This is a genomic window from Streptomyces triticirhizae (genome assembly GCF_003696235.1).
In the GTDB taxonomy this organism is placed as follows: Bacteria; Actinomycetota; Actinomycetes; order Streptomycetales; family Streptomycetaceae; genus Streptomyces; species Streptomyces triticirhizae.
The window spans coordinates 1-55,841 of sequence record NZ_RFFJ01000007.1 but is presented as its reverse complement, the minus strand read 5'-3'; the positions used below and the strand labels follow the sequence as shown (position 1 = coordinate 55,841).

Here is a 55,841-nt window from a genome sequence, read left to right as displayed (position 1 = left end):
CGCGCCGGCCTCGCCGTCACCTGGGGCCGGCTGGCCACCGGCCACGCGCCCAACGTCATCCCGCAGACCGCCGAGCTGTCCGGCACGATGCGCTGCCTGGACCTGGACACCTGGCGGCAGGCGCCCGACCTGGTGCACGCGGCCGTCGACGAGGTGGCCACGCTCTGGCGGGCCAAGTCCGAGATCCAGTACATCCGGGGCGTCCCCCCGGTGGTCAACGACCCGGAGTCCACCGCGCTGTTGGCCGACGCGATGACCGCCAGGTTCGGCGCGAGCGCCGTGGAGTCCACCGAGCAGTCGCTCGGCGGCGAGGACTTCTCCTGGTACCTGGAGCAGGTGCCCGGCGCGATGGCCCGCCTCGGGGTCCGGCCCAGGGGCGACGCCTCGACGACCACCAGGGACATCCACCAGGGCGACTTCGACGTGGACGAGCACGCCATCTCCGTCGGCGTTGACCTGCTGACGGCCGCCGCCCTCCTCGGCTGAGGAGCTGATCATGACGGTGAACGGGTGGTCCTGGAACGTGACATGGGCCACCCCTCCGTGTTGCGTCCACGTTGCCTTAACACCGATCTGATAACGGGCCCGAACGATGGCTGCCACCCTGTTCTACGCGCGTTACGATCGGCCCAACAGCGCCGTAAGAGGCGCTTTCACACCCGAAGGGATCGGTCCTCTTGCGCCGCGTATCAAGGTTCGCAGCAACGGTCGCCCTCGCCGCGACGCTGGCCCTGACCGCCAGTGCCTGTGGGGAGAGTTCGACCGAGTCCAACGAGAACGAGGGAGAGAAGGGGCCCGGCATCGCCTTCGACGTCGGCGGCCGCGACGACCACTCCTTCAACGAGTCGGCGGCGACCGGCGCCGACCGCGCCGGCGAGGCGTTGGGCATCACCCCCGAGTTCCAGACCGCGCGCAACGGCGAGACCAACGCCGACCGCGTGCAGCGCCTCACCGGCCTGGCCAACGCCGGCTACAACCCGGTGATCGGCGTCGGCTACCTCTACGGTGACGCGATCGCCGAGGTCGCCGCCGAGTTCCCCGACACCACCTTCGGCGTGGTGGACGCGGCCCCCGAGGGCGACAACATCTACAGCATGGTCTTCGCCGAGCACGAGGTCTCCTACCTCGCCGGCGTCGCCGCCGCCCTCAAGTCCGAGACCGGCCGGGTCGGCTTCATCGGCGGCGTGGACAACCCGCTGATCCAGAAGTTCGAGGCCGGCTTCGTCCAGGGCGTGACCGACACCAACCCGGATGTCGAGGTCGAGGTCGACTACCTCTACGCCGACGACGACCGCGGCTTCGCCGACCCGGCGAAGGCCAGCGAGAAGGCCAACGCCATGCTCGGCCGGGACGTCGACGTGATCTACACCGCCGCCGGCTCCTCCGGCTCCGGCTCGATCGAGCAGGTCGCCGGCGTCGAGGGCGCCTGGGCGATCGGCGTGGACTCCGACCAGTACCAGCAGCCCGGCCTCGCCGAGTACCAGGACTCGATCCTGACCTCCGGCGTCAAGCGGGTCGACGTGGCCGTCGAGGACCTGATCACCGCCGTGCACAACGGCGAGGCCCCGTCCGGCGTCCACGAGTACACGCTGGCCGAGAACGGCGTGGAACTGGCCACCTCCGGCGGGTTCATCGACGACATCCAGGACGAGATCGACGCCGCCACCGAGCGCATCGTCAACGGCGAGGTCACCGTCGCCAGCACCCCGTGACACCCGCCGGCGCCCGCGCCACCGCCCACGCCGGGGCGGACGGCGCGGGCGCCGGCGAGTTCGGGGTCCGCTCCCTCGACGGGTCAGCGACGGCCCGCCCCCCACGCGGTACCGTCTGCCCCACCCGTCCCGCCCAACCCCCGTGCGGGGCCCGCTCCTTCGCTCCCGAGGAGAGTGCGTCATCCCAGCCTCCAGCAGCCAGCGCCCGGCCGCCGAGGACGCCGGCACCCCCGACGTCCCAGCGGTGGCCCTGCGCGGCATCACCAAACGCTTCCCCGGCGTGGTCGCCAACCACGACATCGACATCACCGTCCGGCGCGGCACCGTGCACGCCCTGGTCGGTGAGAACGGTGCCGGCAAGTCCACCCTGATGAAGATCCTCTACGGGATGCAGCGGCCCGACGAGGGCACCATCGAGATCGACGGGCGGCGGGTCTCGTTCAAGGGCCCGGCCGAGGCCATCGCCTGCGGGATCGGCATGGTGCACCAGCACTTCATGCTGGCCGACAACCTGACGGTGCTGGAGAACGTGGTGCTGGGCGCCGAGAAGGCGCACGGGATCGGCTCCCGCGCCCGCCGCCGGATCGCCGAACTCTCCGAGACCTACGGGCTGAACGTCCGCCCCGACGTCCTCGTCGAGGACATCGGCGTCGCCGACCGGCAGCGCGTGGAGATCCTCAAGGTCCTCTACCGGGGCGCCCGCACCCTGATCCTCGACGAGCCGACCGCCGTGCTGGTGCCGCAGGAGGTGGACGCGCTCTTCCGCAACCTGCGCGGCCTGACCGCCGAGGGCCTCACGGTGCTGTTCATCTCCCACAAGCTGGGCGAGGTGCTGTCGGTCGCCGACGAGATCACGGTGATCCGGCGCGGCACCACCGTGGGCAGCGTGCTGCCGGCCGAGACCAACCCGAAGCAGCTCGCGGAGCTGATGGTGGGCAGCGAGCTGCCGACGCCCGCCACCCGCGAGTCCACCGTCACCGACGAGCCGGTGCTCACCGTCTCCGGGCTCCACCTGTCGGGCACCGACTCCGACGGGCTGCGCCGCGAGATGCTGGCCGACATCGACTTCACCATCCACCGGGGCGAGGTGCTGGGCATCGCCGGCGTGGAGGGCAACGGGCAGGCCGAGCTGGTCGAGGCCGTGATGGGCGTGCGCATCCCGGACGGTGGGACGATCACGCTGGACGGCGAGGAGATCTCCGGCGCCTCGACGCGGCGGCGCCGCGAGGCCGGCATCGGCTACGTTCCCGAGGACCGCCATCGGCACGGGCTGCTGCTGGACGCCCCGCTCTGGGAGAACCGGATGCTGGGCCATGTCACCGAGGCGCCCAACTCCCGTGGCCCGTGGTTGACGGGGGCCGCCGCCAGGGCCGACACCCGTCGCATCGTCGAGGAGTACGACGTGCGCACGCCCGGGATCGAGGTCACCGCCGGCTCGCTCTCCGGCGGCAACCAGCAGAAGCTGATCGTCGGCCGGGAGATGAGCCACCGACCCAAGGTGCTGATCGCCGCCCACCCCACGCGCGGCGTGGACGTCGGCGCGCAGGCCCGGATCTGGGACGAGATCCGCCGCGCCCGGCACGAGGGCCTGGCCGTGCTGCTGATCTCGGCCGACCTGGACGAGCTGATCGGCCTCTCCGACAGCCTGCGGGTGATGTACCGGGGCCGGCTGGTCGCGGACGCCGACCCCGCCACCATCACCCCCGAGGAGCTGGGCACCGCCATGACCGGCACCGCCAGCGGCCATCTGACGGCCGAGCACGGCGACGCGGACTCCGACACGGACTCCGGCGTGGACTCCGGCCCGGGGTCCGGCGCTGAGTCCGGCGACCCCAACGGACCCGAGGGAGGCGCGCGATGACCGTAGGAAAGCCCGGGGTCGTCGCCCGCCGGCTGAACGAGCGGCAGCGCGAGAAGCTGATTCTCGGCGTCGCCGCCCCGCTGCTGGCGCTGCTCACCGCGATGGCCATCACCTCGCTCGTGATGGTCGTGACGGGCGACAACCCGTTCACCGCGTTCTCCGTGATGTTCGACTTCGGCATCAAGAGCGACAGCCAGGTCTGGATCATCAACAAGGCGATCCCGTACTACCTCTCGGCGGTCGCCGTCGCCATCGGCTTCCGGATGAACCTCTTCAACATCGGGGTCGACGGCCAGTACCGGGTCGCCGCGTTCTTCGCCGCCGTGGTCGGCGGGGCGCTCAGCCTGCCCGGCTTCGTGCAGATCCCGGTGATCCTGCTGGTCGCGATGGTCTGCGGCGGCATCTGGGCCGGCATCGCCGGCTACCTCAAGGCGACCAGGGGCGTCAGCGAGGTGATCACCACCATCATGCTGAACTTCATCGCCGGCTCGCTGATCGCCTACTTCCTCCAGGAGGGGCGGCTCGCCGAGCGCGAGGGCAACATCGTGCACACCCCGGACATCCCGGAGTCCAGCTACTTCTTCGAGTTCGCCACCAGCGTGCAGCCCATCCACGGCACGGTGCTGATCGCGGTGCTGATCGGCGCGGCCTACTGGTTCGTGCTCACCCGCACCCGCTTCGGCTTCGACCTGCGGGCGGTGGGCCGTTCCGAGTCGGCCGCCGAGGCCAGCGGCGTGAGCGTGACCCGCACCGTGGTCACCGCGATGCTGCTGTCCGGCGCGGTCGCCGGCCTGGTGGGGATGCCGACCCTGCTCAACGAGTCGGGCAACTACGGCAACGACTTCCCCGAGGGCCTCGGCTTCACCGGCATCGCCATCGCCCTGCTGGGCCGCAACCACGCGATCGGCATGGGCTTCGCCGCGCTGCTGTGGGCGTTCCTCGAACGCACCGGCACCCAGCTGGAGTTCGAGGGCTTCGACCAGGAGATCGTCGGGGTGATGCAGGGCATCATCGTGCTCTCCGTGGTCGTCGCCTACGAGCTGGTGCGCCGCTGGGGCGTGCGCCGCCAGCAACGCCTGGTCGGCGAGAAGCTCGCCCAGGCGCGGAAGAGCGACAACGACCAGGCGGAGGTGTCCGCGTGACCACCACCCTGAACGCCCTCGCCGAACGGGTCCGGGGCCCGGTGGAGGGCGGCCGGCGCGGCCTGACCTATCCGATGGCGCTGCTGCTGGTCGCCGGCGCGCTGCTGCTGCTCTCGCTGGTCCGCGTGATCACCGACGAGAACAGCCTCACCGGCACCGACCAGTGGGTCTCGGCGATGACCTTCGCCGTGCCGATCGGCCTGGCCGGGCTGGGCGGGCTGTGGGCCGAGCGCTCCGGCGTGATCAACATCGGCCTCGAGGGCATGATGATGCTCGGCCTGTTCGCCGCCGGCTGGATCGGCTGGCAGCACGGGCCGTGGGCGGCGGTGGCCGCCGGCATCGTGGGCGGCGCGCTGGGCGGGCTGGTGCACGCGGTCGCGACCGTGACCTTCGGCGTCGACCACATCGTCTCCGGCGTCGCCATCAACATCCTGGCGCTGGGCGTGGTGCAGTTCCTCGCCAAGCAGTGGTTCGGCGGCGAGGGCAGCGAGGCGGCGGCCGCCGGCGGCAACGACAAGCAGTCGCCGCCGATGGAGCGCATAGAGCCGTTCAGCGTGCCGGGGATCTCCGACTGGCTGGGCGACCTGTCCGACAAGCACTGGTTCCTGGTCTCGGACACCGCCGGCATCGCGCGCGCCCTGGTCCACAACGTGTCCTGGCTGACGGTGCTCGCCGTGCTGCTGTTCGTCGGCACCTACCTGCTGCTGTGGCGCACCTCGTTCGGGCTGCGGCTGCGGTCCTGCGGGGAGAACCCGCAGGCCACCGAGTCGCTCGGGGTCAACGTCTACCTCTACAAGTACCTGGCCCTCGCGGTCTCCGGCGGCCTGGCCGGCCTGGGCGGCGCCTATCTCGCGGTGCTGATCCGGATGTACCAGGACGGGCAGACCGGCGGGCGCGGCTATCTGGGCCTGGCCACCATGATCTTCGGCAACTGGCGGCCCGGCGGGGTCGCGGCCGGCGCCGGCCTCTTCGGCTTCATGGACGCGCTCCAGACCAGGGGCGGCGGTGCGGTGGTCCACGCGACGCTGCTGCTCTTCGCGCTGCTGCTGCTGGGCCTCGCCGTCTGGCAGTACCTCAGGGGTCGTAGGGTGGTGGCGTTCGCGCTGGCCGGCACGGCGGTGCTGCTGTGGGCCTGGTACGCGGCCACCGACACCATGCCGCTGGAACTGGTCACCGCCAGCCCGTATCTGACGACCCTGCTGGTGCTGACGCTCTTCGCGCAACGGCTGCGCGTGCCCCGGGCGGTCGGCAAGCCCTACCGAAGGGGACAGGACAGTTGACCACCGCACCCGTCGACTGGGACGCGCTGCGTGCGGCGGCCCGGGACGCCAGGTCCCGGGCCTACGCCCCCTACTCGAAGTACCCGGTCGGGGCCGCCGCCCTGGTGGACGACGGCCGCACGGTCGTCGGCTGCAACGTGGAGAACGCCTCCTACGGCCTGACGCTCTGCGCCGAGTGCGGGCTGGTCTCCGCGCTGCACGCCACGGGCGGCGGGCGGCTGACGCACTTCACCTGCTGCAACGGCTCCGACGCGATCATCACCCCGTGCGGCCGCTGCCGGCAGCTGCTGATGGAGCACGGCGGCCCCGAGCTGCTGGTCGACCTGCCCGGCGGGTCCCGCCCGCTGGCCGAACTGCTCCCCGACACCTGGGACTTCGACGACCGCCCCTGAGCCGCCTCGTCCCCCCGGCGTCGCCCCCTCACCCCGGCCCATCCCCCGCCAGTTCTCCCTGCAACGGACGCGCATCTGACATGGACGTCATCTCGATCATCCGCACCAAACGCGACGGCGGGGCGCTCAGCGACGCCCAGATCGACTGGGTGGTGGCCGCCTACACCGCCGGCGAGGTCGCCGACGAGCAGATGTCGGCGCTGGCCATGGCCATCCTGCTCAACGGGATGGAGCGCCGGGAGATCGCCCGCTGGACGGCGGCCATGATCGCCTCCGGGGAGCGGATGGACTTCCGCGCGCTGTCCCGCCCGACGGTCGACAAGCACTCGACGGGCGGCGTCGGCGACAAGATCACCCTGCCGCTGGCGCCGCTGGTCGCCGCCTGCGGCGCGGCCGTTCCCCAGCTGTCGGGCCGGGGCCTCGGGCACACCGGCGGCACCCTCGACAAGCTGGAGTCCATCCCCGGCTGGCGGGCCGGGCTGGACAACGCCGAGATGCTGCGGGTCCTCGACGAGGTCGGCGCCGTGGTCTGCGCGGCGGGGGAGGGGCTGGCCCCGGCCGACCGCAAGCTCTACGCGCTGCGGGACGTCACCGGGACCGTGGAGTCGCTGCCGCTGATCGCCTCCTCGATCATGTCCAAGAAGATCGCCGAGGGCACCGGCTCGCTGGTCCTCGACGTCAAGGTCGGCTCGGGCGCCTTCATGAAGACCCTCGACGACGCGCGGGCGTTGGCCGAGACCATGGTGGGGCTCGGCACCGACCACGGGGTGCGCACCGTCGCCCTGCTCACCGACATGTCCACGCCGCTGGGCCGCACCGCCGGCAACGCCCTTGAGGTGGCGGAGTCCGTCGAGGTGCTGGCCGGCGGCGGCCCGAGGGACGTCGTCGACCTGACCCTGGCGCTGGCCAGGGAGATGCTGGACGCGGCCGGGCTGCCGGACGCCGACCCGGAGCGGGCGCTGGCCGACGGCTCGGCGATGGACCACTGGCGGCGGATGATCGCCGCCCAGGGCGGCGACCCGGACGCGCCGCTGCCGACCGCGCGGGAACGGCACGTGGTGCCGGCCCCGGCCAGCGGGGTGCTGGCCACCCTCGACGCCTACGCCGTGGGCCTGGCCGCCTGGCGGCTGGGCGCCGGCCGGGCCCGCAAGGAGGAGGGCGTGCAGGCGGCGGCCGGCGTCGAACTCCACGCCAAGCCGGGCGAGTCGGTGGTGGAGGGTGCCCCCCTGGTGACCCTCCACACCGACACGCCCGAGCGGTTCGAGGCCGCGCTGGAGGCGCTGGCCGGCGAGGCGATCCGGGTCGTGCCGGCGGACGCGGCCGACGACGGAACCGGGACCCCCCCGCCGCCCACCGTGCTGGACCGCATCGCCTGACGGCCCGCCGGGGCGCGCACCCGGCGGGAACCGGCGCCGCGCGCCGGGCGCTCAGTGCCCGAACTGCCCCGGCTGGTAGTCGCCGGCCGGCGTCCGCGCGATGACGTTGAGCCTGTTGAACGCGTTGATCACGGCGATCAGGGACGCCAGCGCGGTCAGCTGCTCCTCGTCGTAGTGCTGGGCCGCCCGCGCCCAGACCTCGTCGCTGACGCCGCCGGCCGTGTCCGCGATCCTGGTGCCCTCCTCGGTCAGCTCCAGCGCGGCGCGCTCGGCGTCGGTGAAGACGGTGGCCTCCCGCCAGGCGGCGACCAGGTGGAGCCGCACCGCCGACTCGCCGGCGGCGGCCGCGTCCTTGGTGTGCATGTCGGTGCAGAAGCCGCAGCCGTTGATCTGGCTGGCGCGGATCTTCACCAGCTCCTGGGTGCTGGTCGGCAGCCCCGCGTCCGTGATCGCCTGGCTGGCCCCGACCAGGTGCTTGACGACCTTGCCGGCCAGCTGGCTTCCGAACATGTTGAGACGCGCGTCCATGGGTGACTCCCTCGTCGTTGTCGAACGATCCGCGGCGCCGTCGCTTCCGACGCCCTCACCCTTATGACCACGCGAGGCGCCGGAATGTGACACGTTCCGATGTGACCCGCGTCTCCCGTTGTCGCACAACCTCCCGCGCGCGCCGCCGGGTTGTCCGCGCGCCCCCACGACCCGCTGGCGTGCGCCGGCGCATCCCCGCGCGCCGGCGGACCGGCGTTTGCCGGATCGTGGCGTGAGCGCCGTCCGGAATGTCGGATTCCTTGGCATGATCGGCCGTTGTGGCTAGTACGCTTTGCCGTGGCATCGAAGGAACGAGACGGCGGGAGGTGTTGCTGCGATGCGCAGTGAACCTCCCAGTCATCCACAGCGCCACGCCTCTCCGCCCAGGTAGCGACACCGCCTGGGGCGCTGGGCGTGTGCGCGCACACCGGATGTCCGTGGCCGCTTCTCGTTCCCAGGGGGTTCCCCCGTCATGACGCACCTTCCCATGCTCTTGGACGAGCAGGACCTGGCCGGCGCCCTGGAGTGGCTGGAGACCCAGCCGCCCTACGCCATCGCGGACGAGATCGCCCGCATGGACGCCGTGCAGTCGGTCATCACCTTCCGCCTGCTGGACAAGGACCGTGCCCTCGAGGTCTTCGAGGAGCTGGACCCGGTAGACCAGCAGGAGATCCTCCAGGGCCTCCGTGACCAGGCGTTCCGCGACCTGGTCGAGCACATGGACCCCGACGACCGGGCCCGGATGCTCAAGGAGGCGCCGGCCAAGGTCGCCAAGCGCGTGCTCGCCGGACTCAGCGCCCACGAACGGCAGATGACCGCCGCGCTGCTGGGCTACCCGGAGGGCTCCGTCGGCCGCTTCATGACGCCCGAGACCGTCGCCCTCCAACAGGAGTTGACGGTGGGACAGGCGCTGGAGGTGGTGCGCCGCAGGGGCGGCAACGCCGAGACGATCTACACCCTGCCCGTCGTGGACCGGGGCCGGCGGCTGACCGGCATCGTCGAACTGCGCGAACTCGTCCTCAGCGAGCCGGGCGCGATGGTCTCCGACCTGGTGGTGACCGCGCCGCCCATGGCCAGGGCCACCGAGCCGGCCGAGGACGCGGCCCGGCTGATGCGCGAGACCAACGTCATCGACCTGCCGGTGGTGGACAGCGAGGACCGCCTCGTCGGCCTGCTGACCAGCGATGACGCGTTCGAGGTCATCGAGGCGGCGGACACCGAGGACGTCGCCCGCCAGGCCGGCTCCGAGCCGCTGGAGCGGCACTACATGTCGGCCAGCGTCTTCCGGCTCTCCCGCACCCGGATGATGTGGCTGATGCTGCTGCTGGTCGCGGCCACCCTGACCGTCTCGGTCACCCGCCTCTACGAGGCCGAGCTGGAGGCCGTCACCCAACTCGCGCTCTTCGTCCCCCTGTTGATCGGCACCGGCGGCAACGCCGGCGCCCAGGCCGCGACGGCGGCCGTCCGCGCGCTGGCCGTCGGCGAGGTCCGCACCTCCGACCTGTTCCGGGTCATCTGGCGCGAGTGCCGCACCGGGCTGCTGCTGGGCGCGATGCTGGCGGTGGTCGGCTTCCTGGTCGGGATGTTCTTCGTCGACCCGGACGTGGCCGCCGTGGTCGGCCTCACCCTGGTCGTGATCTGCGCCTGGGCCTCCACCGTCGGCGGGATGATGCCGCTGCTGGCGAAGAAGCTCCGCATCGACCCGGCGGTGGTCTCCGCGCCCATGGTGACCACCCTGGTGGACGCCACCGGACTGGTGATCTACTTCAGCACGGCCAAGGTGGTGCTGGGGATCTAGCGACTCGGGAATCTGGAGCGCCGGAACGGTGAGGCTGGCCGAAGCCCTGCGGTGCGCGGCGGAACGGCGCACCGTGGAACGCGGCTCGCCGGGTCCTGACTCGGCTCAACTCCACGCTTGCGGTTCGGTGTTCAGGGCGACAGTGGTGCAGCGGTTGAGCCTGGTGACGAGTGCTCCTTCGTAGCTGGTGCGGTCGGTGTGGCCGTTGTCGTCGCCGTCGTGGGTGTTGACGAGGAAGAGCCAGCCGTCGCGGTTGTGGCTGGCGGGCTGGGCGCAGACCTGGCACAGGCGGTGTTCCATGGTGTGGCGTTGGCGGTTGGGGTGGAGGGCCTGGAAGTTGGGCTTGCCGGTGCCGGGTGCCTGGCGGACGCGTCCCCACAGCACACCGTGGGTGTCGCGGTCGGCGGCGGTCTCGTCGGCGTAGCGGATGCCGGCGTAGTCGGGGCGTAGGACGACGCGGGAGGCGGTGACCGGAGTTGGCCTGATGCGACCGCACGGCGCGGTCGCCCGGGGGGAGCGGCCTCACCAACGCTCCCGGCGCGCGCCCCCGCCGCGCTCCAGTTTCTTCACCACTCCCAGGCTCAGGTTCGCGCGCTCGGCCAGACCCTCCTGGGTGAGACCCCGCGCGCGGCGCAGTTCCCGAAGCCGGTCACCGGGCGAGCTGTCATCGTTCACGACGGAACCCCGTCCCTGTCGGTCGGCCAGTAACTCCCAGGACAGGACCGGGAGATCCGCGTGACCGCCTTCGGCGGACACGGTCATGGCCGGTGCCGGGCCGGGGCCGTGGCCCGGGTGGTCGGGAGGTGCCGGGCGATCGTGCCTTTCAGACCTTGATGACCGTGACCTGATCGCCACAGAGAGCCAGCAGGTCGTCCGGGTCGGAGGTGAGCACGGTCGCTCGTCCGGAAGTGGCGAGAACGGTCGCGGCGAACATGGCGTCGATGGCGTGCTTGTGTCCGTGAAGTCCCGCCCGGCTCAGGAGAGTTGTGGCGCGGCGAGCGATGGGCTCCGTCACGGGCTCGACGATCAGGCGGGACAGCGTCCACGCCAGGGCAGCGTGGTTGACGCGTGGGTGGGCCACTTCGACGAGAGTGGCTGCCGAGGTGATCACGCGAAGGTCGTGGCGGCGCGCGAGGGCCAGCCAGGCGTTCACCGTTCGGTCGTGCTGGACGGCCTTGGCCAAGCCCTCGCAGTCCAGCGCCAGTGTGCCACCCATCGTGGGGCGGGGCCGGGTCATGCGGCGTTCGTCCGGCCCTGCCTCTGCTCACGTCGCGCCTGTTCCAGCTGATCTTCCAGGGCGTCGATCTCCTCCTCGGTGATCGGCCCGTGCTCGGCCTCGCCCGCGGCGATCAGCTCGTCGAGGTTGTCGCGCTCGATCTGCCGGGCCACGGCGGCGGTGACGTAGGACGAGAGGCCGGACGGTCCGCCGCGGGCGCGGGCGGCCTCCGCGATGTCACGTGGCATCGTGATGGAGTACTTGCCGGTGAGCTCGCTCATACTCGTTATGCTACCGCTCATCCCACTCGGCTTTCCCCTGTCGAACCGTGAGCACCGGGGGCGGCCCCGACCGCCGTCCCCGGTGCCCGGGACCCGGTGGGGCCGGGGCTCAGGCCGCCAGGCCCGGCTCCAGCGAGGCCGCCGGCGCCGTGCGGGCGCGGGCCGTCGCATAGAGGGTGATCAACCCCGTGGTCACCAGCGCCACCAGCGCGAACGTCACGAGACCCGACCACTCTGCCCGGTGGTAGACCGCCGCGCCCGCCGTGCCGCCGACGCTGGCGCCCAGGTAGTACGCGACCTGGTAGAGCGCGGACGCCTGGGCCTTGCCGTGGGTGGCGACCCGGCTCACCGAGCCGGAGGCGACCGCGTGCCCGAAGAAGAACCCGCCGGTGATCAGCACCAGCCCGGCCAGCACGGCCGGCAGCGACGCGGTCAGCGTCAGCAGCAGGCCGACGACCGTGGTGCCGATCGCCACATAGAGCGCGCCGCGCCGGCCCAGCCGGCCCAGCACCGGGCCGGAGACGGCCGAGGAGACCGTGCCCACCAGGTAGATCACGAAGACCGAGCCGGCGAGCCCGGCCGACAGGCCGAACGGCTCGGCGACCAGCCGGAACCCGATCACCGTGTACACCGCGCTGAACGCCGCCATCAGCAGCAGCCCGATCGCGTACAGCCGCAGCAGCAGCGGCCAGCGCAGATGCCCGACGACCGAGGCCAGCACGGCCCGGGGCCGCAGCGAGGCCGGGGTGAAGAACCGCGCCTTCGGCAGCAGCAGTCGGAAGGTCAACGCGGCGACCACCGCCAACGCGGCCACCGCCGCCAGCGCCGCGCGCCAGCCCGCGCCCTCGGCCACCCAGCCGGTGAGCACCCGCCCCGACATGCCGCCCACGCTGTTGCCCGCGATGAACAGGCCGATCGCGCCGACCGTCGCCCGCGCGTCCAACTCCTCGGAGAGATACGCCACCGCCGAGGCCGGAATGCCGGCGAGCGCCGCGCCCTGGAGCGCGCGCAGCGCGATCAGGCTGCTCAGGTCGGGCGCCAGCGGCAGCAGCACCGCGAGCCCCGCGGCCGTCGCGACGGAGACGGTCATCAGCCGCACGCGGCCGAACCGTTCCGAGAGCGTGGACAGCGGCAGCACGGCCAGGGCCAGCCCGACGGTGGTGGCCGAGACGGTCCAGCTGGCCCGGTCGGGCGAGACCGCGTAGGCGGCCGCGATGTCCGGCAGCAGGGCCTGGGTGGAGAACAGCATCGCGAAGGTCGCCATGCCGATGGCGAAGAGCGCCAGGTTGATCCGGGTGCGTTGTGGGTGAACGAACGGCGGAGCTGAGGCTCCCGGGGTGGCGGGAGCCCTGGTATCGACGGAGGGCATGGCTCGAACGTACGGCGGCGCTCTTATGACGTCCAATGCGAGAAGATGCCAGAATCGATGCACTGTCGTATGACCGCAGGAGGGAGGGGTTCATGTCATCGTTCCGCAACGGGAAAGACACTTCGGTAACGGGGCCGGGTTCGGGTTCGGGGCCAGCCGGCGAGGGCGCGGGGCCGCCAGCCGAGGTCGCCGAGCTGGCGGCGGACGCGCCGGCGGCGCTGCTGGCGCCCCGGCTGGCGCAGTTCGCCGGGGTCGCCCGGCACGAACACATCACCCAGGCGGCGCGGGAGTTGGGCGTTCCCCAGCCGACGCTCAGCCGGGCCATCGCCCGCCTTGAGGCCGACCTCGGCGTGGACCTGCTGGCCCGCCACGGCCGCACCGTCTCGCTGACGCCGGTGGGCCGCGCGTTCGCCCGTTCCGTGGAACGCGCGCTCGCCGACGTCGCCCGCGCCGCCGAGACCGCCCGCGCCGACGCCGACCCGGGCGCCGGCAAGGTCGCCTTCGGCTTCCTCCACACCATGGGCCCGGAGACCATGCCCACGCTGATCCGCGCGTTCCGGGAGACCCACCCGAGGGTCAGGTTCGCGCTGGTGCAGAGCTACGGCGAGGACATGATCGAACGGATGCGGGCCGGCGAACTGGACCTCTGCCTCACCTCGCCCGTTCCCGACGCCCCCGACCTGGTCACCCGGCGGCTCGACGAACAGCGGCTCTCCCTCGTCGTCCCCGCCGACCACCGCCTCGCCGGCCGCCGCCGCGTCCGGCTCGCCGAGACCGCCGAGGAGTCGTTCGTCACCCTCGAACCGGGGTACGGGCTGCGCCGGCTCACCGACGCGCTCTGCGCGCAGGCAGGCTTCCGGCCGCGCATCGCGTTCGAGGGCGAGGAGCCGGAGACGCTGCGCGGCCTGGTCGCGGCCGGGCTCGGGGTGGCGCTGCTGCCGCCACCGACCGTGCCCAGGCCGGGAGTTCACGACCTGACCGTCACCGCGCCGCGCGCGGTGCGGGAGATCGGCGTGGCCTGGATGGCCGGCCGCCCGGAGACCGCCCCGGTGGCGGCCTTCCGCCGCTTTCTGCTCAGCCGCAGGGGGGCGCTCACCTCGGGGTGAGCGCCCCACGGGGCGGGGCCGCCGGGCCCTGGGGCCCGGTCGGCCAGGGCGGACCGGCCTGGCTCTGCTGGGACGTTGGCCGGTTGGTCGTGGGCGCGCTTCCGACGAGACACGTGGTCGGGTGCGGGTCCGGCGACCGTTGTTCGCGGCCTCAGCCCGGGCACCACCTCAGGGGCGCGGGGAACTGCGCGGAGTATCTGGGACGGGGGGGCGGACGACAACGGTTCAGGGGTGGGCATGGGCGGTGAACGGGGCGCCCCGGAGCCGGCGGCTTGCGGGCCGAGCTCGCTCCCATGTCCCGGGCCGCGCCCGGGACATGGTTCGCTCACACCTCCGCGTTCATCACCGCCGTGACATAGGCATCCAGCCGTTCCGCCACCGCGCGCGGCGTCAGCTCGGTCCGCCCCGCGTCCCGCCACGGCCCCGAGACCAACGACACCTCCTCCGACAGCGCCAGCGCGTCCCGCACCCGCCAGTACCGCCGTTCGCGTTCGGACGCCGCCAACACCCCGCCGGCCTCCTCGTACGCGTCGGCGAACCGGAAGCCCCACTCCGGGCCGTGCAGCACCGCGAGGTTGGTGGCGCAGTGCGCCATATCGAAGTCCGCCGGGCCCCAGGACGGCGTCGCCCAGTCGACGACCCCGGTGATCCGGGCGGCGGACGGCGCTCCGGGCGGCGCTCCGGGCGGGACGTCGAACAGCACGTTGCCCGGCTGGAAGTCCCGGTGCAGGAACCGCCCCTCGTAGGCCGGCGCCGGCTCGCGGATCAGGTCGATCGCCGCAGCCCACGCCGCCGCGTCGCCGCCGGGCGGAACGACGACCGTGTCGGCGGTCGTCAACGCCTCGTACTCCCGGGGCCGTTCGGCCGGCCGCACCGCGTGGATCGCCACCAGCTGCCGCGCCAGCAGCGGGACGCGGGCCGCCACGCCCGCGTCGTCGAGGACCGTCCGGCCCGGCAGACGCGTCATGAGCAACGAGGGGAACTCGCAGTGCGCGGCGGTCGGATCGACCGCGACCAGCGCGGGGGCCGGCACGTCGGTCCCCGCCAGCAGGGCCAGGGCGTCGGCCTCCCGGTTCAACCAGCCCTCGGCGTCCTTCGCGTCGACGACGGTCCGCAGCACCAGGTGCCGGGTGTCGCCGTTCGGCGCGCGCACGGTCAGCCGCCGCATCTCGGCGGTGATCCCGCCGCGCAGCGCCACGATCCCGGTGATCCGTTCGCCGGCCGCCAGGTGCCGGCTGACCCAGGCCAGCGTCAACGGCCGGACGCTCACCGCCGCCAGGCTGTCGCGGAACTCCTCGTGCGCTGACACCGGGCCAGCACACCAGCCGAACGGGGCCGCCCGCAAAGGGTTTCGCCGGATGACCCACCATCGACGACCCCCCTCCACGCAGCCCACCGCCGGCCCCAGCCCACACCGCCGGGCGCAAGGCGCCAGGCGCCACCCGGCCACGGCGCTCAGCCGTCCACCACTCCCGCCGCTCCCGAGGCCCGGCGCCAGCCGATCTACGCGCGTAGGAAGTACAGTTGACCCGTGACCTCCCAGACCCATCAGACCCCCGACGCCCCGCGCACCCCTGTCCCCGCCCCCGCATCGCGGTCGGCGGCGCCCCCGACCGAGGAGCAGATCCGGCGGGCGCCCAAGGTGTTGCTCCACGACCACCTGGACGGTGGGCTGCGGCCCGCCACCGTCGTCGAACTCGCCCGCGAGCAGGGGTACTCCGAGCTGCCGACCGAGGACCCGGACGCGCTGCGCGCCTGGTTCCTCGCGGCCGCCGACTCCGGTTCGCTGGAGCGGTACCTGGAGACCTTCGCGCACACCACCGCCGTGATGCGGAGCGCCGAGGCGCTGCGCCGGGTCGCGGCCGAGTGCGTGGAGGACCTGGCCGAGGACGGGGTGGTCTACGCCGAGGTCCGCTACGCGCCCGAGCAACACCTCGCCGCCGGGCTGACGTTGACCGAGGTCGTCGAGGCGGTCAACGCCGGCTTCCGGGAGGGGGAACGGCGGGCGGCGGCCAGCGGCCGGCGGATTCGGGTGGGGGCGCTGCTGACCGCGATGCGGCACGCGGCCCGTTCCTTGGAGATCGCCGAACTGGCCAACGCGCACCGGGAGTCGGGCGTGGTCGGCTTCGACATCGCGGGCGCCGAGGCGGGCTTCCCGCCCACCAGGCACCTGGACGCGTTCGAGTTCCTGAAGCGGGAGAACAACCACTTCACGATCCACGCCGGCGAGGCGTTCGGCCTGCCGTCCATCTGGCAGGCGCTCCAGTGGTGCGGCGCCGACCGGTTGGGGCACGGGGTGCGGATCATCGACGACATCGAGGTCGCGGAGGACGGCTCGGTGCGGCTGGGCCGGCTGGCGGCCTATGTGCGGGACAAGCGCGTCCCGTTGGAGCTGTGCCCGACCTCCAACCTCCAGACCGGCGCGGCCCGTTCGTACGCCGAGCATCCGATCGGACTGCTGCGCCGGCTGCGTTTCCGGGCCACGGTCAACACCGACAACCGGTTGATGAGCGACACCAGCCTGAGTCGCGAATTCACCCATCTGGTACAGGCATTCGGCTACACGCTGGACGACCTTCAGTGGTTCACGGTCAATGCGATGAAGTCCGCATTCATTCCTTTCGACGAACGTCTGGCCATGATCAATGACGTGATCAAGCCCGGATACGCGGCGCTGCGCTCCGCATGGCTGTTCCATAACGAGCGCGAACTCCCGTCCTGAGCTGCGGTTTTGTGGAACGGGTGGGGCGGGCGCCGGTCGGGCGCGCGCTCGGCCGGTGGGGTGAGTTTCGAGCGACGGCACACTTTTCGATTCATTGCCACGGCGGGTTTTCCCTGGCTACCTTCGGGCTCGCCGCTCACCAAACACACCCAAGGAAGTCCAACTGATGAAGCACGCAACCGCCAAGACGCTCGGTGTGGCCGCCCTCGGTGCCGCGTTCGCCGCGACCGCTGCCGGCTCCGCCTCCGCCATGAGCCTCAACGAGGGCCTGGCGCAGGCCACTGGCGAGGTGGCGAACTCCGTTCCCGTCCAGGACACCGTGAACCAGGTGGCCGGCCAGGAGGTCGGCGGCGTCAGCGAGCAGCTGCTGGAGGCGACTCCGACCAACGGCGCCCTGAACGCCGCCACCGAGACCCTCACCCACACCACCGGCGTCGCGGGCGCCACCCAGCTGCTCGGCGGCCTGCCCTCCGGCGCCCTCGGCACGGTGGACAGCCTCGGCGGCGTCTCCGGCGCGGCCGGAGCCGTGACCGGCGCGCTCGGTGCCCTCGGCTGACCTCACGCCATCGGCTGACCCTCAAGAACCGCCCCGCGCTCGGTCCTAGTCTCCTCCTTGCGCTTGGGGCCACCCGACCGCCGCCGAACGGCGGTCGGGCAAGGGCCGCACTGCCCCCGCCACCCCCGGGGAGTGCGGCCCTTCGCGTTGCCTCGGCCGTGGCGTTCGGGGCGGCGTCAACCCGTCGGCTCCAGGGGGGTGTTGACCGCCGGCTCGTGGGTCGCGGCGGGACGCCGCTCGGTCGGGTGGTGCTGCGGCTGGACCTGCGGCCGGTGCTGCGGGTGCGGAACGGGCGCGCCGGCGACGCGCGTTCCCGGCGTCGCCCGGTGTCCCGCGTGGGGCCCGGGGTGGCACGCCGCGTGGGGAGCGGGCGGCGTCGTCGGGGACCGGCCGGCCGGCGGCGGCTCGGCCGGCGGCTCGAACGGCGGCGTCGAGAGCGGCGCGAACCGGCGCAGCAGCCCGTAGCAGAACTGGTGGGTCAGGGCCACGCCCAGGGTGTTGAGGAGCACCGAGTCGATGTCGCTGACCCGGCTGGGCGTCAGCGTCTGCGCGCACTCCAGGCCCAGCGAGACCATGGCGCCGACGAAGACCGTGCGGGCCATCGACATCAGCCGCCCGCCGCCGAGTTGGGCGCCGACCAGCGGCAGCAGCACCCCGAGCGGGGCGAGGCGCAGCAGCCCGGCGGCCAGGGTGCGGCCGGCCTCCTCGGGCCCGCGCGCGAGGTCGGCGCGGATGGTGGAGAGCGGTTCGAGGTTGGCGGGCGAGACCCACAACATGCTCAGCGGGCGCAGCGCCAGCCAGGCGACCAGTCCCAGGTAGCCGAGGAGGAGCACCGAGGCGCCCCACCGGGCTCGTGCGGGGACGCGTGGGCGGCGCCCGCTCGTCTCCCCTCCCCGGGCGGGGTGTTCGGCGGGGCGGTTGCCGGCGGGTGGCGTCGGCTCGGCTGAGCCCGCAGGAAGTGGCCGCACGCAGGAAGGGACGTCACGGCGCGCGAGGCCGGTTCCCCGACGCCACTGTGAGCTGGGCCCCACCGCGGGAACGGGCCGACGGGGCAACGGACGGACGGGGCAACGGATCAACGTGCCAACGGGGCAACGTGCCGACGTGCCGACGGGGCAACGTGCCGGCGTGCCGACGGGCCGCGACGCGGGGAAACGGCCGGGCCCGTTAGCCGTGCCTAGCCGAAGTTGCGGGCGCCCTCCGGGCTGCGCATCGCCGCCCGGCACGAGTAGGTGTGCGGCTTGTCGGACTCGGCGCCCGACCTGGCCGGCCCGCCGAGGGTGACGTTGTCGCCGCCGCTGCCGAGGGAGGCGCTGTTGGCGAAGGTGCAGATGATCTGCGTGAGGGCCAGCTCGTCGATCTCGCTCGGGCGCCGGTTGAGCCGGACCACCCGGTCCCCGTCGCCCTCGACCGGCGGCTCGATCCGCAGGTTCGACGGGACGGCACTCGTGAACCCGGCGGTGCGCTCGGCCTCTTCGGGCTCGGCCTGGAGCTGGTCGAGCAGCGCGACGGCGACCCCCGTGCGGTCCTGCGCCTCGTCGAGCGGCTCCGAGAGGACCCGCGCCACGGACTCCACCCGCTGCCCACAGACCAGATAGACCTCGGTGTGGTACTCGCCCCTCGGCGGCGCGTCGCAGGAGGCCCGGGTGGGCGCGGGGCCCGCGTCCACCGGAACGTCCGTCTCCCTGATGCCGCAGCCGGCCGTGGCCGCCACCGCGAGCAGCCCGGCGAGGAGCGGCAGGGTCGCTCCTCGGTGTCCGCCCCTCACCGCCGATCCTCCTCGGTCGTGCCGTCGTGTGCCTCGTGGCCGCCGTCGCCGTTCCCGTCGCCCGCCGGCGCGCCCCCGCCCCGGTCCTCCTCGCTCCCGCGCGGCCTCGGGGTGGTCAACGGCCCCCGCCCGCCGGCCCGTTGGGAACCGTCCGGGGGCTGGTCGGTGTCCGGGTCGTCGGTGCGGTCCTCGGGAAGCCCCGGGTCGTGCGGCAGGCGCAGGGTGAAGACCGCGCCGCCCGCCGGGTCGTTGCGGACGGTGATGTCGCCGCCGTGCAGATGGGCGTTCTCCAGCGCGATGGAGAGCCCGAGCCCGCTGCCGTCCGAGCGCGGGCGGGACGCGGACGCCTTGTAGAAACGGTCGAAGACGTGCGGCAACACGTCCTCGGGTATGCCGGGCCCCTGGTCCGCCACCTCGACGCTGACCAGCCGGCCGCCGTTGCCCGCCCCGTTCCCGTCCCCCTCGTCGGAGACGTGTTCGCGGACCGTGACCCGGACCGGGGAGCCGCCGTGCTTGAGGGCGTTGCCGATCAGGTTCGCCAGGATCACGTCCAGCCGGCGCGGGTCGACCCGCGCCGTGATGGAGCGGTCAGCGTCCAGGTGCACCGCGTCCAGCCAGGCGCGGGCGTCGATGCAGGCGGTGACCTGGTCGGCTATGTTCACGTCGTCCAGCACCATCTTGGCGGTTCCCGCGTCGAACCTGGTGACCTCCATCAGGTTCTCCACCAGGTCGTTCAGCCGCCGGGTCTCGCTGACCACCAGCTGCACGGCCGGCGCGATGCGCGGGTCGAGCGTCTCGACCTCGTCCTCCAGCAGCTCCGTCATCGCCGTGATCGCGGTCATCGGGGTCCGCAGCTCGTGCGACATGTCGGCGACGAAGCGGCGGCTGGCGGTCTCCCGTTCGCTGAGGTCCTCGACCTGGGCCTCCAGGGAGGCCGCCGCGTTGTTGAACGTCCGGGTCAGCTCGGCCAGTTCGTCGGCGCCGCGCACCGCGAGGCGGGTGTCGAGCTTGCCCTCGCCCAGCCGTCGCGCCGCGTTGCTCAGCCGCTGCACCGGGCGCAGCACCATGGTCGCCGCGCCCTGCGCCAGCAGCACCGAGCCGATCACCGCCAGCGCGGTGGCCACGCCCAGCGACACGGCCAGGGAGTTGAGGTCGTCCCGCTCGGGCGCCAGCGAGGCCAGCAGGTAGCCGGTGGGGCCGCCGCCGATCACCTGGGCGCCGCCGATGAGATACGGGTCGCCGTCGATCTTGATCCGCTGCCAGTAGAGGTGGTGGGCGTCCTCCTCCGGCTGGCCCTCCCTGCGGTCCGAGACGGCGTCCCGCAGCGAGGCCGGGATCATCTCGTGGACGAAGTGGTCAGGGTTGGACTCGGCGCGGCAGTTCTCCTCGGTGATCCGGTCGTCCTCCAGGATCACCTCGTAGTTGAAGGTGCGGTTGGCCACCTTGCTGGCCATGACCTGGAGCGCCTCGCAGGTGGGGCGGTCCGGCAGCGCGCCGGCGCGGTCGCCGAGCGCCTGGCTGAAGTCGCTGAGCGCCGAGTCCTGGGCGCGGGTGAGCACCGCGTCGCGGTTGAGCCAGTACGCGATGCCCGAGACGGAGACGGCCGCCGCGAGGGCGACCAGCGCGAACACCGTGACCAGGCGCAGCCGCAGGCTGGTCAGGCTCAGCAGGGTCCGCGCCCAGCCGCGCACCCGTCCCTCGGGGCGGGCGGTGTCGCCGGCCCCGCGCCGCAGTCCGTTCATCAGCCGCGCTCCCGGCGCGGGCCCACCCGCGCGACCATCAGGGGGCGTCCAGCCGGTAGCCCACGCCGCGCACCGTGCGGATCAGCTTCGGCGAGGACGGCACGTCCTCCACCTTGGCGCGCAGCCGCTGCACACACGCGTCGACCAGCCGGGAGTCGCCGAGGTAGTCGTGTTCCCAGACCAGCCGCAGCAACTGCTGCCGGGAGAGCGCCTGCCCGGGGCGGCGGCTCAGCTCCAGCAGCAGGCGCAGCTCGGTCGGGGTGAGTTGCAGGTCGACGCCGTCCTTGGTGACGGTCATGGCGGACCGGTCGATCACCAGCGAGCCGAAGGTCACCGCGTCGTTGGACTCCCGCTCGCCCCGGCGCATCACCGCGCGGATGCGGGCGTCGAGGACCCGGCCCTGGACCGGCTTGACCACGTAGTCGTCGGCGCCGGACTCCAGGCCGACCACCACGTCGATGTCGTCGCTGCGCGCGGTGAGCAGGATGATGGGCAGCTGATCGGTGCGCCGGATGCGACGGCACACCTCAAAGCCGTCGATGCCGGGCAGCATGACGTCGAGCACGATCAGATCCGGACGCTGCTCGCGCAGGGACTGGAGGCCGTCCTCGCCCGTGGGCGCGGTCACCACCCGGTGGCCCTGGCGGGTCAGACTCATCTCCAGGGCCGTGCGTACCGCCTCGTCGTCCTCGATCAGCAACAGGAAAGCCACACGGCTCATTGTGGCCCATGAACCGTACGGAGTTCGACCGCCCGTATCTGAGGTCTGGCCCACAGGCTCAGCGCGCGCTGGCGGCGGCCCCCGCGTGCCGGTCGGGTGGGTCGTTGAACGCTCAACTCCCTTGTGGCGGGGGCGACTCGTGGGTAACCGTGCGCGGCCGTCGGCGCTGTGACACCGCTGTGACAGTTGGGGGACCCGGTCATGAAACTGGCCCGGCAAGGTATTTCGCATCGGACCTCGGACCGGCACAGGACGACCTTCACGATGGGGGAAGCGGATGAGCGTCACGTTCCACACCACCGGCTCGGCGGTGAATGACACGCACGCCACCGCCTCGATGGTTCCCGTCCGGCACGGGGAGAGGTCCGGTGTCGCGCATCGGCATGGGGGTCGTCGCGGCACCGGGCACCAGCGTCCGTCGCATCTCAGCGCGGTGGGCGTCACGGGGGGTTGTGCGGGGGGCGCGCGGCGCGAGGGGGCCACGGAGGCGGAGTTCACCGCCTATGTGCGCGAGCGCCGCGCCTCCCTGTACGCCACGGCCTACCACCTCACGGGGGACCGGCACGAGGCGGAGGACCTGCTCCAGAGCGCGTTGCTCTCCACGTACCGCGCCTGGGACCGGATCAGCGACAAGGCCGCCGTCGGCGGGTATCTGCGTCGCACCATGACCAATCTGCACATCAGCGCCTGGCGGCGGCGGAAGCTCAACGAGTACCCGACCGAGGAGCTGCCGGAGGCGCCCGGCGAGCAGGAGCCCATGCGCGGCACGGAGCTGCGCACGGTGCTCTGGCAGGCGCTGGCCCGGCTGCCCGAGCAGCAGCGCACCATGCTGGTGCTCCGCTACTACGAGGGGCAGACGGACCCGGAGATCGCGGAGACGCTGAACATCAGCGTCGGCACCGTGAAGAGCAGCATCTGGCGCACCCTGCGCCGGCTGCGCGAGGACCGGGTCCTGAGCCTGGGGCAGGGCCAGGAGGAGTCCTTCGGCGAACTGGTCGCGTAGCGGCTGGCCGCCGAAGGCGGGGGGAAACGGGGGATCACGGGGGAATCGGGGAAACGGGGAACCGAGGGGCGTGGGGAGCGCCCGGAGGGGAGCACGGGGGAACGCGGGGGCGCGAGTCCGGTCGGCCGGGGGGTCTGGCCAGGCTCGCGCCCCCGCTTTCGCGCTGCGCGCGGGCGCGGGTGCGGGTGCGGGCGCGGGTGCGCGGGGCGCCGCCGTCGTCATGTTCCTGGTCGACGGTGGGGCCATCGGCCGGGAGATCCGCGCCCGTGTCGCCCGGGAAGACGTCCTGCACGCTCCCCACCTGCTGGACACCGAAGTCGCGTCCGCGCTCCTGGGCATGGCACGCGGCACAAGGAACGGAATCCCGAAGCTCGACACGGGTCAGCTGGACGAGCACCTCAGGACGTACGGCGCCCTGCGTATCAGCCGGCACGAAGCCATGCCCCCTGCTGCCGCGTGTCCGGGTCCTTCACGCCAACGTGTCCGCCCACGACGCCACCTATGTCGCCCTCGCCGAGACCCTCGGCATCCCCTTCGTCACCGTGGACGCCAGAATCAGGCGGGGCATCCAGAAGCCGCTGCGCGATCGAGGTCATCGGCGCGGAACACCCCTGAGACCCCGCCCCGTTCAGACGCCCGTCGGGTGCCAGACCGTCTTGGTCTCCACGAAACCCAGCAGCCGGTCCGTGCCCGGCGGCGCCGTGAAGTCCTCGGTCGGGTCGGGGCGGCGCACCCGCTTGAGGTTCTCCGCCGCCAGCACCTCAAGCTCGGTCGCCAACTCGGCGTCAGCGCCGGCCAGGTCGAGAACGGCTACGGAAGGGCGCCGGCGCGGGCGGCGAGGGCGCGGAGTTCAGGTGCGGTGCGGCCGGACAGCAGGAGCCCTGCGATGAGGGACCGCACCGCAGGGCGGGAGCGCGTTTCCTGGGGCGCTTGGTGTTCGGCGGCGAGGAGGGAGCGCACGCATTCGTCCCGACGTCCGCGTTGGGCCAAGGCGACCGCTACGTCCGTGTGGTAGCGCGCCCGGCGTTCCACGCTGGGCAGGCTCTGTACCGGCAGCGCACGGGCGGCGGCCAGGGCTGCGGAGGGGTCGCCGGTGGAGGACTCGGCGGAGATTCGGTGGAGTTGGACGGTGGCGGGGCTGAAGCCGCCGCCGTGATCACGCAGCGCGGTGGTGCCGCCGAGGTCGGCCGCGATGGCGGCCGCTTCGTCCGTCAGCTCCCGCATCCCCTCCCGGTCCCCGCGTCGCGCGGCGCTGTACGCGGCTGACTGGATCAGCAGGCCGCGTTCGGCGGCGCCACTGCGGGACGCGCGAAGAGCCGGGTCGTCGGCGGCGTTGAGCGCGATCGACAGCGCCTGTTCCTCCCAGCCGGCGCGACGGGCGAGCACGGCCAGATTGCGGGCGGCTTCCGCCACGGCGAGGGGGCGTCCGGAGGCTTCGGCGGCCTGGCGTGCGCGATCGGCCGCCATCCAGCCGAGTTGCTGCTCGTCGAGCTTGACGAGCATACGGGTCGCGAGGAGGTAGGTCTGCCCGAGTAGGTCGAGGTGGTCTCCCGCGTCGGCGGGCCCGAGTGCGTGTCCGGCGCGGATCAGGCGGGGCAGACGGACGACGAGATCGGCATAGTGGCAGGTATGGAAGTCGGCGTGTACGCGGGCGAGTTCGACGGGCAACTGCTCCGGGGCCGGCAGCTTGCCGTCCTGGCCGATGCCGAGCATCGCGTCCCGTAGCCGAACGACGAGGAGCTGTCCTACGGGGACGTCCTGAGCCGCTGCTGACGCCGATGCGGAGAGCGGAACACCGGCGGTCGCCGCAGCTGAGAGAGTCAGGAACTTTCGTCGCCGCACTGGGTCGTCACCCTCCTCCCACCGGGTTCGTCCCAGCCTAGGGCCAGGAAGGCGCGGGTAGGCGAGACCGGAGGCGACGGGGTATCCGTGTCGGATCGTCGCCGGAGGCGCAGTCGCGGTGAGCCCGAACTCCTTGGGCGGGATGTCGAGCACATCAGCGAAGCGTCTGAGCACGGCGACGTCCGACAGCGACGAGAGGCCCCGCTCGTACCGGGAGATCTGAGAGGAGGAGTAGCCGGTCCGGTCACCGAGATCAGCGAGCGTCCAGCCCCGAGCCTGGCGTCTGCTGCGAATCAACTCGCCGAATGTCCCAGGCCGTTCGGATCGATCATGCGCCTTGCTGAATGGCATCCACGCCCCCGCTGACTGCCGAGGTGACACCCGCCCAGCGTAGAGCGGCCGGCCGGACGGCGGCAGCGGTCTTGCACCAGATGCAAACGGTCTTGCGGCCGACGGCAGCGCCTCTGCCGCTGCCGGGTCGGGTGCGGTGCTCTGGAGAATGTCGAGGCCCGCAGCAGGCGGGCCGACGTGCTGTCACCGAGGGGCGTGAACGCCAATGAGCGTACGCAAGAAAGCAGCCGTCATCGGGCTCGGCCACCAGGCCCTGGAGGACCACGTGCCGGGGCTGGCCGACTCCCAGTTCGCCCAACTCGTCGCGGTGTGTGACACCGACTCCGGCAGGGTCGCCGCCCAGGCGCGGCAGCACCACGTGCCGGGTTTCACCGACATCCGCGCCCTGCTGGAGGGCGTGCGGCCGGACTTCGCCATCGTCGCGGTCCCGCACCACGCCGGCCGCGAGGTCATCGGGGCCTGCGCGGCGGCCGGGGTGCACGTGATGAAGGAGAAGCCGTTCGCGACCACCCCGGCCGAGGCCGCCGAACTGGTGGCACTGTGCGACCGGGCCGGCATCGAACTGATGGTCACCGTCCAGCGCCGCTTCCACCCCGTCTACACGGCGGCGGTGCAGCTTCTGGAACAGATTGGACGGCCGTACCTCGTCGAGGGCCGCTACACCTTCCACTGCCCCGACCCGGCCGCTGGCTGGCGCGGCCGGGCCTCGATGGCCGGCGGCGGCGCCCTGATGGACATGGGCTATCACCTCATCGACCTGCTCATCTGGTACCTCGGCCTGCCCGACCGCATCCTGGCCGACACATCCACCGCCGCGCACCCCGACGCCGACTACGACGCCGAGGACACCGCGCTGGTCCACCTCGCCTACGACTTCGGCCTGTACGGCTCCCTGCTTGTCTCTCGCTCCGCCGGACCGAAGACCGAACAACTGACGGTGACCGGCCCCCGTGGCGCGGTCGTGATCGAGCGAGGACGGGTACGGCGCCTCACCCCGGACGGACGGTTGGTCGAGTCCCTGACCCGTGAACCGGCCTGGCCCTCCGCCGCGACCGCGCAGATCGACTGCTTCTGCCGCGTCCTCGACGGCGAACGGGCCAACCCCTCCGGTCCCAGTGCCCACGCGGCACACGCCGCGTTCCTGGCCGCCGCCTACGCCTCCCGGACCACCCTCACCCCCTCCGACCCGAAGGAGTTCCTGCTGTGACCACCTCGCCCCTCGCGCTCTTCGGCGGCCCGTCCGTCATCGACGCCCCTCGCCCCCACTTCGTCTGGCCCCCGATCGAGAACCGCGACGTCGAGGCGGTCACCGGCCAGCTGATCTCCGCAGTGTCCATCCCCGAACGCTCGGGCGTCGTCGCCGACCTGGAAGATTCCCTGGCGTCCTTCTTCGGCGTTCGCCACGTCGTCACCACGTGCACCGGGACGGCCGCCCTGCACTCGATGTACGCCGCAGCCGGCATCGGCCCGGGCGACGAGGTGATCGTGCCGGCACTGACGTTCCATGCCACGGCCACTCCGCTCTTCCACCTCGGCGCCCGTCCCGTGCTCGCCGATGTCGACGAGCACGGGCAGCTCGACCTCGCCGACGCCATCCGCCGCATCACGGCGCGGACGAAGGCGGTCGTCGCCGTGCACCTGTGGGGCGTGCCCGAGAACATGGACGCCCTCACCGCCTTCAGCACCCGGCACAACCTGATGCTGCTGGAGGACGGCTCCCACGCCCACGGTGCCACCTGGCGCGGGCAGCGGGTCGGCACCTTCGGTCGCGCGGCGGCCTTCAGCCTGAACGGACCCAAGCCGTTGTCCGCCGGGGAGGGCGGATTCGTCGCCACCGACGACACCGAGCTGTACTACCGCGTGCTGCTGCACGGCCAGTACAACAAGCGGTGCCGCCGTGAGATCCCCGCCGACCACGACCTCGCCCCATACGCGATCACCGGCATGGGGCTGAAGCTCCGCGTCCATCCGTTGGCAGCCGCACTGGCCAACGCGCAACTTCCGCGTCTGGTGGGCTATCTGGCCGGACGAGAGACCGTCGCCGCCCGAATGCGAAGGGCTCTTCACGGAGTGCCGGGCATCGAAGTGCCCCGCCTGCCGTCCCAGGCCCGTCCGGCCTGGTACGCGTTGCCCCTGCGCTACCGGCCGAACCAACTCGCCGGCCTGCCCGTCGGGCGGTTCCTCGAAGCCGTCCACGCCGAGGGCGCCAGCGAGATCGACCTTCCCGGCTCGACCCGCGCCCTCGGTGATCACCCGCTGTTCCACACCCCGGGGGCACTCCTGCCCGGCTACGCTGACTATCCGGGCCCCGGCGCCGACAGCTTCACCACCGCCCGACGCCTGCACGGCAGCACGGTGAAACTCCCGGTGTGGCACCGCGATCGGGACGTCCCACTCGCCGACGCGTACACCACGGCCATCATCAAGGTCGCCGAACACCACAGGGAACTCGTGAAGTGAACGCACACGTCGACGCCGCCCTCCTGGGCTACCTCATCCGTGCCGCCGACGCCGACGGCATCACCAAGCACGTCGTAGGCGCCGTCATCCCCAACGCGGAAGGCAGGGTCCTGCTGCTGCACCGCGCCGCCGACGACTACCTCGGCGGCCTGTGGGAGCTTCCCTCCGGCGGCGTCGACGCGGGTGAAACTTTGACCGAAGCGCTCCACCGGGAAGTCGCCGAGGAGACCGGCCTCACGGTCACCGGGATCGGAACCTACCTCGGCTCCTTCGACTACCTCTCCAGGAGCGGCATGAGAACCCGCCAGTTCAACTTCACCGCCCGCGTCACCCACGAGAGTGACACGGTCAAACTCACCGAACACGACGCACACCTGTGGGCCGACCGCACGGAACAGGAGCAGGTATCCAGCGCCGTACGGACCGTGCTGGCAACCTGGAGACAGGAAGCCGAGTAGGGGGCAGCAGCCGACCGCGACACCCACGGCGTGCAGTGGGGCCGTGTCCGCCCGGCACCCGGCGCCGGCAAGCCCGACTTCCGAGTCCCCCACTCCCATCGCCAACGTTGCACGACGGATGCGCGGTTGTGCCAGGCCCGCGCCCCCGCTTTCGCGCTGCGCGCGCGGGGGTGGGCGAGCGCCCGGCCGGAGCGCCGGCCGGGCGGAATGCGCGGCAGAATCCCCTTCATTCGGCGGGGAGTTGGTAGGCCAGCACGTAGGCGTCGGCGGCCATCACGGTGTCGCGGACCTCGACGGCGCGGCCTTCGGTGTCGTAGGCGGTGCGGACGAGGTGGATGACGGGGACGCCGGTGGCGAGGTGGAGGGTCTTGACCTCGGCGGGGGTGGGCATTCGGGCGCGTACTTCTTCGTCGAAGTGGTCGAGGTGGTGGCCGAGTTCTTCGAGTCGGGCGTAGATGCCGCCGGGGCCCGGGTCGGGTTGGGCGATGGGGGTGTCGCGGGCGATGTCCAGCGGCAGGAACGAGGCCGCGAACTCGACCGGTCGCCCGTCGAGGAGGTAACGCCGCCTACGCGCCAGCACCTTGCGCGGCTCGCCGAGTCGGGTGGCGATGTCGCGGGTGGGGCGTTCCTCCCTGACCTGGAGGTTGTCCACCTCGGGGCGGCTTCCGGCCGCCTCGGCCTGGAGCGCGAAGTCCTCGAAGAGACCGGTGTGAAGATCGCCGCGCCGGCGACCCTGACTGGCGTCTACAAGAACATGACCGGGCTGATCGTCTCTCTCGTCTTCCGCTGTGCCGCCATCGGTGGCCGGCCGACGACCGGGGAGGAGACCAGCGAACTGCGCTGGGCCACCCGCGAGGAGGTCACGGCGCTGGCCGACGAGGCGTACGCGATCCGCGTCACGGACGCCCTGGACGGGGCCAACCCGCCGGCCGTCCGCGCGCACGACGGCGTGCGACTCGTCTAGCACCACCCCTACGTCATAGCCGTCTACCAGCACGGAGCAACTTCTATGCACGAGTGTACGAGCACAGTGAGACAGGTAAATGGCCTCAGAACCATCGGGCCGACAAACAGCCCCCGAACGTGGTGACCGGAGGACCTCGATGAGCCCGGCAACGAAGAGCAGGGTGACCGTCCCCTACATCAGCCGGTGGACCGGCGAACAGCCAACGGCCGCGCGGGTCGTGGCCCGAAACGGACGGCTGGCCTACGCCGACGAGCGTTCCTACGACCGCGACACCGGCGGCGTCCTGTGGCGCCGCGTCCCATCCACCCCGGGGAAGGGCAACCCCGAGTTCGGCGCCGTGCACCCACTCCGTCAACGCCTCGCCCTGGCCGGGCTGTTGTGCCAGGTGTGCGGAAGCCCGGCGGACCGCACCGAAGACGGCCGTGCTCTGGCTCATGGGCGACGCGTCGGACAACCCCGGTGACTGGCCCCAGGGGCTGGAGACCGCCCACCCACCCGTCTGCCTACCCTGCGCGACGCTGTCCGTCCGGGCCTGCCCCCACCTGAGGCAACGCTTCGTCGCCCTACGCGTCCGCGCCTGGACCCTGGCCGGAGTCCAGGGCGCCCTCTACCAGCCCGGCCTCAACGGCCCCGTTCTCACCGGCGCCGCCGGCATCCCCTTCGAAGACCCCGACATCGGCTGGGTCATCGCCGGCCAACTCATCGCCTCACTCGACCGCTTCACCTTCACTGACATCCAGGCCGAAACCGGCGGCCCGCCCGGCCGGTAACCACCCCGGCCCGTCACCCCGGCCCCCGCGCCGGCGCCGGCGCGCGCCCCGCGCGCGGGCGCCCGGCGCCAACTGCGGGGAGGCTCCGCCCCGTTCAGACGCCCGTCGGGTGCCAGACCGTCTTGGTCTCCACGAAACCCAGCAGCCGGTCCGTGCCCGGCGGCGCCGTGAAGTCCTCGGTCGGGTCGGGGCGCCGCACCCGCTTGAGGTTCTCCGCCGCCAGCACCTCAAGCTCGGTCGCCAACTCGGCGTCAGCGCCGGCCAGATCGATCGCGTTGACGTCCTGGTGCGCGGCCAGCGGGCGGGCCAGCTCGGCGGTCGCGCCGCTGAGCACGTTGACCACCCCGCCCGGCACGTCCGAGGTGGCCAGCGCCTCGGCCAGCGACAGCGCCGGCAGCGGCGCGCGTTCGGAGGCGACGACCACCGCCACGTTCCCCGTGGTCAGCACCGGCGCCAGCACCGAGACCAGGCCCAGCAGCGAGGAGTCCCGGGGTGCCAACACCGCGACCACACCCGTCGGTTCGGGCGTCGAGAGGTTGAAGTAGGGCCCGGCCACCGGGTTGGCGCCGCCGGCGACCTGCGCCACCTTGTCCGCCCAGCCGGCGTACCAGACGAGCCGGTCCACGGTCGCGTCCACCACGGCCGCCGCCTTCGACCGCGACAGCCCGTCGGCCGCCGCGACCTCCGCGCGGAACTGGTCCCCGCGCCCCTGCACCATCTCGGCGATCCGGTAGAGCACCTGTCCCCGGTTGTAGGCGGTCGCGCCCGACCAGCGCGGGAACGCCTTCCGGGCCGCGACCACCGCGTCCCGCGCGTCCTTGCGCGAGGCCAGCGGGGCGTTGGCCAGCCAGCGGCCCTTCGCGTCGGTCACCTCGTACACCCGCCCGCTCTCGGACCGGGGGAACGCGCCCCCCACGAACAGCTTGTAGGTCTTGAGGACCGGCAGCGGCTCAGACATCGAGGTAGGCCTCCAGACCGTGACGGCCGCCCTCGCGGCCGTAGCCCGACTCCTGGTACCCGCCGAACGGCGAGGTCGGATCGAACTTGTTGAACGTGTTGGACCAGATCACGCCCGCCCGCAGCCGGTTCGCCATCCACAGGCTGCGCGAGCCCTTCTCCGTCCAGATGCCGGCGGAGAGCCCGTACGGGGTGTTGTTCGCCTTCTCCACCGCCTCCTGCGGGGTGCGGAACGTCAGCACCGACAGCACCGGGCCGAAGATCTCCTCCCGCGCGATCCGGTGCGCCTGCGTCACCCCGGTGAACAGCGTCGGCGCGAACCAGTAGCCGGTGGACGGCAGTTCGCAGGACGGCGCCCAGCGCTCCGCGCCCTCCGCCTCGCCCGCGTCCGCCAACTCCCTGATGCGGGCGAGCTGTTCGGCCGAGTTGATGGCGCCGATGTCGGTGTTCTTGTCCAACGGGTCGCCCACCCGCAGCGTGCTCATCCGCGCCTTCAGCGCCGCCAGCAGCTCGTCGGCCACCGACTCCTGCACCAACAGCCGGGAGCCCGCACAGCACACATGCCCCTGGTTGAAGAAGATGCCCTGGACGATGCCCTCCACGGCCTGGTCCAGCGCCGCGTCGTCGAAGACGATGTGCGCCGCCTTGCCGCCCAGCTCCAGCGTGACCCGCTTGTGCGAGCCGGCCACCGTGCGCGCGATGGCCTTGCCCACCTCCGTCGAGCCGGTGAACGCCACCTTGTCGATCCCCGGGTGCGCCACCAGCGCGGCGCCCGTCGCGCCGTCCCCCGTCAGGATGTTGAGCACCCCGGGCGGCAGCCCCGCCTGCTGGCAGATCCGCGCGAACAGCAACGCGGTCAGCGGCGTGGTCTCCGCCGGCTTGAGCACCATCGTGTTGCCCGTGGCCAGCGCCGGCGCGACCTTCCACGCCAGCATCAGCAGCGGGAAGTTCCACGGGATCACCCCGCCGGCCACGCCCAACGGCCGGGGCGCCGGGCCGAATCCGGCGTGCTCCAGCTTGTCCGCCCAGCCCGCGTAGTAGAAGAAGTGCGCCGCGACCAGCGGCAGGTCCACGTCCCGCGACTCCCGGATCGGCTTGCCGTTGTCCAGCGACTCCAGCACCGCCAGCTCGCGGGAGCGCTCCTGCACCAACCGGGCGATGCGGAACAGGTACTTGGCGCGCTCCGAGCCCGGCAGCGCCGACCAGCTCGCGAACGCCTTCCGCGCGGAGCGGACGGCGGCGTCCACGTCCTCGGCCCCCGCGTTGGCGACCTCGGAGAGCACCTCCTCGCTGGCCGGCGCGACCGTCTTGAAGACCGCCTCGTCGGCGGCCGGCCTGAACTCCCCGTCCACGAACAGCCCGTGCGAGGCCGGGATGTCCACGATCGCCCGGGACTCGGGCGCCGGCGCGTAGTCGAACGTCATCGTCGCTCAGTCCACCGTCACATAGTCGGGGCCCGAGTACCGTCCGGTACCGAGCTTCTGACGCTGCATCAGCAGGTCGTTCAGCAGGCTGGAGGCGCCGAACCTGAACCACTCCGGGCTCAGCCAGTCGGGCCCCGCCGTCTCGTTCACCAACACCAGGAACTTCAGCGCGTCCTTGGCGGTGCGGATGCCGCCGGCCGGCTTCACGCCGATCTGCCGCCCGGTCGCGGCGCGGAAGTCCCGCACCGCCTGGAGCATCAACAGGGTGTTGGCGGGCGTCGCGTTGACCCCGACCTTGCCGGTCGAGGTCTTGATGAAGTCGGCGCCGGCCAGCATCGCCAGCCAGGAGGCGCGGCGGATGTTGTCGTAGGTGGCCAGCTCCCCGTTCTCCAGGATGACCTTGAGATGCGCGTCGCCGCAGGCCGCGCGCACCGCCACGATCTCCTCGTAGACCGAGAGGTAGCGGCCGGCCAGGAACGCGCCCCGGTCGATGACCATGTCCACCTCGTCGGCCCCGGCCGCGACCGCCTCGGCGACGTCGGCCAGCTTCACGGAACGGGCCGCGCGGCCGGCCGGGAACGCCGTCGCCACCGAGGCCACCGCGATGCCGCTGCCGGCGAGGGCCTCCCTGGCGACGGCGACCAGGTCGGAGTAGACGCAGATCGCGGCGACCTGGGGCGTGGCACGGTCGGTCGGGTCGGGGTTGCGGCCCTTGGCGCACAGCGCCCGCACCTTGCCCGGGGTGTCGGCGCCCTCAAGCGTGGTCAGGTCGATCATGGAGATCGCCAGGTCCAACGCGTACGCCTTGGCCGTGGTCTTGATCGAACGCGTGCCCAGCGCGGCGGCACGGGCCTCAAGGCCCACCGCGTCGACGCCGGGGAGCCCGTGCAGGAAGCGGCGCAGCGCCGCGTCGGACGCCGTCACGTCCGCCAGCGTCTCGGCCTTCGAAGACATGGTCACCAGACGAGCATATCTACGCGCGTAGTGGCATGTCATCCCCACAGTGGGAATCCGGCCGGGCGCCCGGGCCCCTCGGGAACGGGAACGGGCGGGCGCCGTCGGCGGCGCGGGTCGGCGCGCGCGGCGGCGAAGGGAACTATGGCATAACGGTCGGTTGAAGCGGGCCGGGTCTCCGGCAGAATCGGGGGCATGACGAGTGAGCCCGAGAAGTACGCCGACCGCATCTACCGTTCCGGTTCGGCGCTGGTCGCCGGGGTGGTGCTGCTCGGCCTGGTGGGCTGGCTCGCCGGCGACGCGCTGCTGCGCGGCGACGGCCGCACGCCGGTGACCGCCGCGTCCACCCTCCTCTTCGTGGCCCCGCTGGTGATCGCGTTCACCCTGCGGCCCGCCGTCTTCGCCTCCGACGAACGGCTCCGGGTGCGCAACCCGTTCCGCACCATCACCGCCCCCTGGAGCGCCGTCGAGACCATTCACGCCGGCTACTCGACGGAGCTGGTGGCCGGCGGGGTCAAGTACCAGATGTGGGCGATTCCGGTCTCGCTGCGCGCCAGGTCCAAGGCCAACCGCCGCCGGGAGAACGCGGAGGCCGGGCGCGCGCCCCGCTCGTTCCTCGGCCTCGGCGGCCCGATCGGCGGCGCCGCCGACGTGGACGCCGCGCGCCCGGCGCCCGGCGACATGGCCGTCGCCGAACTCCGCGAACTCGCCGAGCGGCACGGCCGGGACGAGACCGAGGGCAGGGACGGGACCGGGAGCGGGGAGAACGGGGAGAACGGGGGCAGCGGGGAGAACGGGCGGAGCGAGGTCGTGGTGCGCTGGAGCTACGAGATCCTCGCGCCGCTGGCCCTGGGCGGCGTGGCGCTGCTGGTGCTCTGGCTGACCTCCTGAGGCCCTCAACCTGGCCGGTTCCAGCGGGGGTTGGCCGAAACCACCCGGTGGACCGCTTCCCTTTGGCGGGGGTTCTCCCGCCGTACCCCGATCGTCCGTAGGGTCCTTCGCGCCCGGGGTCGTCCCCCGGCCCCCTGAACACAGAGCCGATCGAGGTGTGTTGACCGATGCGCGTACGTTCCCTCGCCGTTCCGTTGACGGCGGCCACGGCCGTCGTCCTGACCAGCCTGGTCGCCGTGGACTCCGCCCCGACGCCCACCGCCGACGCGGCCGGGACCTCCGTGGAGACGGCCGGGCGGGGCGGCGGCCACCACCGTGAGGTGCCCGTCGTCGCGCACCGGGGCGCGCCCCGGCACGCACCCGAGGAGACCGCGGCCGCCTACCGCGAGGCGCTCGCCCAGGGGGCCGAAGTGCTGGAGGGCGACGTCCAGTTGACCGCCGACGGCGAACTCGTCCTGGTCCACGACGACACCCTGGAGCGGACCACCAACGTCGAGGAGGTCTTCCCCGAGCGGGCCGGCGCCGACGTGGGCGCGTTCACCCTGGCCGAGATCAGGCGGCTGGACGCCGGGTCCTGGCACCGCGAGGAGTACGCCGGGGAACGGGTGCCCACCGTGGAGGAGATCCTCCGTCTGAACCGGGGCCGCGCCGCGTTCTCCTTCGAGCTGAAGGCGCCGGAGAAGAGCCCCGGGGTGGCCACCAGGCTCGCCGAACTCCTCGCCGAGTACGGCTACGACGACGACTCCACGACCCGCTCCGGCGCGTTCCGGGTCCTGGTCCACTCGCGGGACCAGGACGCGCTGCGCGAGTTCGAGTCGGTGCTGCCCGACGTTCCGCTGGCGTACCTCACGGGCGGCGCGATGCTCGGCGACGAGGAGCTGGCTGAGCTGGCCGAGTGGACCGTCGGCGTCTTCGCCGACCCGCGCGTGACCAGCGCGGCGGACGTCGAACGCGCCCACGACGCGGGCCTGTTGGTCTACAACGACCCGGTCGACAGCCCCGAGCAGCTGGCGATGACGCTGGACCAGGGGTACGACTACCTGGTCACCAACCTCACCGACACGGCCCGCCGCGTCCGCGACGGCCGCGACCCGGAGCCGCGCGCGGCCGGGGTGGTCGTGGACCACGTCTACCCCAACCCCTCGGGCGACGACATGCGGCCCGAGGAGTCGGAGTACGTCGCCCTGCGCAACACGACGAACCGCCCGATCGACGTCTCCGGCCACTATCTGCGCGACGGCGCGGGCAATGTGCGGGTGATCATCGGCGACGGGTACGTCGTGCGGCCCGGCAGCCTGCTGCGCGTCCACATCGGAACCGGGACCAACACCGCGACCGACTACCACGCGGGCCTGGAGACGGCGATCCTCAACAACACGGTGGGCGACACGATCCAGTACTACAACGAGCGCCATGTGATCGAGGACGTCTACTCGTACATCGTCCCGGCCGTGGCGTAGTCCGCCCGCGCCCGCGGCGGGCTTCCGGGGGCGGCGCCGGCCGGCCGGCGCCGCCCCCCATGCGCGCGGCTCGCCCGACCGGCCCGGGCACGAGGTCGGTGGACTACTCGGCCGGCAGGCCGGCCCGGTGGGCCAGGTCTCGGCGCAGGGCCGCCAGGGTCTCCGACGCGACGGCGCGGGCCGCCGGCAGGGCGGCCGTGTCGGCGGCGGGGACGACGACCTCCAGATAGCACTTGATCTTCGGCTCGGTGCCCGAGGGCCGGACCACCACCCGCGCCGCGTCCACCGGGCCCCCGCCGGCCAGGCGGTAGCGGAGGCCGTCCGTCGGCGGGAGTTCGGGCCCGCCCTCGCGCAGGTCCTCCGCCTCGGCGACCGGCAGCCCGGCCAGCTCGCGCGGCGGGTCGGCGCGCAGCCGGCGCATCGCGTCGGCGATCAGGGACAGGTCAGCGACCCGGACCGACAGCTGGTCCGTGGCGTGCAGCCCGTGCCGCACCGCCAACTCGTCGAGCAGGTCGGTCACCGTGCGGCCCTCGGCCCGCAGCCCGGCGGCCAGTTCGGCGACGAGCAGCGCGGCGGTCACGCCGTCCTTGTCCCGCACCCCGGCCGGGTCGACGCAGTAGCCCAGCGCCTCCTCGTAGGCATAGCCGAGATCCGGCACCCGGGCCAGCCACTTGAAGCCGGTCAGCGTCTCCGTGTACGGCAGCCCGGAATCGGCGGCGATCCGCCCGACCAGGGAGGAGGAGACGATCGAGGTGGCGAACGTTCCCTTCCGTCCGCCGCGCACCAGGTGGGCGGCGAGCAGCGCGCCGACCTCGTCGCCGCGCAGCATCCGCCAGCCGCCCTCGGCCGCCGGGTCGGGGACGCCGACGGCGCAGCGGTCCGCGTCCGGGTCGTTGGCCAGTAGCAGTTCGGCGCCGGGCGTCGCGCCGGCCGTCGCGATGGCGAGGTCCATCGCGCCGGGCTCCTCCGGGTTGGGGAAGGAGACGGTGGGGAAGTCCGGGTCGGGCGCCGCCTGTTCGGGCACCTCGACGGGCGCGGGGAAGCCGTTCCTGGTGAACGCCTCGGTCAGCACCGACTGGCCCACGCCGTGCATCGGGGTATAGACGGTGAGCACGGTGCGCGGGGAGCCGGGCGTCAACGCGGCGCCGCTGCGCGCCAGATAGGACGCGACGATCTCCTCGCCCAGCACCTCCCAGCCGCCGGCCGGCCTGGGCACGTCGGCGAGCGCGCCGACCGCCGCGATCTCGGCGGCGATCTCCGCGTCGGCCGGCGGCACGATCTGGCTGCCGTCGCCGAGGTAGACCTTGTAGCCGTTGTCCCGGGGCGGGTTGTGGCTGGCGGTCACGGCGATCCCGGCGACCGCGCCCAACTCCCTGATGGCGAACGCCAGCACGGGCGTGGGCAGCGGCCGGGGCAGCAGCGCGGCGCGCAGCCCGGCGCCCACGAGGACGGCGGCGCTGTCGAGGGCGAACCGTTCGCTGTTGTGCCGGGCGTCGTAGCCGACGACGACCAGCCCGGGGGAACGTTCCCGCAGGTAGCGGGCGAGGCCGGCGGCGGCGCGGATCACCACGGCGCGGTTCATCCGCGTCGGCCCCGCACCCATCTCGCCGCGCAGCCCGGCGGTGCCGAACTGGAGCGTGCCGGCGAAGCGTTCGGCGAGCGCGGCGCGGGCGGAGCGGTCGTCACGTTCCAGCAGCGCGGCCAGCTCGGCGCGGGTGGCCGGGTCGGGGTCCTCCGCCAGCCAGGCGCGCGCCCGGGTGAGCAGGTCCGGCCCGGCCGGTTCTGGGGTGGTGTCCGCGTTCATCGATAACTCCTGGGGCCGACCGGTCGTGCGCGATTCCGTTGGCGTTCGGTCAGAGTTTGACCAGCACCTGGTTGAGCAGGGACCCCATGCGTTCGGCCGCGTCGCGGCCGGCCCGCAGGACCTCCTCGTGGTCGAGCGGCGCGCCGGTGATCCCGGCCGCGAGGTTGGTCACCAGCGAGACGGCCAGCACCTCGGCCCCCGCCTCGCGGGCCGCGATGGCCTCCAGCACCGTGGACATGCCCACCAGGTCCCCGCCGATCGTCCGTACCATCCGGATCTCGGCCGGGGTCTCGTAGTGCGGCCCGGGGAACTGCACATAGACGCCCTCCTCCAGGCTGGGGTCGATCTCCTGACAGAGCGCCCGCAGGCGTGGCGAGTAAAGATCGGTCAGATCAACGAAGTTCGAGCCCACGATCGGTGACGTTCCGGTCAGGTTGATGTGGTCGCTGATCAGGACCGGCTGTCCCACGTGCATTCCCTGGCGCAGTCCGCCGCAGCTGTTGGTCAGCACGACCGTGCGGCAGCCGGCCGCCACGGCGGTGCGCACCCCGTGCGCCACGGCGCCCACGCCGAGGCCCTCGTAGAGGTGGGTGCGCCCGAGGAAGACCAGCGCGCGTTTGTCGCCCACCTGGTAGGAGTGGACCCGGCCGGCGTGGCCCTCGGCGGTCGGCGGGGGGAAGCCGGGCAGCTCGGTCACGTCCAGCGCGGCGGTCGGCGTTCCCAGCCGCTCGGTCGCCGGGCCCCACCCCGAGCCCATGACCAGTGCCACGTCATGGCTGTCCACACCGGTCAACTCGCGTAGCCGGGCGGCGGCCGCCTCGCCCGAGCGGGCCATGTCAGATGCGTTCACGGAGTGAGCCTAACCGTTTCCTTCCTACGCGCGTAGACGGCGTCCGCGTCAGGATCGGGTACCAGCCACCCAACGCCGGGGGAAACGGGCGGATCTCGGCGCGGGTGTGTGCGGGGCAGGCGGGTTCAGCAGGGGCGCTTGCGCAGTTCCATCACATAGTCGTGGGGCGCGCCGGCCGACTCGGCGGCGTCGGCGATCTCACCCAGGTAGCGCGCGGAGGGCAGCCCGCCCTCGTAGCCGTTGAGCACATAGGCCCAGGCGTTGACCGCGCCGTCCAGGGTGTCCACGCGGACCCTGGTCCTGCGGTAGATGTCGAGGCCCACGCCCTCCCAGCGGTCGAGGCGCTCCTCGTCCATGGGGGCGATGTCGTAGAGCGCGACGAACACGTCGGGCGCCGGCGGCACGCCCGCCTCGACCAGGGTGGCCAGCGCGCCCTCCCAGCCCATCTCCTCGCCGCCGAACGTGAGCCGCCAGCCGGTGATCCAGCCGGTGCCGCGCAGCGGCGAGTGCGGAGCGCGCCGGGCCATCAACCGGGGGTCGAGGTTCACGGCGTAAGCGGCGTAGAGCGACATGGTCCTAGAGCGTACGGGAGCCGGGCGCCCGGGAGGGCGGGCGCGGAAGACCAGGATCGCGCGGGCGGGCGTGGGGGCCGGGCGCGCGGCGGGCGCCCCGTGCGGGACACTGGAGGGGTGACTCGAATCGTGATCATTGGTGGCGGACCAGGCGGATACGAGGCGGCGCTGGTGGCGGCGCAGCTCGGCGCCGAGGTGACCGTCGTGGACCGGGACGGCCTGGGCGGCGCCTCCGTGCTCACGGACTGCGTGCCGTCCAAGACGTTGATCGCGACGGCCGAGGTGATGACCGGCTTCGACTCCTCGCACGAGGAGCTGGGCATCGAGATCGACCACGACGGGGACGGCATCGGCGACGAGGTGCGGGGCATCGGCGTGGACCTGGGGGTGGTCAACCGCCGGGTGAAGCGGCTGGCGCTCGCGCAGTCCCACGACATCACCGTCTCGGTCAAGCGCGCCGGGGTGACCGTGCTGCGCGGCCGGGGCCGGCTGCTGCCCGGGCAGGCGCCGGACGGGACCCGGCGGGTCGCGGTCGACGAGGCCGGGGGCGGCCGGCGGGAGCTGGTGGCCGACGGGGTGCTGGTGGCCACCGGCGGGCACCCGCGCGAGATCCCGGACGCCAGGCCGGACGGGGAGCGCATCCTCAACTGGACGCAGGTGTACGACCTGGCCGAGCTGCCGGAGGAACTGGTGGTGGTCGGCTCCGGCGTTACCGGCGCCGAGTTCGCCGGCGCCTACCAGGCGTTGGGCTCGCGGGTGACGTTGGTCTCCTCGCGGGACCGGGTGCTGCCGGGCGAGGACCCGGACGCCGCCGCCGTGCTGGAGGACGTCTTCCGGCGGCGCGGGATGAACGTGCTCTCCCGCTCCCGGGCGGCCTCGGCCAAGCGGGTCGGGGACCGGGTGGAGATCACCCTCTCGGACGGGCGGACCGTCTCGGGGACGCACTGCCTGATGGCGGTGGGCGCGGTCCCGAACACCTCGGACATGGGCCTTGATGAGGCCGGCGTCAAGCTGTCGGAGTCCGGCCATGTCTGCGTCGACAAGGTCTCCCGCACCTCGGCGCCCGGGGTCTACGCGGCGGGTGACTGCACCGGGGTGTTCGCGCTGGCCTCGGTGGCGGCGATGCAGGGGCGGATCGCGATGTACCACTTCCTGGGCGACGCGGTGGCCCCGCTGGACCTGAAGACGGTCTCGGGCAACATCTTCACCGACCCGGAGATCGCCACCGTCGGCTACAGCCAGCAGGACGTGGACGCGGGCCGGATCGACGCGCGGGTGGTGAAGCTGCCGCTGCTGCGGAACCCGAGGGCGAAGATGCAGGGCGTGCGGGACGGCTTCGTGAAGCTCTTCGCGCGGCCGGGAACGGGCATCGTGGTGGGCGGCGTTGTCGTTTCGCCGCGTGCCAGTGAGCTTATTCATCCGATAGCGATCGCGGTGGACAACAGTTTGACGGTGGAGCAGATCGCAAAGACGTTCACCGTTTACCCCTCGCTCTCCGGCTCGATCGCGGAGGCGGCGCGTCAGCTCCATACACGAAAAGGCGTGGAATAACAGGAGGCGCAGGCGGGGCGCTGGAAGCACGGGGGTGCGCCCCCGGCGCATAGCACGCCGGGGGCGTGCGTATAGACAACTTCGATAAATCCTCGCAACCTGCTGAAAGCAGATGGTCGTTGGGGTTACTGTCGGTTCCGTGTTCGCTGCAGAACGTCGTCAGATGATTCTCGAAATGGTGCGCGCCAACGGAGCCGTGTCGCTCCGCGAGCTGGCCCGCGTCGTCCAGACCTCAGAAGTGACCGTCCGGCGCGATGTTCGCGCCCTGGAGGCAGAAGGGCTGCTTGACCGCAGACACGGGGGTGCGGTCCTGCCGGGTGGGTTCACCCGGGAGTCCGGGTTCCCCCAGCGGGCCATGGCCGCCACGGCGGAGAAGACCGCCATCGCGGAGCACGCCGCCTCGCTGGTGCGGGAGGGCGAGGCCATCGTGGTGGGTGCCGGCACCACCACGCAGGAGCTGGCCCGCCGGCTGGCCCGGGTTCCGGGGCTGACGGTGGTCACCAACTCCCTGTTGGTGGCCCAGGCGTTGGCGCACGCCAACCGCGTCGAGGTGGTGATGACGGGCGGCACCCTGCGCGGGTCCAACTACGCGTTGGTCGGCAGCGGCGCCGAACAGTCGCTGCTCGGGCTGCGGGTCAGCCGGGCGTTCCTCTCCGGCTCGGGGCTCACCGCCGACCGTGGCCTGTCCACCTCCAACATGCTGGCCGCCAGCGTCGATCGGGCGCTGCTGCGGGCGGCGGCCGAGGTGGTGGTCCTGGCCGACCACACCAAGCTGGGCGCAGACACGGCGTTCCAGACCGTTCCAACCGACCTGATCACCCAGCTGATCACCGACCAGCCGCCCCCCGAGGCGGAGAAGGCGAGCGCCGAGCTGGAGGCGCTCGCCGAACAGGGGGTGCGCGTCTCCGTGGTGGGCGCCGGGGTGCCGTCGGCGGCCAAGGCGGCCACCGAGCGGGGCGATCCGGTCCGCCGCGACCTGCCGCTGCCCTCGCCGCGCGCCACGGGCCATCCCGGTCTCGGCGGCTCGACGCCGCCGATGGGGCAGCGGGTCTCCGACCTCGCTCCTCGCCGCAGGTAGCCTCCGGCGGTTTCGCGGACGCCGCGCGGCCCGGGGGGCCGCGCGGCGGTAAGGTCGCGCGCCGGAGGGCTGGCCGCCCGGCGCGGTCGAACGACGGCCGGCGGTGGGGCCGTTGGTTGAACGACGGCCTGTCGTCGGACGGTTCGCCGTCTGTTGTAAGGACGGTTCGCCATGCGGTGGTTGGCCGCGCCGCGGCGGGGCCGGTCAGGCGTGTTCGCGTTGACGGCTGCCGGCGAGCCGACGGCGTCTCGCGGCGCGCCGGCGCGAAGGCGCCCGGCCCCTTCGCGCGGGCTCGGCTCACCGAAGGAACCCAACGAGGCGTCCTCGTCGGCCGGTTGCCCTGGGAGCGACGGCGCGAGCCTGGGTCGTCGACCGAACGCACCACCCATCGCCCGCCCTGGGCGGGCGCGGAAGAGGTGACGGCGCCTGGCCCGCAGGCCAGGCGCCGTCGCGTGGTGTCCTGGTCAGTCCTTGATCTCGCAGATCACCGCGCCCGCCGAGAGGGACGCGCCGACCTCGGCCTTGAGGGCGCCGACGGTGCCGGAGCGGTGCGCGTTGATGGGCTGTTCCATCTTCATCGCCTCCAGGACGATCACCAGCTCGCCCTCCTCGACCCGCTGGCCCTCCTCGACCGCGACCTTGACCACGGTGCCCTGCATCGGGGAGGGCAGCGCGTCGCCGGTGGGCGCCGTGCCCCCGGCGCGCTTGGTGGCCTTCCGGCGCGCCGGGCGCGCGCCGCCGGCCACGGCCGCCCGCGCCAGCGGCATCGCCAGCGTCGCCGGCAGCGACACCTCAAGCCGCTTGCCGCCGACCTCGACAACCACCGTCTCCCGGAACCCGTTCTCCTCGGCCTCGCCGGGAACGGCCTGGAACGGCGGCAGCTCGTTGACGAACTCCGTCTCGATCCACCGGGTGTGGACGGAGAACGGCTCGCCCTCCCGCCCGTTGACCTCGGGCGCGAACGCCGGGTCCTTGATCACCGTGCGGTGGAACGGGATCACCGTCGCCATGCCCTCGACCTGGAACTCGGCCAGCGCCCTGGCCGCCCGCTCCAACGCCTGCCGGCGGGTGGCTCCCGTGACGATCAGCTTGGCCAGCATCGAGTCCCACGCCGGGCCGATCACCGAACCCGACTCCACGCCGGTGTCCACCCGGACGCCCGGCCCGAGCGGCGGCACGAACGTGGTCACCGTGCCGGGCGCGGGAAGGAAGTTGCGCCCGGGGTCCTCGCCGTTGATCCGGAACTCCAGCGAGTGACCGCGCAGCGGCGGGTCGTCGTACCCCAGCGCCTCGCCGTCGGCGATGCGCAGCTGCTCGCGGACCAGGTCGATCCCGGTGACCTCCTCCGTCACCGGATGCTCCACCTGGAGCCGGGTGTTGACCTCAAGGAACGAGATGGTGCCGTCCTGGCCGACCAGGAACTCGCAGGTGCCGGCGCCGACATAGCCGGCCTCGCGCAGGATCGCCTTGGACGCCCGGTACAGTTCGGCGTTCTGCTCCTCGGTCAGGAACGGGGCCGGCGCCTCCTCGACCAGCTTCTGGTGGCGGCGCTGGAGGGAGCAGTCGCGGGTGGAGACGACGACCACGTTGCCGTGGGTGTCGGCCAGGCACTGGGTCTCGACGTGGCGGGGCCGGTCCAGGTACCGCTCGACGAAGCACTCGCCCCGCCCGAACGCGGCCAGCGCCTCGCGCACCGCCGAGTCGTACAGCTCGGGGATCTCCTCCAGGGTGCGGGCCACCTTCAGGCCGCGACCGCCGCCGCCGAACGCCGCCTTGATGGCGACCGGCAGTCCGTTCTCGCGGGCGAACGCCACCACCTCGTCGGAGCCGGAGACCGGGTCCTTGGTGCCGGCGACCAGGGGCGCGCCGGCGCGCTGCGCGATGTGCCTCGCCGCGACCTTGTCGCCCAGCGCGCGGATCGCGTCAGGGGACGGGCCGATCCAGGTGAGCCCGGCGTCGAGGACGGCCTGGGCGAACTCCGCGTTCTCGGACAGGAATCCGTAGCCCGGGTGGATCGCGTCCGCCCCCGCGACGGACGCGGCCCGGAGGACCTTGTCGATATCGAGATAGCTGGCGGCGGGCGTGTCACCGCCGAGTGCGAACGCCTCGTCGGTCGCCCGGACGTGTAGCGCGTCCCGGTCCGGCTCGGCGTAGACGGCCACGCTGGCGATGCCTGCGTCGCGGCAGGCACGGGCGACCCGCACGGCGATTTCGCCACGGTTGGCGATGAGCACCTTACGCACGATGGCTCCCTCCTTGGAACAAAGCGATTTTAGGTACTGGCGACACCCCGCAACGAGTCGCCCACAGGGGTGACCTTGCCCACACGGACGGTGAGAGGCAGCGGCCAAGAGCGCTTGAAACCTTGCTATACCAAGGTACGCGCCGTTTTCGGGGTGGTCGGGGCGCCGGCTCACGGGACCCCGCACGGCGCCCGAGGTCAGGGCGCCGCGCCACCCAATGTTGTAGGAATCCCATAACGGTTGACGGGATTCTTTGCCGTCGCTCGGGGGCTTGTCGGTGGCATTACCCGGCAGTAGCGTGCGCGGCGTGCACCGAGGCAGACGAAGCGTGACGGCAGTGGCCGCCGTGGTGGTCATCGGGTTGGCGGCGGGTCTCGGCCTGCTGCACTGGATACTTGGGCTGGCGGCCGACCGCCAGGAGATGTCGATCGCCGGGCTCTCCGCCACCGCGATCAGCGCGGGCGCGTGGGTCGGCGGCGGGACGCTGGCCGCGTTCCTGCTGTGCTGCGGCGCGCTGTTGGCGCGGATGGCGGTCAGCGACCGGCCGCCGGGTCGGGTGGCGCGGGCGGCGCTGGTGGGCGCCGCGTGCCTCCAACTGGTGCTGGGCGCGCTGGCCGTTGGCCTGGTCGGCTGGGTGGCGTTCACGGGACTGATGCTGGTCTTCGGCCTGTTGGTGGCGAGCCTGCTGCTGTACCCGGCCGAGGGGCTGGCCGGGCGGCGCTCAGCGCGTCCACAGGTCCGTGACGGCGATCCCGGCGCCGGCCAACAGGCGGCGCAGCAGCGGCAGGGAGAGCCCGATGACCGTGCTGGGGTCGCCGGTGATCCCCTCGACGAACGGGGCGGACCTGCCGTCGAGGGTGAACGCGCCCGCGACGTACAGGGGTTCGCCGCTGGCCACATAGGCCGCGATCTCCGCGTCTGACGGCTCCCCGAAGTGCACCGTGGTCGAGGCCACCGCGCTCGCGCGGTGGCCGCCGGCCGTGTCGATCAGGCAGTGGCCGGTGCGCAGCACCCCGTCCCTGCCGCGCATCGCCTTCCACCGGGCGGTCGCCTCCTCGGCGTCCGCCGGCTTGCCCAGCGCGACGCCGTCGATGTCCAGCACCGAGTCGCAGCCGAGGACCAGCGCGCCGGCCGCCTCGGGGCGCTGGGCGACGGCCTCCGCCTTGGCCTCGGCGAGCAGGCGGGCGAGCGCCTCCGGCTCATCGACGGCCAACGCGTCCTCGTCGACGCCGCTGACGATCACCTCGGGCGCGAGGCCCGCCTGCCGCAACAGCCCCAGCCGGGCCGGCGACTGCGAGGCCAACACGAGGCGTCGCGCCGGGCGGTGCGGGCCGCCGGTGCTTTCGTTCTCCGCGTTCATGAGCCCGAGGTTAGCCGCTGCCGCTCGACGGACACTTGGGCCTTGCCGGCCGGTCCGCAGTCGACGATGCGCCGTGGCCGCCCGTGGACCGTTGTCGTCCGCCCCCCGTCGCCGATGCTTCGCGCGGTTCCTCGCGCCCCTTTGGGGGTGCCGGCCTTGGGGGCGCGGGGAACTGCGCGGGTGATGGGTGACGAACCGCACCCGACCACGCACCGGGACTGCCCCCGGACCGTTGTCGCTCACCCGGCAAGGGCCCCATTGACCTCGGCGGCCAGCCGGTCCGCCGCGTCCAGGGTGGCGGCCAGCGCAGCGACCCCGGTGCCCGCCGCGCCCAGGAGGGCGTGGGCGCGGGCGGCGAAGTCGGCCGGGGCGCACGGAAGTTGCCCGGTGGCGGCGACCGCCCCCTTCTCGTTGAGCAGCCAGGTGCGGGCGTGTGCGTGGAGGGCGTGGGTCCACAGGCCCACCGCCCGGAAGAGGCAGCCCGCGACATACGCCGCGTCGCCGCGCGCCGTGCCCTTGCGGGCGCCGCCCAGGATGAACGGCGCCTCCCAGCGCGCGTTCTCGATCAACGCGGCCCGCAGCGGCTCCGGATAGGCGAGGCCGCGCCGCAGCGCGGTCAGCTCGCCGGTCGGGTCGGCCAGGACCCGGCCCACCGCCAACTCCCCGACATAGGCGTGGGAGTAGACGCCCAACGGGTGCCCCGCCTGGTGGCCGACCTCGAACCGGCCGGCCCGGCACTCCGCCAGGACGCGGCGCACCCGGTCCAGGTCACGGTAGATCCAGTCCACGGCCGCGCCGTTCACGGTCAGCCAGGCGCCGCCGTCCACCCAGGGGCCCCAGCCGCCCGGTTCGGTCACCTCGACCTCCTCGCCCGTCGCCTCGGCGGCCAGCGCGCGCAGCGCGGCGGTGTCCAACGGAGGGCGGTAGTACAGGCCGAGGTCCCAGTCCGAGCCGGGGGAGTGCGTTCCCCTGGCCCGGCTGCCGCCCAGGCAGACCCCGACGACGCCGTCGACGGCGGCCAGTCGGGCCGCGAGTGCTACCAGTTCGTCACGGTGTTCCGGGCGTTCCATGGGCCAAGACTGCCCAACGGGCGCGGCGGGCGCGAGCCGATCAGTCGGGCCGTCCCCCGGCGGGTGACGCCGGCTCCGCGCCCCAGTCCCAGAGGGCCTGGAGGACCGGGCCAAGGCGCCGGCCGCGCGGGGTCAGCCGGTAGGTGACGGTCGGCGGCCAGCCGGGCGTGCGGTGGCGGATGACGACGCCGGCGGCGGCGAGTTGGTGGAGCCGGTCGGTGAGCACCTTGTCCGAGAGCGCGGGCAGCGCGGCGGACAGCTCGCGGTAGCCGAGCGGGCGCTCGGCGGCGAGCAGTTCGCGCACCACCAGGGTCGTCCACCGGCCGCGCAGGGCGGCCAGGGTGACCTCCACGGGGCAGTCGGGGCTGGGGCGTCGGGTCGCGGCCCGCGCGTCGTCCGGGAGTCCCGGGCGGTGGCGCACCGTTGGGTGAGTCACGAGGCGGCCTCCTACGGTGCCGGCATGAGCGAACGAGCAGGGGAACGAGCCGAGGCGCGGCGGGACGACGGTAGCGCGCGGTGGCCGGTGGCGCGGGAGGCGGAGCGGGTGCCGGAGGTGTTCGCGGCACGGTTCAACGGTCCTGAGCCGGCCGCCGCCGTGGCCGGGATGTACGAGCCGGACGCGGTGTTCGTCGTCCCGGACGGCCGGGTGGCGCGGGGCGCGGCCGCGATCGCCGAGGCCAACGCCGGCTTCCTGGCGCTGCGTCGGCCGATCGCGGTCCGTCCGCGCAGCGTCACCGTGGCCGGCGAGGTGGCGTTGCTGGTCGTGGACTGGGAGTTGACGGGCGAGGGGCCCGGCGGCCGGGTCGGCGGAACGGCGACCGACGTCGCCCGGCGCGGGCCGGACGGGATCTGGCGCTATCTGGTCGACCACCCCACCGGCGGCGGGGCCCTCGACGGGCCGGCGCCGAACTGAGCGGTCGGTCAGCCGCGCGGCGCCACGCTGTCGCGGACGACCAGCGTGGTCGCCAGCTCCACGCGCGGGCTCTCCAACTCCTCGCCGTTCATCAGCCGCACCAGCGTGCGCAGCGCGCTGCCGCCCATCTCCTTCAGCGGCTGGCGGACCGTGGTGAGCGCGGGCGCGACCCAGCGGGCCTCGGGCAGGTCGTCGAAGCCGACGACGCTGATGTCCTCGGGAACGCGCAGCCCGGCGCCGGCGATGGCCTCGTAGCCGCCGATGGCCATGTGGTCGGAGCAGATGAACAGGGCGGTCGGCCGGGGGCGCCGCTCCAGCAGGGCGCGGACCTGTTCGGCGCCGCTGGCCCGGTCGTAGGTGCCGTGCCGGACCGACTCCGGGGCGACCTCCAGACCGGCCGCCGCCATCGCGGAGCGGTAACCGGCGATCCTGGCGCGGGAGTAGAGGTGTTCCGGCGGGCCCGTGACCAGCGCGATCCGCTGGTGGCCGCGCTGGAGGAGGTGCTGGGTCGCCTCGTAGGCGCCGGCCCAGTTGGTGGTGCCGACGGACATCACGTCGGGCGGCGGGTCGCTGAGCGGGTCGATCACCACGCACGGCACCCGGGCCTGGGCCAGCCGGCCCAGCTGGTCGGGGGTGGGCTCGATCAGCCCCAACACCACGCCGGCGCTGCCGCGTTCCAGCACCCGGTCCACCCAGTCCTGCGCGCGGTGGTTGGTCGCCGAGGCGGAGGAACGGGCGACCGAGATCGCCACATGGACGCCCGCCTCGTAGGCGGCGGCCTCCAGCCCGCTGGCGACGCTGGCCGGCCAGGACCCGTCGAGGCCGCTCATCACCAGGTCGACGGTGCGCACGGCGGTGGCGTCGGGCGCCGCCGTGCCGCGCCGCACATAGTGGTGTTGGCGCAGCGCGGAGTCGACCTTGGCGCGGGTGTCGCGGGAGACGTCGTCCCGCCCGTTGAGCACCTTGGAGACGGTGGAGACGGACACCCCCGCCATCTCGGCGATGTGTGCCAGCGTGGGGCGGGTCATACTGCTCTCCGTCACGGGTCCCTGCTCTGCTGTGCCGCGCTCTGCCCTACCGGGCTCCGCCGTCCCGACACCTTTGCCTCACTGTAGCCCCCGGGTTGACGGCCCCCGCCCGTCCCTCTAGCTTCCCTACCGGTTCTTTGCGAAAACCGCCCGGTGGGGGAGCCCGCTCCGGGGAGCGCATGACGGGAGAGCCCATGCCGTCCCAGCCCACACGCCAACCCGACCCGCTGCGGGTGGTCGTCTGGTGCGAGGGCCGGCCCGAGCGGGTGGACCCCGAGGTGGCCAGGCGCTATCCGCGCGGCATGAACGGGGCGATCGCCGAGGGCGTCGAGGAGCACCTGGGCGCGCGGGCGCGGGTCACCACCGCCGACCTGGACCAGCCGGAGCACGGGCTCAATGAGGAGACGCTGGCCGCGACCGACGTGCTGACCTGGTGGGGCCAGCTCGCGCACCGGGAGGTCTCCGACGAGGTGGTCAGGCGGGTCCACCGCCGGGTCCTGGCCGGGATGGGGCTCGTGGTGCCGCACTCCGGTCAACTCTCCAAGATCTTCCGCAGGTTGATGGGCACCTCCTGCACGCTGCGCTGGCGCGACGCGGGCGAGCGCGAGCTGGTGTGGACGGTCGATCCGACCCACCCCGTCGCCGCCGGCGTCCCGCACCCGCTGGTGATCGAGGAGCAGGAGACCTACGGCGAGTTCTTCGACATCCCCGCGCCCGACGAGCTGGTCTTCGTCAGCTCCTTCGCCGGCGGGGAGGTCTTCCGCAGCGGCTGCGCGTTCCGGCGCGGCCTGGGCCGGATCTTCTACTTCAGCCCGGGCGACCAGGCGTATCCCGTCTACCACCACCCGGACGTGCGGCGGGTGATCGCCAACGCGGTGGCCTGGGCGGCGCCGGACGCGGTCGCCGAGCCGCCCCGGCTGACGCACAGCGAGGCCGGCTGGTTCGAGAGGGCGCCCGGCGCCTGAGCGCTGGGGCGGCGCCCGCCCCGGGCCGACGCGGGGCGGGCGCCGCCGTGGGCCCGCACCCGAGGTGTGGCCACCCGTGCCCGCGGGTGGCCACACCGGTGGGCCGGGTGAGGCCCGTCACCGCTCCTTACGGCTCGGTGACTCCCTGACCGATGAACTCGACCCAGTTGACGTTGAGTTCACCGCTCGTCTTGACGAAGTACAGCGGCCCCGACGCGGTGAGCGAGTCGCCGCTGAGCGCGCCGGTGAAGTCCTGGTAGACCTGCCAGTCCCCGGTGGACTCCATCTCGATGGTCGCCACGGTCGGCCCGGTGTCCGGGTTCCCGGTGCGGACCTCGACCGTCGCTCCCAGCTGGTTGGTCGCCGCGCGCAGCCCTACCTCGTCGATGTGGGTGAGGTTGGTCGGCTCCCACGCCCACCAGTCGCCGTTGTCGATGTGGCCGATGTTCTTGCCGCCGCCGGCCGGGTCGCCGGTGTCCTCGACGGAGACGCCCGGGTCACCGCCGCCGCCGGCCGACTCCAGGCGCCCGGTGGCGTCGAAGTGCTCGGCCTCGCGGTGCTTGGGCTGGAGCACCAGCACCTCGGTGGTGGTGAGCGGCGGCGCGTCGCCGTTGCCCTGGTCGGTGTAGGTGACGGTCACGGTGCCGAAGATGTTGGCGCCGATGTGCCCCTCGTCGCCGGGCAGCGGGAACGTGCCGGAGCAGCCACGGTGTTGCTCGTAGCCGTGGGAGTGCTCGTCGTGGCCGAGCGCCGGCTGGACGACCACGTCCTGGCAGTCGATCTCGCCGTCCTCGGGGTCGGTCACCGTCACGTCGTAGGCGATGGTGTCGCCGAACGAGAAGAACCCGCCGTTGACCGGCCCGTTCACCGTCACCTCGGGGGCCGTGTTGCCGGAGGTGATCTCCAGGTTGGAGACGGCGGTGCGGCCGTCCGCGTCGGTCACGGTGAGCCGGGCGGTGTACTTCCCCGGCTCGGCGTAGGTGTGGCTGGCGGTCGGTCCGGTGGCGTCCTCGGCGCCGTCCCCGTCGAGGTCCCAGGAGAACGTGACGTCCGAGCCGTCCGGGTCGTGCGAGCCCTCCGAGTCGAAGGCCACGTCCAGCGGCGCCGGGCCCGAGGTCCGGTCGGCCGTGATCCGGGCGATCGGGGCGCGGTTGCCCTGGACATGGTCGACGCGGTAGACGCCGGAGTCGGCGTTGTCGCCGCCGAAGCCGCTGCCCCACTCGATGACGTAGAGCGCGCCGTCGGGCCCGAACCGGAGGGCGTGCGGCCGGTTGAACGACATCTCCTCGAAGATCCGGGTCACCGAGGAGACCTGGTCGCGGCCCTCGTCGAGGGCGACCTGGAAGAGCCGGCTGTCGTTCCAGTCGGCGAAGATCACCGAACCGTCGAACTCCTCGGGCCACTTGCGGTCCGACGCGAGGTCCGGGTCGAACCGGTAGGCGCCCGAGGTCATCGGCGCGCCGCTGCCGCCGATCTCCGGGGAGCCGGTGGTGGACTTGCCCATCCACAGCTCGGCGGGGATGGCCGGTGGCAGCTCGGTGACGCCGGTGTTGTGCGGCGAGTCGTTGACCGGCGCCGAGCAGTCGAACGTCTCCCCCGAGGTGCCGGTCGCGAAGTCGTAGTCGTTGTACGGGGTGTTGTCGCCGACGCAGTAGGGCCAGCCGTAGAAGCCGGGCTCGTTGACGATGTTCCACTCGACGCGCCCGTCCGGGCCACGGTTGGGATCGACATTGCCCGCGTCGGGCCCGTAGTCGGCGACATAGAGCCCGTCCGTGGTCGGGTCGATGCCGATCCGGAACGGGTTGCGGAAGCCCATCGCGTAGATCTCGGGCCGGGTGTTCTCGGTGCCCTCGGCGAAGAGGTTGCCGTCGGGAACGGTGTAACTCCCGTCGTCCTGCGGGGTGATCCGCAGCACCTTCCCGTTGAGGGTGTCGCTGTTGGCCGAGGTGCGCTGGGCGTCCCAGGCGGCGCGGCCCTCCCGCTCGTCGATCGGCGTGTAGCCGTCCGAGGCGAACGGGTTGGTGTTGTCGCCGGTCGCGATGTAGAGGTTGCCCTGGGTGTCGAACTCCAGGGCGCCGCCGGCGTGGCAGCACTCGTCGCGCTGGGTGTCGACGGTCAGCACGACCTGCTCGCTGGCCAGGTCGAGCGAGTCGCCCTCGACGGTGAACCGCGAGACCCGGTCCACCGGCTCGTCGGCCGCCGGCGAGTAGTAGAGGTAGAGCCAGCCGTTGTCGGCGAAGTCCGGGTCGAGGGCGATGCCCAGCAGGCCGAACTCCTGGCCGGTGTAGACGGGGACGGTGCCGGCGGTCGTGACGGCGCCGTCGGTGCCGATGACCTTCACGTCGCCCTTGCGGTCGATGTAGAAGACCCGCCCGTCCTCGGCGACGGCCAGCTCCATCGGGTTGCTGGTGTTGTCGTCGAGGGTGACCTTCTCGAAGTCCTCGGCCAACGGCTGCTCGCCGCCGCCCGGTTCGCCCTCACCGCCGCCCGCGTCGCCCGAGCAGTCGGCCTCGACCGCGCCGGCCGCCGTCCGGATGCCGCCGAGCAGATGGGCCAGGAACTCCGGCTCGGCGTAGGACTCCTGGGTGTGCCCCATCCCGGTGTACCAGGCGCGGCCCGCCTCGACGTCCTGGCACCAGGAGATCGGGTGGTCGTCCCCCATGGTGCCGCCGTTGTAGCTGCCCTCGTCGAGGGTCGCCAACACATGGGCGTTCTCGCGGGGGTTGGGCGCGTAGTCGTACCACTCGTCGTGCCGCTCGAACGCGGCGGGCAGCGCGGCGGTCGAGGGGTGGTCCGGGTCCTCGACGGTGACGGTGGCCTGCTGCGGCTCGGGGTGGCCGGCGAAGTAGCCGCCGACCAACTCGCCGTACCAGGGCCAGTCGTACTCGGTGTCGGCCGCCGCGTGCACGCCGGCGTAGCCGCCGCCGCCCGCGATGTACCGCTCGAACGCGGCCTGTTGGTCGTCGTTGAGGACGTCGCCGGTGGTGGACAGCCAGATGACCACCTCGTACCGGGCCAGCTCCTCGTCGGTGAAGACCGCCGCGTCCTCGGTGGCGGTCACGTCGAACCCGTTCTCCGCGCCGAGGGTCTCGATGGCCTCGATCCCGGCCGGGATGGAGTCGTGCCGGAACCCCTCGGTCTTGCTGAACACCAGGGCGTTGAAGGTTTCTTCGCCGTGCCCCGGGTGGGCGACGGCGACGCCGGCACCGACCGCCAGGGCGACCGCGACGGCGCCGACCCGCGCCGTCGGTCTGAGGACGCGTCTTCCGAGGGATCGCCCTCCGAAGACCTGCTTCGCTTGTGGTTTCAACACGGCTCCTCACAGGAGGTGGGGGTGGTGTGCGCTCTCCTTGCGGTTCCGGGGCGGGTCCCCGGACGTTCGGCCCCTGTGGTGCGCCGGGGCTCCCGGTGGGGGAACGGCCCGGTTCCCCGCGCGCGGCGGGCGCCGCGCGCGGGAAGCTCAACGAATCGGCGGCGGGCCGTCGTTCGGCGGCCGGCGGGTGGTCAACGGCTGGCCCACAGCAGGCCCCGCTCGACGAGGGCGCGCGCCTCGGGGACGCGCAGGTCCTCCGGGCCGTGCCCGACGGTGGAGACGAAGACCCGGCCCCGGCCGAAGCGCCGCGTCCACACGGCGGGGATGACGGCCGGCCGTTCGCGGGTCTCGTCGGGCGGGAAGGTGACGGTGGCCAGCACGTCGTTGAGTGGGTCGCCGTGCACCCAGTAGGGCGGGCTGTTCACCTCGAACGGGCCGAGGCCGGCCGCCACCGGGTGCTCGGCGTGCCCGGTCGTCGGGGCCACCAACTGGCTTCGCGGCGCGGCCACTTCGGGCACCCGTTGGCCGCCGACCAGCAGCGGGTAGGCGGGGTCCTCGCGGAAGGCGTCGACGATGCCGCCGTGCCAGCCGGCGAGCCCGGTGCCGGCCCGGACGGCGGCGGCCAGGCCGGCGCTCTCGGCGGCGGTGATGTCGCCGCCGGTCCAGCACTGGACGATCAGGTCGGTGCCCGCGAGCAACTTCTCGTCCTCGTACGCCTCCAGGGTTTCCTCGACGAGCACATGGAAGCCGTGGGAGGATAGGAACGGCAGAAAGAGGTTGGTGGTCTCCCTCGGCCGGTGGCCCTCCCACCCGCCTCGGACCACCAACGCCTGCCGCCTTCCGGGAGCCATCGCCCCGCTCCGTCCTCGAAAAGTTTCGAAAGAAATCGCTTCAGGTCGAGAACGATAGGAACGGCAGTGACGCCCGTCAAGACGCGGGACGGGGGCGGGATGGAAAGTTTGCGAAACTCATGCGCGGGGCCGCGCGGGGGTGCGCGGGCGCGTGCGGACCCGCGTGCTTGTGGGGGAGGTGGTCGCGGGTCCGGGGGCGTCGAGGGCTAGGGTCCTCGCCCGTGACCGAACTCTCCGCCCACCTCCGCGCGACCGCCGACGCCTACGACGGCGTCGCCCCCCTCTACGCCGAACTCTTCCGCGACGCGCTCGACGGCCAGCCGCTGGAACGCGCGGTGCTCGCCGCGTTCGCCGACCTTGTGCGGGCCGCCGGCGACGGCGAACGGAGCGGTCCCGTCGCCGAGTTGGGATGCGGGCCGGGGGCCGTCACCGCGCACCTGCGGGACCTGGGCCTTGACGCCTTCGGCGTGGACCTGTCGCCCGTGATGATCGACCTGGCCCGCGAGGCGTACCCCGACCTGCGGTTCGAGGTCGGCTCCATGGACGCGCTGGACGCCCTGGGCGTGGCCGGCGGCGGGCTGCGGGGCGTCGTGTCCTGGTACTCGCTGATCCACACCCCGCCGGCCGAAGTGCCCCGGTTCCTCGCCGAGTTCCGCCGCGTCCTCGCGCCGGGCGGCGTCCTCCTCCTCGGGTTCTTCGGGTCCGAGGACGAGTCCGTGACGCCCTTCGACCACAAGGTGACGACGGCCTACGGCTGGCCGCTCGACGCCCTCGCGGAGCTGGCCGGCGAGGCCGGCTTCGCCGAGATCGGCCGCCTCCGCCGCGAGCCGGTCGGCGAGGAACGCCGCCTTCCCCTGGGGTACCTGCTGCTGCGCGGGCGCTGACGCGCGGGCCGCGCGGGCGCGCGGCTGGTGGGGTGAACGGCGGGCCGCCGGGCGGCCGGATCATCAGGTCGAAGCGGCGCGGCACCGCGCGGAGCACGTCGCCGCTCGCGGGCGGGGTGCGGCGCGGCAGTCGGCTGCGAGGTCGGCGAGGCGCCGCAGCCCGGGCGGGGCCGGGCTCGCGGTGTGCTGGGCGAGGCGCTCGCTCGGCAGGCGCTGCGCCTCCTCGGCGTCGGGACGGACGCCAACGAGCGGGCGGTGTCGAGCCGTTCGAGCAGCATCGAGCCGGTGCCGGGTCGTGCTCCCGCAGGCGCACCGCGCCCTCGCCGTCCCACGCGACGGGCGCCTCAGTCCCCGGCGATCCACAGGTAGCCACGGTGTCTGATCGCCGGGTCGAGGACGGCCAGCAGCCGCTCAGCGTCCTCCGCCTGCTCCGGATTCCCGAGCCGGATCTCGCGCACCTCCTCGCTCAGGCGCGCAACTGCCCCAGGTGGAACATCGTGTCCCCGTGCCCCAGGGGGAACCCGAGGCCCGACGCGGGCCCGAGGCCCGGAAACCCGCCCCGCACGTGGGCGTCCCGGTCAGCCGCGCGTGGCGGCAGGCCCCTCCGGGAGGAGGTACGCGCCGTGGTCAACCGCGACCAACTCCCCTCGCTGCGCGCGTCGTCGCAGTTCCGCCCGGACGGGAGCCGCGTCGGGGCACGCCACATGGCCCGCGGTCTCCAGGTACAGGCAGATGTCATACGCCTTGAAGCACTCCCCACCGGAGCGCTCCGCGTCCAGATGGACTTCGCCGCCGTCGGCCAGGGTGATCGTGTACCCGACGCCGTGGACGAAGTACTCCAGGCCCTCGCTGGTTGTCCCCTCCCTCGGCCTGGCCCCGTCGAGAACGGCCCGGAGGAAGTGGGCCGCCGACGCGGCACCGAAGTGTCGGGCCATCGCTTCCCGCCCCGCCCGGAAGGCATTCAGGGCGAGTGACACCTCCCGCTCCACGGCGGCTTGGTCGTCCGTCATGGCACCTCATCGCAACTTGTAGGAATTCAGCCTGTCGGCACCGGTGGTCGCGGCCGAACTGAGCACATCGTCCATGTCCGTGTAGCCGAGGAAACCGTTGGTGTTCAACTCCTCCGTCACGTCCTGGATACTCACCTCCTCCAGCCCCGCCCGCTTGCCGCGTTGAGTCGGTGGTGCCCGTCCACCACGTACATCGCGTCGTCGGGCCCCCGCACGACCGAGATCGGGCTCTGGTCCCAGTCGAAGTCTCCGCCGCGCATCGCGTCCCGGAGGCGCTTGACGCGCTTGCTGGAGGAATCCCCGCTGATCGAGTGGGTGCGCCGCAGGCTGTTGGGATCGGCGACATGCGCGGCCAGACCGAGCGGGTCGACGAAGGTGTGGGGGTTGTGCGCGTAGGTGTACGGGGTGGGCGCCGGCACGAGGCCCAGCGGGTCCGGCGAGGTGTACCGCCCGATCCGCGGGTCGTAGTGGCGGTGGTGGTTGTAACGCCCTCGGCCGCTGACCAGCAGGTCACCCGGGCACGGTGCGGGACGCCGGGACAGCGGCGAGGGCGGGACGGCCAACGTCCGACGGCGAACTCGTGAAACATCTGCAAAGGCGTGCCGTGCGGCGCGGGTCGGCGGCCCAGACGTCCGGGTTCTCCCGGGGACGGGGACCTGACGCGGCCCCAGGTGGTGGGCAGGGCGGTGGTCTTCGACACGGCTCTACTGGGCCGTCCGGAGCTGCGACATGCCCTAAGGGAGCATGACTTCGCCGCCGCATTCGCGCTGTTTCGCAAGTGCGCGGCTCAGCCAGAAATGAGGGCTGGAACGTGATGACGTTCGCCGTGGCCGGGCACATGGATCGGGCGGAGGAGACGGCGCCGTTGGTGCGAGCCGGGCTGCGGGAGTTGCTCGCGCGGTATGACGGCTCTGACCTGGCCGGAGTCTCGTGCATCGCCGCCGGGTCCGACGCGCTGTTCGCCGAGGTGGTGTTGCGGGTCGGCGGGCGGCTGGTTGTCGTGGTTCCCGGGCGGGACGACCGCGAGCGCAAGGTCGAGCCGGGCGACGCCGCGGAACTGCTGCGCAGGGCCGAGCGGTTGGTCGCCGTCCGGGACGGGCGGCCGATCGGCCGCCGCCGGGCCGGCTGTTCCTCAGCCCGGCCAGTAGCTGGTGCGCCAGGCGTGCGGGCCCGGCGCGGGGAGCGGGCGCGGCGGCTTGGGCGCCGTCCAGGCGTTCGCCCGCGCCGGCTCGGGCGCCGCCG

The 55,841-nt window shown here is 73.0% G+C and carries 53 protein-coding genes and 4 pseudogenes (1 of these 57 running past the window's edge); 26 read left to right on the top strand and 31 right to left on the bottom strand.

The genetic code is table 11. From position 1 onward, the window contains the following. The 7 genes from EBN88_RS03125 to EBN88_RS03095 all read left to right on the top strand — a co-directional run. A protein-coding gene (locus tag EBN88_RS03125) for an amidohydrolase (RefSeq protein WP_122182222.1) crosses the window boundary here: on the top strand, window positions 1-486 show its 3' portion. 714 nt of this gene lie to the left of the window's left edge; 486 of the gene's 1,200 nt are visible here — the last part of the coding sequence; its start codon lies beyond the left edge, outside the window; its stop codon occupies window positions 484-486. 191 nt (window positions 487-677) lie between these two features. Next, window positions 678-1,712: a BMP family lipoprotein gene (locus EBN88_RS03120; RefSeq protein WP_122182221.1), complete on the top strand. Its 1,035-nt coding sequence runs from the start codon at window positions 678-680 to the stop codon at window positions 1,710-1,712. 181 nt (window positions 1,713-1,893) lie between these two features. Next, window positions 1,894-3,573: an ABC transporter ATP-binding protein gene (locus EBN88_RS03115; RefSeq protein ID WP_122182239.1), complete on the top strand. Its 1,680-nt coding sequence runs from the start codon at window positions 1,894-1,896 to the stop codon at window positions 3,571-3,573. Continuing rightward, window positions 3,570-4,715, top strand: a complete 1,146-nt coding sequence (locus EBN88_RS03110; protein WP_122182220.1) for an ABC transporter permease — start codon at window positions 3,570-3,572, stop codon at window positions 4,713-4,715. The genes EBN88_RS03115 and EBN88_RS03110 overlap by 4 nt, the downstream gene beginning before the upstream one ends. Next, window positions 4,712-5,995, top strand: coding sequence for an ABC transporter permease (locus EBN88_RS03105; protein WP_233580409.1), 1,284 nt, complete (start codon window positions 4,712-4,714; stop codon window positions 5,993-5,995). The genes EBN88_RS03110 and EBN88_RS03105 overlap by 4 nt, the downstream gene beginning before the upstream one ends. Beyond that, window positions 5,992-6,387, top strand: a complete 396-nt coding sequence (locus EBN88_RS03100; protein WP_122182219.1) for a cytidine deaminase — start codon at window positions 5,992-5,994, stop codon at window positions 6,385-6,387. Before EBN88_RS03105 ends, EBN88_RS03100 begins: the two co-directional genes overlap by 4 nt. 80 nt (window positions 6,388-6,467) lie before the next feature. Further along, window positions 6,468-7,763, top strand: a complete 1,296-nt coding sequence (locus EBN88_RS03095; protein WP_122182218.1) for a thymidine phosphorylase — start codon at window positions 6,468-6,470, stop codon at window positions 7,761-7,763. 51 nt (window positions 7,764-7,814) lie between these two features. On the opposite strand, the gene EBN88_RS03090 is transcribed toward EBN88_RS03095, so the two are convergent. Continuing rightward, a complete protein-coding gene (locus EBN88_RS03090; RefSeq protein ID WP_122182217.1) occupies window positions 7,815-8,291 on the bottom strand; it encodes a carboxymuconolactone decarboxylase family protein in 477 nt (158 codons plus the stop codon). A 472-nt stretch (window positions 8,292-8,763) separates the two neighbouring features. Here EBN88_RS03090 and mgtE point away from each other — a divergent pair, with 472 nt between their 5' ends. After that, window positions 8,764-10,089: a magnesium transporter gene (mgtE, locus tag EBN88_RS03085; RefSeq protein WP_122182216.1), complete on the top strand. Its 1,326-nt coding sequence runs from the start codon at window positions 8,764-8,766 to the stop codon at window positions 10,087-10,089. A gap of 105 nt (window positions 10,090-10,194) precedes the next feature. Here the strand turns inward: mgtE and EBN88_RS03080 are convergent, their stop codons facing one another. From EBN88_RS03080 to EBN88_RS03060, 5 genes are all read right to left on the bottom strand, one after another. Then, window positions 10,195-10,473 carry a hypothetical protein gene (locus EBN88_RS03080; RefSeq protein WP_122182215.1) on the bottom strand — a complete coding sequence of 93 codons (279 nt, stop codon included), beginning with the start codon at window positions 10,471-10,473 and terminating at the stop codon, window positions 10,195-10,197. Window positions 10,474-10,611: 138 nt separating this feature from the next. Next, the gene (locus EBN88_RS03075; RefSeq protein WP_122182237.1) at window positions 10,612-10,764 is read right to left on the bottom strand and encodes a helix-turn-helix domain-containing protein; all 153 of its coding nucleotides are present in this window, start codon (window positions 10,762-10,764) and stop codon (window positions 10,612-10,614) included. 148 nt (window positions 10,765-10,912) lie between these two features. Beyond that, a complete protein-coding gene (locus tag EBN88_RS03070) occupies window positions 10,913-11,326 on the bottom strand; it encodes a PIN domain-containing protein (protein ID WP_122182214.1) in 414 nt (137 codons plus the stop codon). Beyond that, the gene (locus EBN88_RS03065) at window positions 11,323-11,586 is read right to left on the bottom strand and encodes a CopG family transcriptional regulator (RefSeq protein WP_122182213.1); all 264 of its coding nucleotides are present in this window, start codon (window positions 11,584-11,586) and stop codon (window positions 11,323-11,325) included. Before EBN88_RS03065 ends, EBN88_RS03070 begins: the two co-directional genes overlap by 4 nt. Before the next feature lie 109 nt (window positions 11,587-11,695). Further along, window positions 11,696-12,955, bottom strand: a complete 1,260-nt coding sequence (locus EBN88_RS03060; RefSeq protein ID WP_122182212.1) for an MFS transporter — start codon at window positions 12,953-12,955, stop codon at window positions 11,696-11,698. 92 nt (window positions 12,956-13,047) lie between these two features. Between EBN88_RS03060 and EBN88_RS03055 the strand changes: the two genes are divergently transcribed. Beyond that, window positions 13,048-14,061 carry a LysR family transcriptional regulator gene (locus EBN88_RS03055; RefSeq protein WP_122182211.1) on the top strand — a complete coding sequence of 338 codons (1,014 nt, stop codon included), beginning with the start codon at window positions 13,048-13,050 and terminating at the stop codon, window positions 14,059-14,061. A gap of 325 nt (window positions 14,062-14,386) precedes the next feature. Here the strand turns inward: EBN88_RS03055 and EBN88_RS03050 are convergent, their stop codons facing one another. Then, on the bottom strand, window positions 14,387-15,316 hold the full coding sequence (locus EBN88_RS03050) for a phosphotransferase family protein (RefSeq protein WP_233580415.1): 930 nt from the start codon (window positions 15,314-15,316) through the stop codon (window positions 14,387-14,389). Window positions 15,317-15,592: 276 nt separating this feature from the next. Here EBN88_RS03050 and EBN88_RS03045 point away from each other — a divergent pair, with 276 nt between their 5' ends. Further along, window positions 15,593-16,783: an adenosine deaminase gene (locus tag EBN88_RS03045; RefSeq protein WP_122182209.1), complete on the top strand. Its 1,191-nt coding sequence runs from the start codon at window positions 15,593-15,595 to the stop codon at window positions 16,781-16,783. Window positions 16,784-16,949: 166 nt separating this feature from the next. Continuing rightward, window positions 16,950-17,339, top strand: coding sequence for a hypothetical protein (locus tag EBN88_RS03040; protein WP_122182208.1), 390 nt, complete (start codon window positions 16,950-16,952; stop codon window positions 17,337-17,339). A 176-nt stretch (window positions 17,340-17,515) separates the two neighbouring features. Here the strand turns inward: EBN88_RS03040 and EBN88_RS31495 are convergent, their stop codons facing one another. From EBN88_RS31495 to EBN88_RS03020, 4 genes are all read right to left on the bottom strand, one after another. Beyond that, on the bottom strand, window positions 17,516-18,172 hold the full coding sequence (locus EBN88_RS31495) for a VanZ family protein (protein ID WP_233580408.1): 657 nt from the start codon (window positions 18,170-18,172) through the stop codon (window positions 17,516-17,518). 344 nt (window positions 18,173-18,516) lie between these two features. Then, complete coding sequence (locus EBN88_RS03030) at window positions 18,517-19,107, bottom strand: hypothetical protein (protein ID WP_122182207.1); 591 nt, start codon at window positions 19,105-19,107, stop codon at window positions 18,517-18,519. Then, entirely contained in the window at window positions 19,104-20,849 is a 1,746-nt protein-coding gene (locus EBN88_RS03025) for a sensor histidine kinase (protein ID WP_122182206.1), read from the bottom strand. The genes EBN88_RS03030 and EBN88_RS03025 overlap by 4 nt, the downstream gene beginning before the upstream one ends. A 37-nt stretch (window positions 20,850-20,886) precedes the next feature. Next, window positions 20,887-21,561, bottom strand: coding sequence for a response regulator transcription factor (locus EBN88_RS03020; protein WP_097230511.1), 675 nt, complete (start codon window positions 21,559-21,561; stop codon window positions 20,887-20,889). Window positions 21,562-21,847: 286 nt separating this feature from the next. Between EBN88_RS03020 and EBN88_RS03015 the strand changes: the two genes are divergently transcribed. After that, window positions 21,848-22,573, top strand: a complete 726-nt coding sequence (locus EBN88_RS03015; protein WP_122182205.1) for a SigE family RNA polymerase sigma factor — start codon at window positions 21,848-21,850, stop codon at window positions 22,571-22,573. 628 nt (window positions 22,574-23,201) lie between these two features. Here the strand turns inward: EBN88_RS03015 and EBN88_RS03005 are convergent. The 3 genes and pseudogenes from EBN88_RS03005 to EBN88_RS31490 form a co-directional block, all read right to left on the bottom strand. After that, a pseudogene (locus EBN88_RS03005) lies at window positions 23,202-23,387 on the bottom strand (aldehyde dehydrogenase family protein); the annotation flags it as partial. Beyond that, a complete protein-coding gene (locus EBN88_RS03000) occupies window positions 23,384-24,286 on the bottom strand; it encodes an XRE family transcriptional regulator (protein WP_233580412.1) in 903 nt (300 codons plus the stop codon). The pseudogene EBN88_RS03005 and the gene EBN88_RS03000, both read right to left, overlap by 4 nt. Before the next feature lie 267 nt (window positions 24,287-24,553). Next, window positions 24,554-24,766, bottom strand: a pseudogene (locus EBN88_RS31490) (helix-turn-helix domain-containing protein); the annotation flags it as partial. A gap of 205 nt (window positions 24,767-24,971) precedes the next feature. Here EBN88_RS31490 and EBN88_RS02995 point away from each other — a divergent pair. The 3 genes from EBN88_RS02995 to EBN88_RS02985 are packed head-to-tail and all read left to right on the top strand — an operon-like array spanning window position 24,972 to window position 27,684. Continuing rightward, complete coding sequence (locus tag EBN88_RS02995) at window positions 24,972-25,973, top strand: Gfo/Idh/MocA family protein (RefSeq protein WP_122182203.1); 1,002 nt, start codon at window positions 24,972-24,974, stop codon at window positions 25,971-25,973. Continuing rightward, a complete protein-coding gene (locus tag EBN88_RS02990; protein WP_122182202.1) occupies window positions 25,970-27,226 on the top strand; it encodes a DegT/DnrJ/EryC1/StrS family aminotransferase in 1,257 nt (418 codons plus the stop codon). The genes EBN88_RS02995 and EBN88_RS02990 overlap by 4 nt, the downstream gene beginning before the upstream one ends. Then, entirely contained in the window at window positions 27,223-27,684 is a 462-nt protein-coding gene (locus EBN88_RS02985) for an NUDIX hydrolase (protein WP_122182201.1), read from the top strand. The genes EBN88_RS02990 and EBN88_RS02985 overlap by 4 nt, the downstream gene beginning before the upstream one ends. A 226-nt stretch (window positions 27,685-27,910) precedes the next feature. Here EBN88_RS02985 and EBN88_RS02980 read toward each other — a convergent pair. After that, a pseudogene (locus tag EBN88_RS02980) lies at window positions 27,911-28,375 on the bottom strand (GntR family transcriptional regulator); the annotation flags it as partial. Here EBN88_RS02980 and EBN88_RS02975 point away from each other — a divergent pair. The 3 genes and pseudogenes from EBN88_RS02975 to EBN88_RS31480 form a co-directional block, all read left to right on the top strand. Continuing rightward, window positions 28,364-28,648 (top strand): annotated as a pseudogene (locus EBN88_RS02975) (NUDIX hydrolase); the annotation flags it as partial. The pseudogenes EBN88_RS02980 and EBN88_RS02975 overlap by 12 nt on opposite strands. Before the next feature lie 139 nt (window positions 28,649-28,787). Then, window positions 28,788-29,114 carry a hypothetical protein gene (locus EBN88_RS31485; RefSeq protein WP_233580407.1) on the top strand — a complete coding sequence of 109 codons (327 nt, stop codon included), beginning with the start codon at window positions 28,788-28,790 and terminating at the stop codon, window positions 29,112-29,114. Beyond that, on the top strand, window positions 29,086-29,421 hold the full coding sequence (locus EBN88_RS31480; RefSeq protein WP_233580406.1) for a hypothetical protein: 336 nt from the start codon (window positions 29,086-29,088) through the stop codon (window positions 29,419-29,421). Before EBN88_RS31485 ends, EBN88_RS31480 begins: the two co-directional genes overlap by 29 nt. A gap of 94 nt (window positions 29,422-29,515) precedes the next feature. On the opposite strand, the gene EBN88_RS02965 is transcribed toward EBN88_RS31480, so the two are convergent. From EBN88_RS02965 to deoC, 3 genes are read right to left on the bottom strand one after another with little or no spacing between them, the layout of a single operon-like run. After that, complete coding sequence (locus EBN88_RS02965; RefSeq protein WP_122182200.1) at window positions 29,516-30,379, bottom strand: aldehyde dehydrogenase family protein; 864 nt, start codon at window positions 30,377-30,379, stop codon at window positions 29,516-29,518. After that, window positions 30,372-31,802 carry an aldehyde dehydrogenase family protein gene (locus EBN88_RS02960; protein ID WP_122182199.1) on the bottom strand — a complete coding sequence of 477 codons (1,431 nt, stop codon included), beginning with the start codon at window positions 31,800-31,802 and terminating at the stop codon, window positions 30,372-30,374. Before EBN88_RS02960 ends, EBN88_RS02965 begins: the two co-directional genes overlap by 8 nt. A 6-nt stretch (window positions 31,803-31,808) precedes the next feature. Next, the gene (gene deoC, locus EBN88_RS02955) at window positions 31,809-32,756 is read right to left on the bottom strand and encodes a deoxyribose-phosphate aldolase (protein ID WP_233580411.1); all 948 of its coding nucleotides are present in this window, start codon (window positions 32,754-32,756) and stop codon (window positions 31,809-31,811) included. A gap of 195 nt (window positions 32,757-32,951) precedes the next feature. Between deoC and EBN88_RS02950 the strand changes: the two genes are divergently transcribed. Further along, window positions 32,952-33,647, top strand: a complete 696-nt coding sequence (locus EBN88_RS02950; RefSeq protein WP_122182197.1) for a PH domain-containing protein — start codon at window positions 32,952-32,954, stop codon at window positions 33,645-33,647. 167 nt (window positions 33,648-33,814) lie between these two features. Next, complete coding sequence (locus EBN88_RS02945; protein WP_122182196.1) at window positions 33,815-35,107, top strand: glycerophosphodiester phosphodiesterase family protein; 1,293 nt, start codon at window positions 33,815-33,817, stop codon at window positions 35,105-35,107. Between the two features lie 103 nt (window positions 35,108-35,210). On the opposite strand, the gene EBN88_RS02940 is transcribed toward EBN88_RS02945, so the two are convergent. From EBN88_RS02940 to EBN88_RS02930, 3 genes are all read right to left on the bottom strand, one after another. Continuing rightward, window positions 35,211-36,911 (bottom strand): phospho-sugar mutase, encoded by a 1,701-nt coding sequence (locus EBN88_RS02940; protein WP_122182195.1) that lies wholly within the window; start codon window positions 36,909-36,911, stop codon window positions 35,211-35,213. A 49-nt stretch (window positions 36,912-36,960) separates the two neighbouring features. Then, window positions 36,961-37,746 carry a purine-nucleoside phosphorylase gene (locus tag EBN88_RS02935; protein WP_122182194.1) on the bottom strand — a complete coding sequence of 262 codons (786 nt, stop codon included), beginning with the start codon at window positions 37,744-37,746 and terminating at the stop codon, window positions 36,961-36,963. A 140-nt stretch (window positions 37,747-37,886) separates the two neighbouring features. Continuing rightward, entirely contained in the window at window positions 37,887-38,333 is a 447-nt protein-coding gene (locus EBN88_RS02930; protein ID WP_122182193.1) for a gamma-glutamylcyclotransferase, read from the bottom strand. A 117-nt stretch (window positions 38,334-38,450) separates the two neighbouring features. Between EBN88_RS02930 and EBN88_RS02925 the strand changes: the two genes are divergently transcribed. Together EBN88_RS02925 and EBN88_RS02920 are read left to right on the top strand one after the other, a co-directional pair. Beyond that, window positions 38,451-39,884 carry an NAD(P)H-quinone dehydrogenase gene (locus EBN88_RS02925; protein WP_122182192.1) on the top strand — a complete coding sequence of 478 codons (1,434 nt, stop codon included), beginning with the start codon at window positions 38,451-38,453 and terminating at the stop codon, window positions 39,882-39,884. A gap of 163 nt (window positions 39,885-40,047) precedes the next feature. Continuing rightward, on the top strand, window positions 40,048-40,962 hold the full coding sequence (locus EBN88_RS02920; protein ID WP_233580405.1) for a DeoR/GlpR family DNA-binding transcription regulator: 915 nt from the start codon (window positions 40,048-40,050) through the stop codon (window positions 40,960-40,962). Window positions 40,963-41,426: 464 nt separating this feature from the next. On the opposite strand, the gene EBN88_RS02915 is transcribed toward EBN88_RS02920, so the two are convergent. From EBN88_RS02915 to EBN88_RS02895, 4 genes are all read right to left on the bottom strand, one after another. Further along, window positions 41,427-43,205, bottom strand: coding sequence for an acetyl/propionyl/methylcrotonyl-CoA carboxylase subunit alpha (locus EBN88_RS02915; RefSeq protein WP_122182190.1), 1,779 nt, complete (start codon window positions 43,203-43,205; stop codon window positions 41,427-41,429). A 721-nt stretch (window positions 43,206-43,926) separates the two neighbouring features. Continuing rightward, complete coding sequence (locus EBN88_RS02905) at window positions 43,927-44,565, bottom strand: Maf family protein (protein ID WP_122182189.1); 639 nt, start codon at window positions 44,563-44,565, stop codon at window positions 43,927-43,929. A 239-nt stretch (window positions 44,566-44,804) separates the two neighbouring features. Beyond that, entirely contained in the window at window positions 44,805-45,635 is an 831-nt protein-coding gene (locus EBN88_RS02900) for a nucleotidyltransferase domain-containing protein (protein WP_122182188.1), read from the bottom strand. A 40-nt stretch (window positions 45,636-45,675) separates the two neighbouring features. After that, entirely contained in the window at window positions 45,676-46,071 is a 396-nt protein-coding gene (locus EBN88_RS02895) for a winged helix-turn-helix transcriptional regulator (RefSeq protein ID WP_122182187.1), read from the bottom strand. Between the two features lie 24 nt (window positions 46,072-46,095). Between EBN88_RS02895 and EBN88_RS02890 the strand changes: the two genes are divergently transcribed. Further along, window positions 46,096-46,548: a YybH family protein gene (locus EBN88_RS02890; protein WP_122182186.1), complete on the top strand. Its 453-nt coding sequence runs from the start codon at window positions 46,096-46,098 to the stop codon at window positions 46,546-46,548. Window positions 46,549-46,556: 8 nt separating this feature from the next. On the opposite strand, the gene EBN88_RS02885 is transcribed toward EBN88_RS02890, so the two are convergent. Further along, window positions 46,557-47,576, bottom strand: coding sequence for a LacI family DNA-binding transcriptional regulator (locus EBN88_RS02885; protein WP_122182185.1), 1,020 nt, complete (start codon window positions 47,574-47,576; stop codon window positions 46,557-46,559). A 179-nt stretch (window positions 47,577-47,755) separates the two neighbouring features. Here EBN88_RS02885 and EBN88_RS02880 point away from each other — a divergent pair, with 179 nt between their 5' ends. Further along, window positions 47,756-48,541 (top strand): ThuA domain-containing protein, encoded by a 786-nt coding sequence (locus tag EBN88_RS02880; RefSeq protein ID WP_233580404.1) that lies wholly within the window; start codon window positions 47,756-47,758, stop codon window positions 48,539-48,541. Between the two features lie 127 nt (window positions 48,542-48,668). On the opposite strand, the gene EBN88_RS02875 is transcribed toward EBN88_RS02880, so the two are convergent. Both EBN88_RS02875 and EBN88_RS02870 read right to left on the bottom strand, forming a co-directional pair. After that, entirely contained in the window at window positions 48,669-51,851 is a 3,183-nt protein-coding gene (locus EBN88_RS02875) for a ThuA domain-containing protein (RefSeq protein ID WP_122182235.1), read from the bottom strand. A 194-nt stretch (window positions 51,852-52,045) separates the two neighbouring features. Further along, a complete protein-coding gene (locus tag EBN88_RS02870) occupies window positions 52,046-52,705 on the bottom strand; it encodes a ThuA domain-containing protein (protein WP_122182183.1) in 660 nt (219 codons plus the stop codon). A 221-nt stretch (window positions 52,706-52,926) separates the two neighbouring features. Between EBN88_RS02870 and EBN88_RS02865 the strand changes: the two genes are divergently transcribed. Beyond that, window positions 52,927-53,589: a class I SAM-dependent methyltransferase gene (locus EBN88_RS02865; RefSeq protein ID WP_122182182.1), complete on the top strand. Its 663-nt coding sequence runs from the start codon at window positions 52,927-52,929 to the stop codon at window positions 53,587-53,589. A gap of 578 nt (window positions 53,590-54,167) precedes the next feature. On the opposite strand, the gene EBN88_RS02860 is transcribed toward EBN88_RS02865, so the two are convergent. The 3 genes from EBN88_RS02860 to EBN88_RS31475 are packed head-to-tail and all read right to left on the bottom strand — an operon-like array spanning window position 54,168 to window position 55,162. Then, on the bottom strand, window positions 54,168-54,599 hold the full coding sequence (locus EBN88_RS02860; protein WP_122182181.1) for a DUF6896 domain-containing protein: 432 nt from the start codon (window positions 54,597-54,599) through the stop codon (window positions 54,168-54,170). Between the two features lie 6 nt (window positions 54,600-54,605). Continuing rightward, window positions 54,606-54,734, bottom strand: coding sequence for a hypothetical protein (locus tag EBN88_RS32320; RefSeq protein WP_267902530.1), 129 nt, complete (start codon window positions 54,732-54,734; stop codon window positions 54,606-54,608). Further along, window positions 54,731-55,162, bottom strand: coding sequence for an RHS repeat-associated core domain-containing protein (locus EBN88_RS31475; RefSeq protein ID WP_233580403.1), 432 nt, complete (start codon window positions 55,160-55,162; stop codon window positions 54,731-54,733). The genes EBN88_RS32320 and EBN88_RS31475 overlap by 4 nt, the downstream gene beginning before the upstream one ends. 251 nt (window positions 55,163-55,413) lie before the next feature. On the opposite strand from EBN88_RS31475, the gene EBN88_RS30380 reads away from it, so the two are divergent. Beyond that, window positions 55,414-55,841, top strand: a 428-nt coding sequence (locus EBN88_RS30380; RefSeq protein ID WP_158621307.1) for a hypothetical protein, incomplete at its 3' end; no start/stop codon positions are given.

Excerpts from the sequence above, each read along its gene's own strand:
- EBN88_RS03110 (WP_122182220.1), top strand. The coding sequence starts at position 3,570 with ATGACCGTAGGAAAGCCCGGGGTCGTCGCCCGCCGGCTGAACGAGCGG.
- EBN88_RS03095 (WP_122182218.1), top strand. The coding sequence starts at position 6,468 with ATGGACGTCATCTCGATCATCCGCACCAAACGCGACGGCGGGGCGCTC.
- EBN88_RS03090 (WP_122182217.1), bottom strand. The coding sequence starts at position 8,291 with ATGGACGCGCGTCTCAACATGTTCGGAAGCCAGCTGGCCGGCAAGGTC.
- mgtE (WP_122182216.1), top strand. The coding sequence starts at position 8,764 with ATGACGCACCTTCCCATGCTCTTGGACGAGCAGGACCTGGCCGGCGCC.
- EBN88_RS03070 (WP_122182214.1), bottom strand. The coding sequence starts at position 11,326 with ATGACCCGGCCCCGCCCCACGATGGGTGGCACACTGGCGCTGGACTGC.
- EBN88_RS03065 (WP_122182213.1), bottom strand. The coding sequence starts at position 11,586 with ATGAGCGAGCTCACCGGCAAGTACTCCATCACGATGCCACGTGACATC.
- EBN88_RS03060 (WP_122182212.1), bottom strand. The coding sequence starts at position 12,955 with ATGCCCTCCGTCGATACCAGGGCTCCCGCCACCCCGGGAGCCTCAGCT.
- EBN88_RS03055 (WP_122182211.1), top strand. The coding sequence starts at position 13,048 with ATGTCATCGTTCCGCAACGGGAAAGACACTTCGGTAACGGGGCCGGGT.
- EBN88_RS03040 (WP_122182208.1), top strand. The coding sequence starts at position 16,950 with ATGAAGCACGCAACCGCCAAGACGCTCGGTGTGGCCGCCCTCGGTGCC.
- EBN88_RS03025 (WP_122182206.1), bottom strand. The coding sequence starts at position 20,849 with ATGAACGGACTGCGGCGCGGGGCCGGCGACACCGCCCGCCCCGAGGGA.
- EBN88_RS03015 (WP_122182205.1), top strand. The coding sequence starts at position 21,848 with ATGAGCGTCACGTTCCACACCACCGGCTCGGCGGTGAATGACACGCAC.
- EBN88_RS03000 (WP_233580412.1), bottom strand. The coding sequence starts at position 24,286 with ATGCTCGGCATCGGCCAGGACGGCAAGCTGCCGGCCCCGGAGCAGTTG.
- EBN88_RS02995 (WP_122182203.1), top strand. The coding sequence starts at position 24,972 with ATGAGCGTACGCAAGAAAGCAGCCGTCATCGGGCTCGGCCACCAGGCC.
- EBN88_RS31485 (WP_233580407.1), top strand. The coding sequence starts at position 28,788 with ATGAGCCCGGCAACGAAGAGCAGGGTGACCGTCCCCTACATCAGCCGG.
- EBN88_RS31480 (WP_233580406.1), top strand. The coding sequence starts at position 29,086 with ATGGGCGACGCGTCGGACAACCCCGGTGACTGGCCCCAGGGGCTGGAG.
- EBN88_RS02965 (WP_122182200.1), bottom strand. The coding sequence starts at position 30,379 with ATGTCTGAGCCGCTGCCGGTCCTCAAGACCTACAAGCTGTTCGTGGGG.
- EBN88_RS02960 (WP_122182199.1), bottom strand. The coding sequence starts at position 31,802 with ATGACGTTCGACTACGCGCCGGCGCCCGAGTCCCGGGCGATCGTGGAC.
- deoC (WP_233580411.1), bottom strand. The coding sequence starts at position 32,756 with ATGTCTTCGAAGGCCGAGACGCTGGCGGACGTGACGGCGTCCGACGCG.
- EBN88_RS02950 (WP_122182197.1), top strand. The coding sequence starts at position 32,952 with ATGACGAGTGAGCCCGAGAAGTACGCCGACCGCATCTACCGTTCCGGT.
- EBN88_RS02945 (WP_122182196.1), top strand. The coding sequence starts at position 33,815 with ATGCGCGTACGTTCCCTCGCCGTTCCGTTGACGGCGGCCACGGCCGTC.
- EBN88_RS02940 (WP_122182195.1), bottom strand. The coding sequence starts at position 36,911 with ATGAACGCGGACACCACCCCAGAACCGGCCGGGCCGGACCTGCTCACC.
- EBN88_RS02935 (WP_122182194.1), bottom strand. The coding sequence starts at position 37,746 with ATGGCCCGCTCGGGCGAGGCGGCCGCCGCCCGGCTACGCGAGTTGACC.
- EBN88_RS02930 (WP_122182193.1), bottom strand. The coding sequence starts at position 38,333 with ATGTCGCTCTACGCCGCTTACGCCGTGAACCTCGACCCCCGGTTGATG.
- EBN88_RS02920 (WP_233580405.1), top strand. The coding sequence starts at position 40,048 with ATGATTCTCGAAATGGTGCGCGCCAACGGAGCCGTGTCGCTCCGCGAG.
- EBN88_RS02905 (WP_122182189.1), bottom strand. The coding sequence starts at position 44,565 with ATGAACGCGGAGAACGAAAGCACCGGCGGCCCGCACCGCCCGGCGCGA.
- EBN88_RS02900 (WP_122182188.1), bottom strand. The coding sequence starts at position 45,635 with ATGGAACGCCCGGAACACCGTGACGAACTGGTAGCACTCGCGGCCCGA.
- EBN88_RS02890 (WP_122182186.1), top strand. The coding sequence starts at position 46,096 with ATGAGCGAACGAGCAGGGGAACGAGCCGAGGCGCGGCGGGACGACGGT.
- EBN88_RS02885 (WP_122182185.1), bottom strand. The coding sequence starts at position 47,576 with ATGACCCGCCCCACGCTGGCACACATCGCCGAGATGGCGGGGGTGTCC.
- EBN88_RS02880 (WP_233580404.1), top strand. The coding sequence starts at position 47,756 with ATGACGGGAGAGCCCATGCCGTCCCAGCCCACACGCCAACCCGACCCG.
- EBN88_RS02870 (WP_122182183.1), bottom strand. The coding sequence starts at position 52,705 with ATGGCTCCCGGAAGGCGGCAGGCGTTGGTGGTCCGAGGCGGGTGGGAG.
- EBN88_RS02860 (WP_122182181.1), bottom strand. The coding sequence starts at position 54,599 with ATGACGGACGACCAAGCCGCCGTGGAGCGGGAGGTGTCACTCGCCCTG.